Below are 57671 nucleotides of genomic sequence, written 5' to 3'. Positions count from 1 at the left end.
CATCGAAACCATCTCCACCCCCGGAATGCTCGATAAAATCGCGCGCGGTTCTTGGCGGATTCCTTGGCCGTGTGCCAAATGGCAAGCGTCATGGTACGTAATGCGCATGTTTAATTCCGCTTTCGGTTTTTCATAGCCTGTATCGTGCAAATATTTTGAAATATCTTCCACTTTTTGCGAAAACTGCTCCGCTTTCTCGCGCCACTCCGGATCACCGCGGAACAATTCCGGATATTCTTTTAGCATGCAGCCGCAGCCCGCGGCGTTTACGATGACACGGTCGACATGTTGAAACGCTTTGATATTTTGTTTGGCAAGCTTCCGGCCTGTTTCGCGGTCTCCCGCGTGCACATGCAGCGCGCCGCAGCATGTTTGGTTTTGTGGAATGACGACATCGTTTCCGTTGCGTGTCAACACGCGAATCGTCGCCTCGTTAATATCGCTGAACACGACGTCCATGACGCATCCTGTCAAAAGCGCGACCGTATGTTTCGTTTCCCCTCTTGCTTTAATGACATTTATATGTTTGTATTTTTTTCGCACTGGCACTCCCACTTCCGGCAAAATTGCTTCCATCTTCACGAGATGCTCTGGCATGATGTGAAGCAGTTTCGTCTTGCGCGCGACCGCCCGCAGCCCGCTTTTTTGATATAATTTTAGCAAGCTGCCAAGCAGGTGGAGACGGGATGGATGCGGAAAAACTCCTTTTAAGAAGAAATCGTTTACAAAAGCTTTCCATCCTGTTAGCGGAATCGCCTGCCGGATTTGTCCTCGTACTTCTTCAATTAATCCCCCGACATCCACATCGGCAGGGCACGCCGTCGTGCACGCTCGACAATCCAAGCACATAAAAATCGGATCGATCAAATCTTCTGTAATCTCCAGCTTTCCTTCTCCCACCGATTTCATCAAATGCACGCGCCCGCGCGGCGAATGTTGTTCTTGCCCGGTTTGTTCGTATGTCGGGCACGATTCCAAACACATGCCGCAATGAACACAGTCAGCCCATTTGCTAGGATCGGGCGGATCGCTAAAGCGATAGTTGCCAAGACTAATCGTTGTACACGCAGGTCCGTTTTTTATTTCGCTTTCTCGCAAGCTCATTTTATATCCCTCCGATAAACCGTTGGTTGTTTAATATCCGGTTTGGGTCGATTTTTCGTTTAATTCCATCGAGCAGGAAAAAATACGATGGTTTTTCTCCCCACACATCGATGCGCTTCCGCAGTGAAAACGGCAAATGTTTCACAACGGCGTATCCGCCCAGTTGCGCTGCAGTTGCCCGCAACCGTTCAATCGCGGCAATGACTGGCTCGCTTTCTCCCTTGATATATACTTGGCATAAACCATGTCCTAACCCGCCGTGCGCCTCGATATGAACATGACAGCTCTCTTGCAATAAATCGCTTTCACGAATGATATGAAGAACGTCGAAATTCACGACGCCGATTTTTACCGCCGCTTCGATTGACCGTCCTAATGGATCAGGCGCTGCTCCGTTCGGGCCGATCGTATAAAACGTTTGCCAAAACGATTTTGCTTCTTCTTGTGATAAAATGCGGATTGTCGTATTAGGCGGCTGGAAGCGCTTCACAAATTCCTCTTGGTAATGCACAGCGCTTTCAACATCCTCAAACCCTATCGCTAACGTATAAGCATGCTGGCCGATGAGCCGTTCCGACAACGACGGGCTCAATAATTCGAAACAGACCGGTTCCATCATCGAATCAAGAAATTGGATAGCAAATGAACGGACTTCTTCTAAGTTCCCAGACGGAAATGATAGCAATACAAGGCTTTCGTATTTCGGAAGCGGGCGAAGTTTCAGCGTTATTTCCGATATTACTCCAAGCGTCCCCATCGCCCCGATAAATAATTTGTTCATATCATAGCCCGCGACATTTTTCACGACCTTCCCTCCGGAACGAATGACCGTCCCATCCGGGTATACGATGCGCAAACCAATGACGCTATCGCGCGCTGAACCGTATCCGAGGCGCTTGGGACCGCTGTCATTAGCGGAAATCACTCCGCCGATTGTTGCATATTGCGGCCACACAGGATCAAGTGCAACCTTTTGGCGATACTCCGCTAAATAATCTTGCAATTGTTGAAACACCGTCCCGGATTTCACCGTCACCGTCATATCCGCAGCCGCATGCTCGACGATGCCGCTATAGTTCGCCAAAGATAGCAAAATATCAGCACATTCCAGCTGCCCGCCAAATCCCCGCTTCGTCCCCCCGCCAACGATGCACACTCTTTTTCCATGGGTGTTCGCATAACGCAAAATGGTCGAAATTTCTTCTTCCGATTGTGGATACACCGTCACATGGCCGCTGTTGCCAAGCGGATGCGATCCGTGCTCTTCTATTTGTATTTGCTTTTCGGATAGCAACGCTGTTAACTCGTCTTTCCACTCCAAAGACAGCACGCCTTACACCTCCTGTTGTTTCGTAATAGGAAACACCGTTTCTTTTAATGGATAAAAATAAACGCACAAAATCATGAAACAACGAATAAAAGTTTTTGTGCGTGTTATTACTATTTTTATTATTATTAAACCATTTATTTTCGAATTTTTCAATGAATTTTTAATTTAGAATTTATTTATAATTCTCCCTTTTTACCGTCACATGGCATTGCTTTTCTAACGGCTGAATGACCGCGGACATATCCAAGCCGGATCATATGGAAGCTTAACGTTCCTCAATCCAATTTCTTTCATCATCGAAACGGCTTCATGAATATTTGTTTGCAATGAAAAAAAGACTGTTCCCTAAACAATAGAGGAAACAGTCTTTTGTATGGACATTCATCAATCTTCATCGCTGGCAAAAAAGCGCAAAATATAAATAAACAAATTAATAAAGTCAAGATAAATGTTGACAACAATCATCGGAATGTCCGCTTCCGCAAAACCATGACGGGCCAAACGGTTGATATCGTAAATCGTAAAGCCAAGGAAAATAAGAATCCCTAAGGCAGCGACCCCCATTTGACCGATGCTGGAAAACGGAATAAACCATTGAATAATCAAGAGACCGAGCAGCGCAAACGCTCCTAATGTCAAAAAGCCACCAAGAAACGAAAAATCTTCTTTCGTTTTCGCCGCATAAATGGCCACGCCGGAAAACGAAACGACCGCCAGCGCAAACGCCTTGAACACAGCTTCGGCACCAATAACCGCAACGTAATGGCCGATGAGCGGATATAGCGTAGCGCCGGATACGAGCATAAAGCTGTACATAAGCGGATAACTGACCGCTTTTTTGCTGCGGGCAAAGATCATCACAAGCAGCAAAACAATCTCCAGCACGGCGAGCGGCAAATGCAGCGCGATCGGAATCCACTGTCCGATATAAATCCCGCCTGTCGCTACCGCCAGCGCCGCCAAAAATGTAGCCGCCAATTTAGCAATGGGGCTAGATGAATATGTTGTCGAGTAATTCAACATGCATTCCCCCTTTTTTCCTTAGTTTATCACAATGAACCGTATCCGGTCATTAGCCGAATGGCATTTTCGCATAAAAGATGTCAAAAATTTGCGGTGATAATGAACATGTTTCATTTTAATGGAACAATGTCAAACGATCAATAAAAAAATAAAAGGCCCGCCTGTGCGAGCCTTTCCATTACTCTTACTCTGCAAATAAATCGGACGATAAATACCGTTCTCCCGAGTCCGGTGCCATGCAAAGAACACGAGCGTCTTTTGGAAGCTGTTTGGCAACTTCGATCGCATAATAGGCGCTGGCAGCGGAAGAAGCCCCCACAAGAATGCCTTCTTCTGCAGCAAGACGGCGCGCCATCATTTGCGCGTCTTCATCCTTAATCAGAAAAATATCGTCGTAAATATGGCGGTTTAAAATTTTCGGGATAAACCCCGGACCTGTACCCGGGATTTTATGTGGCCCTGGCTTTCCACCCGACAATACAGGGGAGCCATATGGCTCTACAACATAAATGCGCAAATTCGGGATATGCTTTTTCAATTCCTCTCCGGTGCCAGTCACCGTTCCACCAGTACCAGCAGTTAACACGAACGCATCGAGTTTGCCGTCGAACGCTTCTAGAATCTCGCAGGCCGTGCTATGGCGATGCGCATCCGGATTTGCCGGATTTTCAAACTGCATCGGGATGAAGCTGTCTGGAATTTGCGCGGCGAGCCGGTTCGCCTCGTCAATCGCCCCTTGCATCCGTTTTTCCGCCGGCGTTAAATGCACTTCCGCGCCGTACGCTTTCAAAATTTTTACGCGTTCGACTGTTGCGTTATCTGGCATCGTAATAATGCAGCGATAACCTTTGGCCGCACAAACCATCGCCAAGCCGATGCCGGTGTTTCCTGAAGTCGGTTCAATAATCGTGCTTTTCCCTGGAACAATCTTTCCTTCTTGTTCCGCGCGCCGAATCATTTCAAACGCCGCCCGGTCTTTTACACTTCCCCCCGGATTAAACGATTCTAACTTCATATATACGTCCGCGCCATGCGGATCAGGAATCCGGTTTAATTTGACTATTGGTGTATTGCCGATTAAGTCTAAAACAGAGTTGTATAGTTTCATCGCAAGTCCCCAACCTTTATTAAAATTATCCTTATCTGATTATAAGTCTTTTTTTATTTTCTTTCAATGATTACTGATCAGGGTATATCGGAAGCTGAATGACCACTTCCATTCCTTTTCCTTCTTCGCTAAAAAAGGAAATCGTGCCATCGTGCAGGGAAATAATCTGTTTGACAATCGCCAAACCTAATCCTGTACCACCTTCTTTTCTCGTACGTGCCTGATCCGCACGGAAAAATCGCTGCCCAAGAAACGCCAGCTTTTCTTTTGGAACTCCTTTTCCTGAATCACGAATGATAAGCTGACAGCTCATGGCATTTACTTTTCTTAATTGTATATTGATCTTTCCGGCAGTTGGGGTATAACGAACAGCATTATCTAAAAGGTTTTGCACAACTTGTTCAAGCCGGTCGGCGTCCCCTTCCAAAATAATATCGTGGTCTAACTCCACGGCAAGCGCAATTTGTTTTTTTCGTAAAAACGGTTCGTATTTTGCAACCGTATCTTCAATCACTTGCGCAAATACAAGCGGAACTTTTTGCAGCGGCACACTATTTCCTTCTAATTGGGCTAAATCAAGCAAATCACGGACAAGTCGCTCCATTCGGCCCGCTTCCCGATGAATCAGCTGCACATGCTTTCTTTGCTCTTCTTTTGTCTTCACCAATCCTTGCAATATCGCTTCACTATACCCTTTCACATAGCTTATCGGTGTCCGCAATTCGTGGGAAACGTTCGCTAAAAACTCGCGCTTGCGCATATCTTCTTCGGCAACTGCTTTCGCCATGACATTAAATGCTTTTGCCAGTTTGCCGACTTCATCGTTCGTCCGTACTGGAATTTGCGCTTCATAGTTTCCTTGTGACATATGGTAAGCAACTTCCTCCATCTCCTTCAGCGGACCTGTTATATGGCGAACAAGCTGCTTTCCAGCAAAGAGAAGAACAAAGACAAACAGCGCTGCGAGCGGAAGCCAAATCATCGCGACATCTTTCGTTAACTCTTGAATGCTTGCGAGCGGAATGTAAAGGTAAATAGCGCCTTGCAGGCGGTGACCATCTAATAGCGGGATAATCACTCCCATAATTTTGCGGTGGAATCGCTTTTCGTAGCCGATTTTCGTCACTGTTTCGCCGCGCAGCAGCTTTTCGCGATCTTTGCCGTTAATCAACGATTGATAGTCAATGTCAAACGGCAGGCAAGCGCTTAATTCGCGTGGATTATTCACTAACATCACTTCGGCGGTTGATTTTTCATCATACCATTCAATTTGCTTGTGGAACGTCTCGCTAACCGCACCGCCGTGATAATCGGCTGCCAGCAATTTTCCCTCTTGGAGCAGCGTCTGTTCTACTTTATCTACATACAATTTTTGGTAGAAATAATCTAACAAAAAAGAGGAAAACAATACGGTCAAAATAACGCCGAAGCTAATCATCAACCATATTTTTTGCTCTAATGTCAACGTGTTTCGCCGCATTCACGACACCTCAAATTTATATCCAATTCCCCACACTGTATGAATGAACTCGCTCGCCTGCTTTAGCTTCATGCGCAGCGTTTTAATATGGGTATCGACCGTTCGCGCATTTCCTGTATAATCATATCCCCATACTTTTGCGAGCAGCTCTTCGCGGCTAAACACTTGCCCGCGATGTTTTGCCAAAAATAAAAGCAAATCGAATTCCTTTAAAGTGAGAATGACCGGCTCCCCGTCTACCGTTACTTTTCTTCCTCTTTCATCAATCATAAGCGGGCCAAACGAAAGGCCGAGATTGCCGGCGTGATAAGCGCGGCGCATCACCGCTTCAATGCGGGCGGTTAATTCGCCTGGACTAAACGGCTTCACAATATAGTCGTCGCCGCCAAGCTTCAATCCTTTTATTTTATCCCATTCTTCTCCCCTTGCTGTTAAAAACAAAATAGGAACGTCCGATTGCTGGCGAATTCGCTCACACAAGGTAAAACCATCCATCTTCGGCATCATAATGTCAATTAAAACGGCATCTACTTTCGCGTCATCTAAAACTTTCAGCGCCCTGTCGCCATCTTCGGCTTCCAAACAAGAAAAACCAGCGTTTTCTAAATACATTCTGACTAAAAACCGCATATCTTCCTCATCATCCACAATTAACACCGTTCTCTTTTCCACCGTCATCCTCCTTTCGCTATCAATAATTGAAACGGACCTTTTCCTGTTTTCCAACGATCGATGACTTTCATCGTCCGCTCGTCCACGACATATATTTCATCACTATCATAACTAGCAATATATAGCCGCCCGTTTTCCCCAATCATGGCAAATGGATTCGCCCCTGCGATAACAGATGATTGTAATTTTCCTGAATTATCCCATTTCCATAGCGTGCTTGAGCCGTGGCTTAAAGCATAAATTCCTTCTTTTGTTTCTGCAAAATCTATTGGCATCACGGGTGCTTTCACCGTTTTGACGAACGCTCCTGTACTGGCCGAATAAATATGAATATTCGTTTCCACGGTGCTGCCGTTTCCATGGCCTCCCACCCATAATTCTCCTTCTTTCTCACGTAGCAATCCACTAACGGCAAATTCCGGGACAGAAAACGTCCGAATGACCCGCCGTTTGTCCACTTGGACGATATATGCTTTGGTGCTGCGAAAGTCAATGACGTACAGAAGCGTCCCTGCATCGTTTTGCAATAATGTCAACGGCTTGTCGCCTACCGCAATTTTCCCGGCTTCCTGCCCATTTTCTTTAAAGATGCGGATGGCGTTTTGCCGCTCATCTGCCAAAAAAACAGCATCTCCTTTATTCGATGCAAGCGCACGAACAATTCCTTTCCCCGTCTGCCACTCCTGTGCTTCTTTTCCAGTATGGATATCATATAGGTAAACACGATCCAGCTCATTGCCGTATAGCAATAATGTTCGCTGATCGTAAAGCAGCGCGGCGCCTTGAATCGGTTTGTTCACCTTCCATTTCGCCAAAGCCGCCCCCGTTTTCGCGTCGAAAAATGCGACACTTTCCTCTTTTACGTTAACGCTGGCCAATATTTGTGCCCGCTTTGGAACTGCTGGAAATGTCTCTTTCTCACATCCATACACCAAAAACATTCCTAAAATAAGAAGAAATAGGCATACCCTCCTCATCTCGCCCCCTCCTTTCGTCAACAAACCCATTATAAACGAATATTGTGAAAGATTTGTGAAATATTGTTCACATTTAGCAATCAATGAATGAATGCTATTTTCCATCTACTCTACTTGCACATTCCCCTTTATAATAAAAAGTAAATAGATAAAAACGGGGTGACATCGCTTGACATCCGCGGCGCAAAAATTAATCGCGCATTTAGATGCGCATTTTTCCGACTTTCTTTCTTACTGGCAACGCCATATGTATATCACTGATAATGATAAATATATCGATCATATCGTGCATAACGGAATAGCCGTGTTTCAGCTCGTCAAAGACACGCTGCTTCACGCATCCAACCGCGACAATATCGAACAGCTTGCTTACAAAATCGCGAAAGAGCGAGCAGAAACAAATATGAATATCGGCGAGTTTGTTTACAATACAAATCTCGGACGAAGATTAGTGGTAAAGTATGCACTTCAGTCCACATTGCCGATGGAAGAACTGTTTCCGCTGATCGATGAAATCAATTGCTTGTTTGATCAATTTTTATTTCATGCCGTCACGAAATACAACGAATTAAAAGAAGCGGAATTGCGAGAAAAAAACTTGTTGATCACCCAATCCCATAAAGATCGTTTAACATTGCTTGGTCAAATGTCATCGAGCTTTGTGCATGAATTTCGCAATCCGCTGACAGCGATTATCGGGTTTATTCAATTATTAAAATTGGAACATCCAGATTTGCCGTATCTTGATATTATTGACCATGAATTGCAGCAGCTTAAATTCCGCATTTCCCAATTTCTTCATGCTTCTAGAAAAGAAATAGTAGAAAACGAAAAAGAAACCTTTGCGCTTTTGCAGCTATTCGAGGAAATTATTGAATTTTTATACGCAAGCATTGTCGACGGGGATGTGAAAATCTCGATATCCGTTGACTCATCGATACATCTATTTGCCTATAAAGATCAGCTCCGCCAAGTGTTCATCAACATTTTGTTAAATTCCATTGAAGCGGTGAAAGAAAAAGGCAAACCCCGCTGCATTTGTATCGACGCCTACCGTCAGGACGAGTCCGTTTATATTAAAATCATCAACAATGGGCCAGCAATCCCGGAAGAAATGGTCCAAACGATTTTCGAACCATTTTTTACAACAAAAAAATTAGGAACAGGAATTGGCCTTTACATTTGCAAAAAAATTATTGAAGATCATGGCGGGCAAATTACGTGCACCTCGAATGAACACATGACTTCTTTTTCCATCAAGCTGCCCGTATAAACAAGTTAAGAGTAGGGGCATACTTGAATAAAAAAGGTGAGGGCAATGTTCGAATCATGGAAAAATTGGATGAAGCAGACGACAAACATGCTAATAGACCGGCTGCAGCGGGAGAAACACTCCTTTGCCGATATCGCCCGACTAATCCGGGAACATCCCGACACGTCGGTATCCGAAAAAACATGGCTTGGTCTAACGTATCGATTTTACTCCCTTCATTTAGACAACGCAGCCTTAACAATGGAAACAAAGAAGGCGAAAGGAAACGATGAACATATTTTATTTGTCTCTGTTTCTTCCCCTGACTCCGCTCCCATCGTTTACCGTTCTTATGACGAAAAAAGCGATCTTCACAAGATCGTCACAACTCCGCCGCTTGTGAAAAAAACCGCACCTATATCATAACAAGGTGCGGTGTTATTTTTTCTACCCTTTTATACCATGAAGCCACTCCTCGTAACATTGCGGGCATAACGCTTCTTCACGTTCTTCGTCCGAAACGTAAAACGATACATAATGAACTTGATCCGCGCATTCAACTTGGCAATAAAAACACGTTTCGTTCATCTAGCTCCCTCCCCTATCCGTTAGTGTGGACCGAGGAGGATGTGTTTTTGCGAGTGAACTGCTCCCAAATTTGATTACGGAGCGGTAAGGGAAAGTAAATAATCGATCACAGCTTCTTGTTCTTCTTTCGTAAATCCCGCCTGTGGATCAATCCAATAACGATGTCCATCGCCGCTGACATGCACAGCACGAAGTTGCGGATCGGAAGCATTCGCACGGATCACTTGTTGCCGTAGCGTCCGGTCCATCAATGCGCGAAGACTATTGCGCGCATCAGGTACAATTCCTTTTCTTAGCGTTCCCGTTAAACCGAACTCCCCGTTTGGTCCGACCGCAACGCCCCCATCATGGAGATACGGAGCGCTCCAAGAAAGGCCGATCAGGCTCGGCACTTTATAACCTCCTTTTGAATCGCCATGCGCAAACGCTAAACGTATTTGTTCTTTATCCAATTGTTCTGTCGGCACTTTTAGTACTTTAGCGTTTTTCGGAACTGGCACAGGGGTATCCGGAGCATAGAAAACCGCTTCAGCAAATACTTTTTCCGTTTTCTTCAACGCTTGTGCCCGCGATGGCTCGGTTCCGATCACCTTCGCTGCAACGACACGGTTATTGGTGAAATACGCCCCCGCATGACAGCGAATACATCCGGCTCGAACAAATACATCACGCCCCCGAGCTATTTGCCTTGCATCCATTTTTGCACTTAGGGATGGAGGATTAATCGTATTTTGCCAAGCAGCGACAGCATTGTTTTGTTCATTAAAGCGATATCCCGGTTCACTAGCTACCAACCCATCCGGCGCCACGAGCGATACTTTCGGGAATTGCGGCGGAGCAACGAGTTTGTTGACGCCGACAACACCAGGGGTCGGGTCCACCTTTGCAAAAAACTCCGACGGTTTTTCGTTCCCGTTCGGCTTATAGCGAAATTTTGGATTAGCGGCATTTTGCAGTATCGTTCCAATATATACTTCTTTGTCCACTCCAAATAACGCTTCGCTAAGCTCCGATTGCGCAAGAGAATCGGCATTTTGTGCGTGAACGTTGTTGCTAAACGTAGCAAGCCCGCGGAACGGCCCTGCTGTCGCGAACCCGCTCCATCCGTACGGATGATCTCCTAATGTAAATGAATCCGGTATTTGCGACGGATTTGCTTTCATATCGATAGTGGAATCGAAATTCCCACGCGGCCAACTCGCAAAAATGCGGTCTACCTCTTTTTCAAGCAATTGCGGATCAGGAAGTGACGACTTTCTTCCTTTTGAATCCATCACTGTCCGATCCATAGAACGAATATAGCTCTTCAGCGATTTTATATCCGCATGCGTAAAATAAGCAGCTGAATTGGTGGCTAACGCCATGAGCAGCCCAGCATTTAAATCATTGTTAGGGGCTCCTTCTACCACCTTCTTCGTTTTTGGATCCACCGTCGCATGGCACGCCGCACAACTAATGCCAATGCGAAGCTTACCATGATCCCAAACAACCGGCATCCCTAACGGCAAATACGATCCTTTAGGAACATCGATGCCTGTGTCAATTTTCTCCCCTTTTTTATACGTTCGGTCACCAATGGTCACATCTTCTGCCAGCTCCACTTGCAAATTTGTCGTTCCCTTTCCTTTTAAAGAAATAACCGCCTTGGCGATATTCGCCATCGTTAACGGTCCGTTCACCATCCCCATAATATCCGTCAAAAACACCTCATTGCCAAATGTTTCTTTATAAAACACTTCTCGCCCTAATTGAAGCAGCTTTTCATCGACAACAATAGCGCCGTGTTTGGCAGAAACAGGCGTTTTTGAACGATCGGCAAATGATTTTCCCGCTTTTCCCGTTTCCGCGCCAATCCATTCCCCCCAAATATCCGTGCCTGTTTGATGATTCGCTTCATACTTTACTACATCGTCTTTTTCAGGCAAAAGGGCATATTCGGCATTACTGTTGAAAAAAAACCCTCCTCCAATGAACAACAAAAGGAAAATGATAATAAGGATATACATTTTGCGCATTCCATTTCACCTTCCATTGAAAATTGCAGCACGCATAGTGTACCCCCCTTCACCAGAAACAAACCATCTTCTTACAGCAAAGAGCTTTTGTTTTCTCACTTATTCATAACATCCGATTGCTAAATTTTTTAAATTTTATTAAAATAATATATAAAAATATTTTGAAAAAGCATTTTGTGTATATTTTGTACAAAAATAAAAATCATTAATTCATATATCTTCTTTAAATAAAAATTTAGAATTATATATTTATATATAATTTTATTGACATATAAATATTTTGTTAATTAAAATAAACAATATCATGATAAACTAAGGAGGAAATATAATGAGTGCACTACCGGAAACAAAGACGTTGGAAAATCCACGCCCAAAAACGAAACATCCTCCCGGGCTTTATTTATTGTTTTTTACAGAACTTTGGGAACGATTTAGTTATTACGGAATGAGAGCGATTCTTGTTCTTTATTTGACGACAGAACTTATCAGCGGCGGATTAGGAATAAAACCGAGCGTCGCGATGACGATTTATGGAATTTTTACTGGCGCGGTTTATTTCACTCCGCTTTTCGGAGGTTATTTATCTGACCGGTTTTTAGGCAGAAGATTGGCGATTACCATCGGCGGTACCACGATGGCGCTTGGTAACTTCGTCTTGTTTGCCGTCAACAATCAGATAGGGCTATATATCGGATTAATTTTATTAATTATTGGCAACGGCTTTTTTAAACCCAATATTTCCACGCTTGTCGGAGAACTTTACGCCCCGAACGACAAACGAAAAGACTCCGCATTTACCATTTTCTATATGGGAATTAACATTGGGGCGCTATTTGCACCGCTTGTATGCGGATTTTTAGCGGAAAAATATTTCGCAACGAACATCAACGGCGTCATCCATTACGGATTTAAGTACGGATTTTTGGCCGCAGCGATCGGCATGATTATTGGCCAATTCATTTTCAATCTATTTGGCAACCGCTATTTAGGGGATATCGGCAAACAACCTACCGGCGCGCCAGCTAAACAAAACAAAGAAACAGAATCAAAAGCAAAAACTCCTTTAACGAAACAAGAAAAACAAAACGTCGCCGTCATTTTTATTTTAACGTGCTTTGTTATTTTCTTCTGGGCTGGATTTGAACAAGCAGGAAGTTCATTAACGTTATATACGGACAAATTCGTGGATAAATCGATCGGCGGCTGGACGATGCCTACTTCTTGGTTCCAATCATTAAACCCATTCTTTATCATCGTGTTGGCACCAATCGTTTCGCTAATTTGGACAAAGCTTTCGAATTCTAAACGCGGCGACTTGCCAATTCCAGCAAAAATGGGGCTCGGGATGATTTTGCTTGGCCTTGGCTTTGCCGTATTAATTCCGGCCGTATTACAAACAGGAAGCGACGAACAACACATCGTCACAAAAGCGAATTTATTGTTCATTATTTTCACATATTTTTTGCACACACTCGGCGAACTTTGCTTATCGCCGGTTGGATTGTCGATGGTAAGTAAACTTGCTCCTGCTCGGCTAGCGTCAGTGTTAATGGGCGTATGGCTAGCGGGAACTGGTGTCGCTCAGTTGCTGGCTGGTCAATTAGCAGCATTTACACAATCTTTAGGCTATTTGGAAATTTTCAGCGTAATTAGCGGTGTGACAATTGGATTGGGCCTTATTTTGCTGTTGTTTACGAAAAAACTTGTGCGAATGATGAATTAAAAAGCTGGATCCCTTCGCTGGGCCAGCTTTTTTTACAATATTTCTCATTTATATAGATTCTTCTGCCGCGCATACTATGTCACGGAAGGTGGTGAAAACGCATGAAAGCAATGGGAACTCATGAAATGTTAGAACTTCATGAGCTGCTTGCATTCAAAAATGTCTGTTTTGCAAAAAATACCGCCATGCAAGGAATGGCATCCGATCCGCAACTGAAATCGCTCATCCAGCAAGATATCCAAAAAACGCAACAACAAATTCGCGATTTGCAAAACCTTTTATCTTAAAATGAAACGAGAGGTGAAACAAGATGCAAAACACGATGACACAAACAAACGTTCTTAACGACCAAATGATCGCGACAGACTTTTTAATCGGCGCCAAAAACGCCATTAAAAGCTATGCGATGGCAATCGCCGAATCGGCCACGCCAGAAGTGCGCAGCACACTAAAACAGCACTTGAACGACGCGATCGAGCTGCATGAGCAAATTAGCCAATATATGATCAACAAAGGGTATTACCATCCGGCAAACGTCCAAGAACAATTGCGCATCGATATGCAAGCGGCACGACAAGCGTTGCAAACAAGCAACACACGATAAATACGGAATAAAAATGGGATTCAGCCGCCAAAGCCGAGTCCCATTTTCCTCCTTTCCCGACCTTCGTTCGCCGCATGATTATCATGAAATGTTAGGCAACATCTGAACTTGCCCCACTGGCAATATGCATGGGATCACATCATGTTGTGTCTCCACCCTCTTGGCCTTGTTAACACCGTCGTCACGATCCCGACTACCGTTACGACAATAAACGAATAAAGAAACGAAGTCGAATCAATGACGAAACTCCCCACCGCAATAATAATGGCATCCATTATAAAAATAACAATCCCGACGTTCCAGTTCGTCATTCTCGCAATAAATTGTGCCAATAAATCCGTCCCTCCCGTGCTCGTCTCTTCGCGCAGCATCATGCCGATTCCAATCCCAACAAAAATTCCACCAATAACGGAGCTCACGATGGGATCCAGCGTAGCTGCGCCGCGCAATGCAGAAAAGATATCGATCATCAAAGAAGAAAACAGCAAACCATGAAGGCTATTGTAAAAAAACGGCCGATAATAAAACCAGGCAATAATGTAAAGAGGAACGCTTAACAAAATAATCGTCAGCCCTGCTTTTACATGCCAAATATATTTGACGATCAAACCAATTCCAATGATTCCGCCGTCTAACAAATGGTGGGGGACTAAAAAAACATTAATGCCGATGGCAAGGAACATGCTGCCGATCATAATAATAGCGACTTTTTTTACCATGAAAGCGACACCTCGCTTTTTTGCAAAACCTTTTTCAACAAGAAATTAGCACACCGCAGAAAAACATCGATATTCTATATATATGGCGTCGCTGCAAAAGACTTGTCTTTTACGCAAATGAAACTTGGACATCACCCTTCTTGAGAATATAATCAATTTTCCGACTGCCACCGCTTAGATGCAACATGCGAAAAACGATTTAAATAAAAATGAAAAAGAGGGACATTAAGACGCCTTATGCATTTTCTATTGCTATTATTGGAATAATAGATTAATATATTAACATAATAGAATAATATGCCGCTCATTCGACCAATGAAGTAGAGGCCGCGGCTTTTATGAGTACGGCAAACGAGACGCAGAGCACGTCAAAGACTTTGCCGGAAAGGAAAAGCCGCCGAAGCTTGGGCATTTGCTCTCTGAATGCCTAGGCTGGGGTTGTCGCCGAACAGGGGCAACACTGTCATGCCTGCCATTATACGGGCATGGAGCGCTATCTTCATGGGAGAGTTGATGTCCGCAGGTATCGCTGCCGTCGAATCTCCTTCGACGGCATTTTCATTTATGACTTTTCCATAAATTTTTGATTTTCTACCGGAATATCTATATAGTAAAAAGGAGCTGATATTAAAATGAAAACATCTGCAAAAATGTCCCCCCGCACCGTCTCCGTTTCTGCGGATGGGCTGCGGAGAAAGCTAAAAACGCGGCACTTAACGATGATTTCCCTCGGTGGAACAATCGGCACAGGCTTGTTTTTAGCAAGCGGCGGAGCGGTGCATACAGCGGGGCCCGGTGGAGCGCTTGTCGCGTATATCGCCATCGGCACTATGGTATATTTTTTAATGACAAGCCTTGCAGAAATGGCTGCATACATGCCAGTTTCCGGATCGTTCAGCACATATGCAACAAAATTTGTCGATCCCGCGTTAGGGTTCGCATTAGGTTGGAATTATTGGTATAACTGGGCGATCACGATCGCCGCAGAACTATCTGCCGTAACGATGATCATGAAATTTTGGTTTCCGCATAGCCCGTCGCTGTTATGGAGCGCGCTTTGTTTGGCAATTATGTTTCTTTTAAACTACTTGTCCGTCAAGGGGTTTGGCGAAGCAGAATATTGGTTTTCCTTCATTAAAGTAGCCACCGTCATCTTGTTTTTAATTGTCAGCTTTCTTATGATTGTCGGGATCATGGGCGGCGAAGCGGTTGGCTTTAAAAACTTTACCATCGGAGATGCCCCGTTTCACGGCGGTTTTATGGCAATGTTAGGAATTTTTATGGCAGCTGGATTTTCTTTTCAAGGAACGGAATTGCTAGGAGTCGCCGCTGGAGAAACTGAAGATCCAAAGCGTAGCATTCCCCGCGCCATTCGCCGGGTGTTTTGGCGCATTTTGCTATTCTATGTATTAGCGATTCTGGCCATCGGCTTGTTAATCCCTTATACAGATGAAAGACTTGCCAATGGCGATGTTACGGTTAGTCCGTTTACACTTGTATTCGATAAAGCAGGAATCGCCTTTGCCGCTTCGGTAATGAACGCGGTCATTTTAACCGCCGTATTATCGGCAGGCAACTCCGGGATGTACGCATCCACTCGCATGCTTTGGGATTTAGCCCGCGAAGGAAAAGCTCCAAAATTTCTGGCGAAGCTGGATAAACGCGGAGTTCCGGTCAATGCGCTGATTGTCACTTCCTCATTAGGGACGCTTGCCTTTTTGGCATCTCTCTTTGGAGACGGCGTTGTTTATACATGGTTGCTGAACGCTTCCGGAATGTCAGGGTTCATTGCATGGCTCGGCATTGCCATCAGCCATTATCGGTTCCGTAAAGCGTATATCGCACAAGGGAAAAATTTGGACGATTTACCATATAAAGCGAAGTGGTTCCCATTCGGCCCTATGTTTGCATTTGTCGTTTGTCTCATTGTGATTTTAGGGCAAAACTATCAGGCATTTATTGGCGGAACCATTGATTGGTATGGCGTTCTTGTTTCGTATATCGGCCTGCCGCTCTTTATTATCGTCTGGCTTGGATATAAGTTTGTGAAAAAAACGAAAATCGTTCCATTGCATGAGTGTGACCTGGAACAAAAATAAGGACTTAGCAGTACGTGCCAAGTCCTTATTTTTGTGCTTTTTGCTCTTCGTCATCGATAATTCCTCTTGTCGCATTCTTAAATTCACGCAGCGTTTTTCCAGCCGCTTGTCCCAATTCCGGCAGCTTTTTCGGGCCGAAAATGAGCAACGCGAAAAAGACGATAAGGGCGATTTCTCCAAATCCGATGTTCATACGATTCACTCCATATGTTTATTCATTTTTTTTTTATTATATCATATGTGAGCCAAAAGCACCATCGCATAGGATTATTCTTCTTGCAGAAGGCGAACCGGTACTTCCATTTCTTTCTCCGGATGATTTTTCATATAAACGCGCGCCATTTCTCGCTCCTCGTCCACGTGTTGAATCATTACTTGTTGCCCCTCGTAGGTCACCGGCACGATTTTTCCCGATTCAGCAATTTGTTTTGCACGTATGACTTCCATGATGAACATTCCCTCCCTTCTTATCGGCATTGCCTCGATCTTCCGCTAACGCACTTTCCTTCCGAAAACGCTTCATCTTGGCATATAAGTTGCTCTATTTGTTCAGCGTCCCCCTCTTTTCCTTTCCTATATAACTAGGCCATATCAGTCGTTTCCAGTTCGTTTTCTTTTATCATTTAAAATTTCACACCTTTCCAAAAAATGATATACTATTGACCCCTCGAAAAAGAAGAAGTATCATTCGAATTGGTATAGAAAGAAGGGAGGAAGACACTATGAGCGAGCGCGATTATTACTTTGACAACGCCAAATTCGTATTAATGCTCCTCGTCGTGTTTGGTCACTTTCTCCGCCCGTATATCGATGATGTGCTATGGGTGCATAGCTTATATATTTGGATCTTCTTTTTCCACATGCCGGCGTTTATCTTTATCTCAGGTTATTTCGCAAAAAAATTTCATGAGAAAGGATATTTAAAAAAAATAACAAAGAAATTATTGCTTCCTTATCTTATTTTTCAACTGTTGTATTCGGTTTACTATTACTTTTTATACCAAAAAGATTCCATTGAATTCGATTTGTTCACTCCGCAATGGAGTTTATGGTTTTTAATTAGCTTATTCAGTTGGAACCTGCTATTATGGATCTTTGCGAAAATTCCAAAACCTGTTTCGCTATCGCTTTCCCTTCTCTTGGGAGTGGGAGCGGGTATGATCGATGCGGAAAAATGGCTAAGCATATCGCGCACTTTTACGTTTTTTCCGTTTTTTTTATTAGGATTTTTCCTGCATAAACATGATATCGAACGGTTATTTGCATGGCGCCTGCGCTTATTTTCGTTTTTCGCATTAGCCGGAATGTTCATGATGATTCATTTTGGTTTTCCCGATTTGCCGCAGGAATGGCTATACGGCTCCAAATCATACGATACGCTCGGCGTACCAGAGGAAAAAGGAATTTTTGGACGGCTGGTTATTTATGGCGCAAGCACGTTAATGATGCTCTGTTTTCTTGCGCTTGTTCCAAACCGCCGTTTCTCTTTTTCGGTATTAGGCGCAAGAACCTTTTATATTTATATATTGCACGGGTTTATTTTAAAATATTTGCATGAAACAAAATTTCCGGATTTTATTATGAGTATTCACGGTTATCCGCTATTGCTAGGATTATCCGTCATTGTTGTGCTTGTGCTTGGAAGCGAGCCGATCGCCCGCATCATGCAATCGCTTTTAGAATGGCGATTCCCAAAAAAGAAACAGGCTGTTTCATAAACATGGCAAAAAAGAAGGTGCCCAACATGCGGCACCTTTTATTTATTATTAAACACCGTTTGCACGAGCTGTTTTGTTGCTAGCAGCGGCGAAGGGGCGGCAGCAATCGCGCTGATGACGGAAACGCCGTCTGCTCCGGCGTTCATCACTTCGCCGGCATTTTCCGCAGTAATGCCGCCAATGCCCACCATTGGAATATCGATTCCATGGTCGCGAAGAAAGCGAATAATCCCGGGGCCTTGGGCTTGTTTCGCATCTGTTTTCGATTTCGTCGGATAAATTGGCCCTACTCCGATATAATCAGCGCCAGCAGCGACTGCCGCTTGCGCTTCTTCCAAATTATGCGCCGACACTCCGAGAATTTTGTCGCCGATTTTTTCACGGACGACGCGCGCATCTTCATCATCCTGCCCGATATGCACCCCATCAGCATCAATAGCAAGCGCTAGTTCGACATCGTCATTGACGATAAACGGTATGCCGCGCTTTTGGCAAATGGCTTGCAGCTGTTTGGCAAACTCGTATTTTTGTTCGCCGGCAAACGCGCCGCTCCCTTTCTCACGAAATTGAAACAGCGTGATTCCGCCATCGATCGCTTCTGTTAACACTTCGAATGGCTGTTTTTTACAGTTTACACTTCCCATAATAAAATACACTTTCAATCGTTGCTTCATCTCTTCACTCGCGATCCGCGCCAATTTCCTCACCTACCGTGTTTGGTTGTCCCGGTACGCCCAATGGTTCGTCGGACCGTGGCCGTGGCCGATGCCTAATTCATGCTCAATGGCGGCTTGAATGAACGATTTCGCTGTCTGCACCGCTTCTTGAACCGTTTTTCCTTTGGCGAGCTCCGCCGTGATCGCCGCGGAAAACGTACAGCCCGTTCCGTGCGTATGTTTCGTATCAATGCGCTTGCTTGTGAAATAGAAAAATTCGCTGCCATCATATAATATATCGACCGTTTCCTCTCCGTCATCGTCGTGTCCGCCTTTAATTACGACATATTTCACTCCCTGTTCATGCAGGCGTTTCGCCGCTTCTTTGCGGTCCTCGATCGTTCGAATCTCCAGGCCGGTTAACGCTTCTGCCTCTGGAATGTTTGGGGTTGCCACCATCGCGAGCGGAAGCAAATATGTTTTCAGCGCGCTTACCGCCTCTTCTTGCAACAGCGGGGCGCCGCCTTTGGCAATCATGACCGGGTCGACGACGAGACGGTCCCATCCGAATTGTTTCACTTTCGCGGCAACTGCTTCAATAATTTCTGCACTAAACAGCATCCCCGTTTTTACCGCATCCGCTCCTAAATCGGTGCCGACGGATTCCATTTGTTGCGCGACCGCTTCCGGCGACAATGGGTACACTCCTTGCACGCCGAGCGTGTTTTGCGCCGTTACCGCCGTTAACGCGGACATTCCGAATACACGCAATTCTTGAAACGTCTTTAAATCCGCTTGAATCCCAGCGCCGCCGCCGCTGTCTGAACCGGCAATCGTCAACGCTTTATATACCATGATTTTCTCTCCTTTCATTCTCCTTGTTCGATGCGCCCGTATTTGCTGATTTCCTCCGCTTCCACGCGGGAAAGCGCGTCCAAAAAGGCGATTTGGAAGCTGCCAGGTCCTTGGTCTCCTGCATTTTTTGCTGCGATTTCTGCGGCAACCCCGTAGCTGACAAGCGCCGCTGCCGCCGCTTTTAGCACATCCCGCTCCACCGCGGCAAAAGCGCCGATCACGGATGTCAACAAGCAGCCGGTCCCGGTTACTTTCGTTAACAATGGATGTCCGTTATGAATGATATATATTGTCTCTCCATCTGTCGCGACATCGTCTTTTCCGGTAATGACGACTACCGTTTTCAGCTGCTTCGCCGCTTTTTTCGCCAAAGCAACGACATCGCCGCTTCCTTCTCCAGCGTCAACTCCTTTAATCTTCCACGTTTCCCCAATAACATTGGCAATTTCCGCCGCATTGCCGCGAATGGCCGATACTGCCACATTGCGAACGATGTTTCGCGCCGTCTCCGTGCGATACGGCGTCGCGCCGGCGCCAACAGGATCAAACATAACCGGGACGCCCGCTTCATTTGCCGACTTTCCGGCGATGACCATCGCTTCTACTTCCGTTTGATTTAATGTTCCGATATTTAAAACGAGCGCTCCGGCGATTTTGGCCATATCGGCGACTTCCTCTTTCGCATACGCCATCACCGGTGAAGCGCCTAACGCAAGCAAACCGTTCGCCGTAAAATTCGTTACGACAACGTTCGTAATATTATGTACGAGCGGGTTGGCTTTTCTCACCATTTGCAATACGTTTGCCGCTTCCTGGCTATTCATGTCCCATCCTCTCCCTTTTTTGCAAAATAAAAAACACTTTGCGCGCAAGCAAAGTGTATACGCATCTCATAGTCACTTTCCCTGCGCTGGCATTACCCAAACAGGTTCGAGCGGTCAACGGCGGAATATAGCCGTACTCTCAGCCTGCTTCCGCAAGCTCCCGCAAATAACATATATAATTTTTCACCAAAAAGTCTACTCCTTCTTTTCACATATTGCAAGTGAAATTATTACGAACGGTGTTTTCTCATTCCTGTCATCGTTGATCTTTCGGTTAGCGCAGGGGAGCGATGCTGCGGCTCCCATAAATTAAATAAATCAAGATCGACAATGTATCGAGGGCGGCGTTTTGTTTCTTTGTAAATTTTTCCAATATATTCCCCGATCAAGCCAAAGGCAATCAGCTGCAAGCCGCCGAGAAACCAAATGGATATAATGAGTGATGTCCATCCTGTCTGCGTATGGCCGGTAAATTTTAAAAAAAGGAAATATCCTCCGAATAATAGGCTAATGAAAAAAGAAGCAAAGCCGATGAGTGAAATCATGCGAATCGGCGTAACGCTAAACGAAGTGATTCCATCAAAAGCAAACGCAATCATTTTTTTGAGCGGATATTTCGTTTTTCCTGCAAGACGCTCTTTCCGGTCATATTGGACGGTTGTGGAACGGAGGCCAAGCAGCGGCACGATTCCGCGCAAAAACAAATTCACCTCTTCAAACCGTTCAAGCTCCTCGACCGCGCGCCGGCTCAGCAAACGATAATCGGCATGGTTATACACAAGGTCGACCCCCATCGCCCTCATCAGTTTATAAAACCATTGGGCGGTGTGGCGTTTAAAAAACGTATCAGTATCACGCTTATTCCGCACCCCATATACGATTTCATAGCCTTCATGAAACTTTTCGATGAAGTCGCGAATAACAGCAATGTCATCTTGCAAGTCGGCATCGATGGAAACGATGCAATCAGAACGCGTTTTCGCGGCTAAAAGTCCCGCCAGCAGCGCGTTTTGATGACCGGCGTTGCGCGCAAGTTTCAACCCTTTTACGTCTGGATAACGCAAGCTTGCTTTATAAATAATGTCCCACGTCGCGTCATCGCTTCCATCATCGACAAACAATAACGCGCTTTCGGGAGAAATAAGCCGCTCGGCGATCAGCTCCTCACGCAGGCCGCGTAGCCTATCGATCGTTTCCGGCAATACTTCTTCTTCATTGTAACACGGCACGACAATCGTAAGCATCGGTTCGTTCATGTCTATCCCCTCCTTACGGCATCACCTTGTACAAATAAATCGTCCATGCCGATTGTTTGGAACGAAACACTTTTACAAGCGCCAGCTGATTTTGTTTTGCGTTTTCAATCGGCAACGCCGAAAAAATGTAACGGCCGCCCATTTCGTGAAACACGTCGGTATTTAGCTGTAAACGTCTAATTGTTCGTTTGGAATGTTTTTTAAACATATAATGTTTCCCTAATTCGTCGACAAAAATGTAGCAGCGCCCTCCCCATTCATCAAAGTATTCGCGCAGCTTTTTGTTTTTTGCCAGCTCTTGCTCGATAATTTGGCGAAACTTGTGCTTATACGAAAGCGGATAAAAATTGTTATACGTATCCAACGTGTAAAAGCCGTTATATTGCGCGATTGCCGGATGAATGCCGATGCTGGCGACACGGTATGTATGAACGGGCCGTCCAATATATTCTTTCATTTCTTGAAACTGCTTTTCCGCATAAAACTCGCGAAACGACGGCTTATTGCGATGCGCAACTTCCTCGTTAAAAGCGGCAAGAACGACGAACTGGGCAGCAAGCGCCGCAAAACACACATTTTTCCATAAAATTCCTTGTTGCCATAAAATTTTGAGCGAAACGGCAAACAGTACGTAAATAACTGTCGGCCGCAAAAAGTGATAGCGGGCAAAATTAAATTTATCAAGAATGTCGAAACGCTCCGTTAACGGAACCCATCCTTTGTAAAACCAAAACGCGTACCACGTCGACAGCGCGACATTCAACACGTGTAAAAATATAAACAGCTTTTCCTGCTTCCATAACTTTTTCATCCAAACGATGTACAACGCCGTTAACGTCACCGGCAAAATGACCAGTCCGTGCACCGTCATCACATGCGTATGGCCGAGAACGTAATTTTTCACCATCAAACGTACGACGCGCCACAGCGGCAGACGAGCGTGAAAATATTCATCACGGCTCGTCGGTTCATCGGAAAATAACAGCGAATGAACAAAGCGATAATCAATCGCCAAATAAATGGCAATCATGTAGACAATGGCAAAGAAAAAACGCCAATTCCACCCTTTTCCACGGATGACGTCAACGAGCCACCATATTCCCATCGCGCTTAAGAAAAAGAAGAAACCGAGCACAAAACTTGAATAAAACGGCAATAATGTAAGTACAAGATAGTTGACCCACGAACGCTCGCCAGCGCGGATATTTAAAAACGCCCAAAGCGCAAGCGGCATGCCAAGCGTGCTAAGCATCCCCGACGGCCAAAACGGCGTCAGCGCAAAAGCAAGGGACGTGCCAACGCGGATCCACATCCATTTTCGCTCGGGAATGACATATTTCCGCAACAGCAAGTACATGCCGATAAACGCAAACACGCGAGTAATCGTCTGGCTTAATCCATATGCGTAAATAGATGGAAATAACGCGTGAAGCCAGACGATTCCGCTGAATTCTGTACCGAACACATTTCGCGGCAGCCCGTTTGCGATTTGCGGGATGACGGCATGAATGGAGCCAAACAGTTCCCCGCTTCTTGTGACGACTTTATACCAGGCAATATTGGAATCCAAATTATCATGCACCCGCATATGTGCATCCTCGCCAAGCAAAAAATATGGCGACACAAATAAAGCGATCGCAACAAACGAGAAGAACAGGAGTCGCTTTTCCGTAACTGTCACCTCTTCCCCTCCTTTTTAAAATACCTTCCCTTATTTTTGAACAAAAAAGGAAAAATATTCATTTTTTTCTTATCATAAACAAAGACCGCTCCAAAAAGCAGCCTGTCTTTGCTTTCCGGAAGCGGTCTTATGTTACCGACTACGCAAACCAATTGACGGGATTTTTGACAAGCATTTGCTCTAACGGTTCTTCTGCCACTTCCACTCTCTTCAGTGTCAGAATGATCGTTTCGAATAAATGCCCGACATGCCAATTGCTCATTAACGAAACAAATGGTTCAGGTATTTGCGGCGGACGCCCAAAGCCAAATATTGACTGTATCACGGGAAAGCATGAAACTCGTCACGAAGCAATGATAATATATTCCATTTTTTTACGACAGCGATTCCCGTCTCAAGCACTTCCTTGAAACGAAAAGGTCCGAGCGTCACATCCCCCTGAAACCCGGGATACTCAAAAACAAAATGCTCATGGATCAGCACCTTTCCCAGCCCGCTCGCCGGCACCGGACCATAAGCGGTTTCGACCATTCCTTTCATGATTTCGCTCCCTTTTTCTAATTTTTGATACTCTTCTTCTTGCAATTCCGCCACAATATCGACGATTTTAGGAATTTACACATTGAATTTTTGCTAGTAATATGAAAAACAACCAGAACCATCTACATGCAGGAAAATCCGGCTGCTTCCATAATCCCTCATTATTTAATGCCGATATCAATCTCTCCAATCATCATTAATAACTGAATGGATAACAGAAGTTGATGATGAATCATAGGATTTCGAAGTTCCTGCTGAAGAATGCTTTCGATTTTGCTCACCCTGTATCGCAATCCACTGATGGACAATGCTAAATCTGCAGCTGTCTGTTCTAAGTTGCCGCCGTTGACTAAAAAGATGTACAATGTTCGAAGAAGCTCTATGTTTTTTGGATCGTCCAGTTTTAAGTTTCCAAGGTAAGCCTTGGCCATTTTTTTAACTTCTTGTTCATTCTTTTCGTTAATAAGCACACCAACGACTCCTAAAGATTCAAAAGAAATGATTTGTTGGTGTTTCGATGCAACCCTGACGGATGTAAGCGCTTCCTTATAAGCATCCCCGGCATATGACACATTGTTCACTTTGGAGCTGATTCCTCCGTAAAATTTAACCGAAGAAAATTGTGAAGATAGTAAACCGGCGATTTTTGACAGCCATGTTTGTATCCCTACTTTTTCAACTTGATCTTCTGTAACTAACAGAATAAGATGTTTTGCACGCTGGCCAATCAGCATGTTTTGTTTTTGATCATTCCCATAAGCAGTGAGAAAACTTAAAATTTCTTTCTGCATTTCTAGTTCTTTCGATAAATCATCTTCTTGAAATCGGCAATCAAGCACACAAATATAAAAAGGCTTGGATAAATCCACTCCTATTAAACTAGCCTTCATCATTAAGTCATGATGGTCGCTTTGCTGTCTCGTATTAATAATTTCCTCTAAAAAGAATCCTTTTATCCGCTCATATGATTCAATCTTCGTTTTCTCATTTAGCAAACATACCGAACTGACAGAGGATAATCGTTCTAAAATCATGGAAGAAATCGAGTCATTGAATTGCTGCAAATCGTGATAAATAAATGAACAATATCCTGTTATTTTATTTTGCAAAAAAACTGGTGTCATTAGGCGATAATGATGGCGCAGACGAAGAAGACGAGTCGATGTTACAATCGCGTGGGGCTGGCAAAAAGGATTTTTTTCTAAATAGTCCATAAGCTCATTTTTATATTGCTCTAACTCATTTGAAGAGATCCCAGCGTAGGCCATCGGATGAAGGTGTAAGTTCTCAATCAAAACTGGGATATTCGTCAATTGAAACATTTGGCGAACGACAGAATCTAAGTGATTTCCTTTGATGACTTCCTCGGTGAGCTTCTTATGGATAGCCGTTACAAACCTTAAATTATTCCGTTCTTCCAAAAGTTTTTCATATGTCATAGCCAGTTCTTCTACGATTGGGGACTCCTCAAGATAGCGCAGCTCTTGTTCCGCTTCTTTTCCCCATTGGTCCACCGTTTGGCCGATCCAATGGCATTCTTTTTCTCCCATTCCTTCACATGTCATTTCTTTGAAAATCGTTTTTTCTCCAACAATTTCCGAAACAAAGCCGCTTGCATATCCACAAAGTGTAAAACAAATCGGTATTGACGATTTTCCGAAATGGCGCACATGCTCTTCTGCTTCATATGAATGTGACCAATATCCTTTCATGACGATTCGATATTTTTCTTTTTCTTGTTTTATTTCCAAAAACGTGCATTTTGCATGAACGTGCCCTTTCATTGTATGCAATTTTGGACCGTATTGAATATATTCTTCGATTGAACAGCTTGCATGGTTCAGTAATTCTTTCGCATCTTGTTTTCCTAGATTCCATCCATACCGAAACAAAAAACCTTTCATCCGCTCAAACCCCATGTCGCGAATTAAATCTCTGCGCAATAATCCGAGCGCATCTGCTCCGACAATAATGGAGCGGGACTCCCCAATATAAATGTAACCGTTATCAAATTTTAATTCAAATTGATCCAATACCGATTTTTGTTTGTTCATACATTACCACCTTAATATCCAACAAGCTCACCAATCAAGTGGCTGAGCGGATACGTTTTACAGGCTAAAACATATCCTTGTTGCCGTTCCTCATCAGAAAGAGCTCCTTTGGAACATAATCCAATTTTGTATTCTCCCTCTTTAATTTTGACTTTGCACATCCCGCATCCTCCATTTGCACAGCCGTAAGGAATTTTTACTTGCTGAGATTTTGCCGCTTTTAATAAATCTACATTTTCTCCGCATGAAAATATTTTCCCATCTATATCAATTTGATAGATCACTGGTGTTCCTCCTTTCCTTCCTAATATAATAATTAAGGAGGCGCTTGCAGCAACGCTCTATGCGCCATTTTCTTCTAAATAATTGAACAAAAGATTAAAATTTGGCTTTTATTCTTTTGCTGGCATCCGAAATGAAACACTTGAAAAAGAAGCCGCCGGATTGTATCGTTGATGAACATAACGTCATCCGGCGGACATATGAATTATTTCAAAGCAATACAAATATTTTTTGCTTCTGTGAAAAATTCTAAACTATGTTTTCCTCCTTCACGGCCAATGCCGCTTTTCTTGAAACCGCCGAATGGGGCTCTCAAGTCACGCACAAACCAGCAATTCACCCAAATGGTACCGGCACGAACTTGATGGGAAATACGGTGGGCGCGCTGCAAGTTCTCCGTCCAAATCACTCCGTTTAATCCATATTGCGTGTTATTGGCGATTTGCACCGCTTCTTCTTCCGTATCAAAAGGAATGATCGTAACGACAGGACCGAATATTTCTTCTTGGCAAATGCGCGCTTCTGGATTTTCCTGTACATAAATCGTTGGCTCCAAATAGTACCCATTTTTCAAATAGTCCGGCAGGTTAGAAGGACGCTTTCCGCCGGTAATCAAAGTCGCATTTTCTTGTTTAGCAATTTCTAAATAGCTTGTTACTTTTTTATAATGTTCTTCGCTAACAAGAGGACCCATATTTGTCCGAGGATCTTGCGGGTCTCCTACGATTAATTCTTCCGCTGCTTTTTTGAAACGAACGACAAACTCATCCAAAATCGAGCGTTGCACGAGAATCCGGGAACCAGCAAGGCAAACTTGCCCTGAATTTAAGAATGCCGCTTGAATAGAAACAGGAATCGCTTTATTAAGATCTGCGTCTTCAAAAATAATATTTGCCGCTTTTCCTCCCAATTCAAACGACACTCTTTTTAATGTATCCGCGCCTGTTTTCATAATCGCTTTTCCTGTTGTCGTTTCTCCCGTAAACGAAATTAAGTCTACTTCCGGATGTGCAGTCAAAAACTCTCCAGTTGAATTCTGGCCAAACCCATGAACGATATTGACCACTCCATCTGGAATGCCAGCTTCTTTCGCAATTTCACCGAGAAGTGAAACGGTTAATGGAGTGGCTTCTGCCGGTTTAATGACTGCCGTATTCCCCGCAGCCAAGCACGGGCCCAGTTTCCATGTCGTAAGCATAAACGGGAGATTCCATGGGGTGATTAATGCGGCTACACCGACAGGCTCGTAGCGGGTATAGTTCAAGTATTCTTCTTCCATCGGGTATACTTCTCCGCCTGACTGTTCGACAAAATCTGCAAAAAACTTCAAATTATGGGCCGATCTCGGAATTTCTTTTTCAAACGCTACAGCATATGGTTTCCCGACATCCGTTGCTTCAAGGCGTGCGAGTTCTTCTCTTCTTTCCATTATAATTTCTGCCATTCTGCGAATTTTTTCGCACCGCTCTTTGACGGTCATCATCCGCCATGGTCCTGCTTCAAACGCTCTCCTTGCCGCTTTACACGCCCGATCGACATCTTCTTTTGTCGCTTCATGCACTTTCGCAATGACTTCCTGTGTTGCCGGGTTTTTCACTTCAAATAATGAATGGCTGCTTGAAGTCACATACTCTCCATCAATAAACAACTTAATTTCCCGCACTTTTGTATCCACCGATTTCATCCCATCATTCACTCCTTTTCCTGTTTTCTCTGTTTTTTTACAGATTCTCCAGCAATTCCCCAATGTTCCAGAGGCATTTCTTGAATCATTACTCGGACATTTTCTCTGGGCGCACCCAACACTTTGCGCACCGTCTCCGTCAGCTCGTAGATGAGCGCCTCCTTTTTTTCCGGAGGCCGGCCTTCTAATAAATACACTTGAATAAAAGGCATATTTATTTGCTCCCCTTTCCAAAGGTAAAAGAGGCTTCCACCGAACCAAAGCGGTCCAAGCTCATGGAAAATACGTCTCCTTCTTTTATTTCCATCGCACCGGTTAACGCCCCGCTTAAAACCACTTCTCCCGGTTTCACCGATTGGCCGTAACGGGAAAGTTTGTTCACCATCCAGGCAATGGCCCTTGCCGGATGTCCCATCACGCTTGCACCGGCACTTGTAGAAACAATGGCTCCGTTCTTTTTAAAAACCATACCGGTTAAACTTAAATCTTCCCCATCATATCTCGTAAAACGTTCTCCTAAAATGAAGCGGGAAGAAGAAGAATTATCGGCAATGACGTCCGCCAAAGTGAAAGAAAAATGTTGATAGCGGCTGTCAATAATTTCAAGAGCCGGCGCGATGTAGGCCGTCTTTTGCAAAACTTCCGCCACGGTGACTCCCGGTCCTTTTAGTTCCTCTTTAAAAATAAAGGCAATCTCCGGTTCAATTTTTGGGTGTATTAATGTTTTCAAGGAAATCGAGCCATCGCTTTTCAGCTGCATATTCTCCAGCAAAACTCCGCAAGTCGGCTCGTGAACCCCCATCATTTCCTGTTTGGCTTTGCTTGTCAATCCTAATTTCCAACCGACAATTTTCGTCCCTTCGTCCCGGCATTTTCGTTCAATTAATCGGTTTTGTATTTCGTAAGCAAGCTCGGCATCCAATTCGGGATAACGATCGACCAGTTTCGGAATCGCCTTCCCGTGCTTTTCGGCAAGGAACAATTCATCGACGATGGAATCGATAACTTCCGTTTTTAGCATCCTATCACCTCCTTATCTAATTGCCGTTTTTTTCTTTGCCAGCTGGGCGGCGATATCGTAAATGAAATCTTCTTGTCCCCCGACGGCTTTTCGTTTACCCAGCTCTACTAAAATATCGCGTTCATCAACGCCGAATTTCTTGGCTGCATCTTGCGTGTGGAGAAGAAAGCTGGAATAAACCCCAGAATACCCCATAATCAAGCTTGAACCAGTGATTTCTTGAGGCCGCGGCATCCATTTGGCCACTATTTCATTGGCTACATCCATAATCGGATATAACTTTACTCCTGTTTCATATCCGAGACGTTCAAACACAGCAACCATCACTTCTGTCTGTGTATTGCCGCTTCCTGCCCCTAGGCAGCGCAGACTGCCGTCAATATAAGTGGCTCCTGCTTCCACTGCAGCAATAGAGTTTGCCATCGCCAGCGATAGATTGTTATGACCATGGAAGCCGATCTCGCATGATAGCGCTTCCCTCAATGCGGACACTCGTTCCTTCACTTCATGCGGAAGCAACGTTCCTGCCGAATCTGTCACATAGACAATTTCCGCTCCGTAGCTTTCAAACAATTTCGCTTGTTCGACAAGCTTTTCCACTGGAGCCATATGTGCCATCATTAAAAATCCTACTGTTTTTAATCCGAGCTTTCTCCCAAGCTCGATGTGTTGCTTCGCAACATCCGCTTCCGTTACATGGGTTGCCACCCGCACCATTTTTGCTCCCGCTTGGACCGCTTCTTCCAAATCTTCCTTAACACCGATTCCCGGAAGAAGAAGAACGGAAACTTTCGCGTTTTTGCAGACTTCAGCAGCCGCTGCAATCAGTTCCATCTCATTCACCTTGGAAAAACCATATTGCAATGAAGAGCCGCCTAATCCATCGCCATGGGAGACTTCCAAATATTCAATTCCTGCTTTGTCTAATCCTTTTGCCACTTGTTTTACTTGTTCGACGGTGAAAGCATGTTTCATCGCATGACTTCCATCCCGCAACGTTACATCGACTATATGAATTTTCGATGGTGTCGCCATCATCCCCGCTCCTTTCGTTTTGACTATGAAACTACCGAATTTTTCATTTTTGCCAATTCTTCTCCTACTTTTACTGCAGACGCGGTCATAATATCGAGATTTCCAGAATACGGCGGAAAATAATCACCTGCTCTTTCTACTTCAAGAAAAACCGATATTCTTTTTCCATCAAACATCGGTTCGCTCCGCAAACGGTAACCAGGCACATACGTTTGCACTTCCTTAATCATCGATTCGATGGAACGGACGATTTCTTCCTCTTTTCCCGTTTCTTCCACAAGCGCATGAATCGTGTTTCTCATAATAATCGGCGGTTCAGCAGGATTTAAGATGATGATCGCCTTTCCTTTCTTGGCACCTCCTACTTTCTCGATGGCTTTTGCTGTCGTCCGGGTGAATTCATCGATGTTTGCTCTTGTACCTGGGCCAGCGCTTTTGCTCGCAACCGTTGCTACGATTTCTGCATATTCCACTGGTACAACCCGATGAATAGCATGAACAATTGGGATCGTTGCCTGACCGCCGCAAGTGACCATATTGACATCAGAAGCATCTAGTTCCTCTTTTAAGTTGACCGGCGGCACGACAAAAGGACCAACGGCGGCAGGGGTTAAATCAACAATTTTTTTATTTAATTTTGTTAATACTTCATGATGTTTATAATGTGCTTTCGCTGTCGTCGCATCAAAAAGAATATCCGCCAAGTCAGGATTTTTTAAAAACCCCTCTATCCCGTTATCAATTACTGTAATGCCCCGATCTTTTGCCCTTTTTAATCCGTCTGAATGCGGATCAATTCCAATCATGACACCCATTTCTAAATATTTGCTTCTTTCTATTTTGTACATTAAGTCCGTGCCGATATTGCCGGATCCAATAATCCCTGCTTTTAATTTCATATCCATTCTCCTTCCCTGTAACGTTTGAAATACATGCTTCTATTTCCCAGCTTGCAAGCGGCATTCCCGCTATGTGCAGCGAACTTTTATGGGAACGAAACAGATACTTCTCCTATATGAGCAAATTTTACGGCAAATGTATCCCCGCGAGAGACAGGAACAGCGGCGGTCAATGCTCCTGATAAAATGATTTCCCCTTTATGTAAAGAAATGCGATAACGGCTAAGAGCATTGGCAAGCCAGCTGACGGCATAGATCGGATTTCCCATGACAGCGGCTCCGGCCGCGGTATCGATCAATTGACCATTTCGATAAGCAGCCATACCGATATGCGAAAGATCAATGTTTTCGATCGGCGTCGGTTTTCCCCCAATAACGGCTCTGGCAGAAGAACCGTTATCGGCAACCGTATCTTCAAAACGAATCTTCCAATTTCTAATTCTACTGTCGATAATTTCAATGGCTGGGGCCACATATTCCGTCGCATGGATCACATCCATCATTGTGGCATTGGGACCCTTTAAATCTTTCTTTAAAATGAAGGCAATCTCAAATTCTACTTTTGGCTGGATGAACTCATCAAGAGAAACATTTTCTCCATCCAACACAATCATATCGTCAAGAAGATGACCATAATCCGGTTCCGATACTTGAAGCAAATGTTGCATCGCCTTGCTCGTCAAACCGATTTTTTTGCCAACGACGGTTCGTCCGTTTCCCACCTTATGTTCCACTTGCTTCAATTGGATTTGATAAGCCTCATCTGCTGTCAAATGCGGAAAAAGGTTGGTAAGCGGGGCAATGGGGCTTTTTTTCTTTTCCGCTTCCAATAATAAAGCGGCGATTTCTGTAATGTTCATTATTTCCCTCCTCAAGAAACGGAACTATCGCCTTGTTCTAGGATCATTCACAATGCAATCTAGCATTGTAAGCATAATCAGTGCAGACAAAGAGCGAACCGTAACTCCTACTTTATCAGCGCAAATGAAAAAATATTCTTAAATTTCATGGTGAAAAAAGTTCAAAAGCAAAGAATGAAAGCTATCTTTGTACTCCACTTGCGTCCAATGGCTGCACTGTCCGTAAATCATCGTTTTCACCCGCGGAAGATGTTGGGCAAGATAATAACTTGTGTCGACAGGAACGATCGGATCATTCAGCCCGTGAACGAGCAAAACTTGTTGTTGTATGCGGCGCAACGTAGCGCTTGGCAGAACGAGATCATCCACAATCTGCTGGCGAGGTTGGGGGAACATCGCTTCATAGGAACGCCGCGCCGCAGGATTCATTGCAGCCTCAAAGCGCATTTTGCTAATGTTGTCAAGCTGGTCTTCGATCAGACTTTCATCATAAGCAAACCAGCGAATCATTTGCGCCATTCCCTCTGCAGATGGATCCTCATAAAATCCCCAAACGCGGTCAAGCTCTCGAGTCAAGCGAAACGGAGCACCCACCGGGCCCATTAACACAACTTGATCAATTCGTTCGGGCACCTCGGCCAATAAGTGTAGAGCAATAGCCCCTCCTAAAGAATTTCCTACCAAATGAACGCATTTCACTTCCAGTGCATCTAGAAGGAATTTAAGCTGGTTCACCCATAGCCTCATCCAAGGCCGGATGCCTTTCGGAAGCGGAGACGGATGTTCCGACATTCCAAAACCGATTAAGTCTGGCGCTATACAATCAAACCCTTTTTCGTTGAAAAATGGAAGCGCATATTGCCAATTAGACCAAGCGGTGGCTCCTGGACCAGACCCATGGATAAAAAGAATCGCTTTACTATTCCCGATACCGGCGCGGTAAAAATATGTCTCATAGTCTCCGGTTTTGACACGGGTACTCGTCACTTCTTGCAAACTAGGCTACCTCCCATCGAACGCGGATAGCGAATTTTTTCAAAGTTACACCTAATAGCAACGGTCATTCCCATTTTTCCTTAAGCATTGTTAGTTCAAAAAGGGGCCAGTAGACAGAAGCCCCTTGATTCTTTTTTACGTTAATGCTTTAGAGAATGATTCAACTAGTTCTCTTCGATGATAGAAGATGCCTGTTCCAATTTTATCTTCCGTCCATGTAATGGTCGGGAAGTCAGCATAACTCATATAGCCGCTCGCGAATGCCTCGTTTCTATTTCCGGATGGGTCAAAGAAGTAAATGGTTTGGCCGCGTGTGATTCCATGCCGGGTCGGTGTAATTTCGACTTGAACATCGTTTTTTGTTAAAATATCCGCTGCTTTCAATACTTCGTACCAATTGTCTACATAAAATCCTGCATGGTGGAATTTCCCATCTGGTCCTTTCACGAAAGCGACGTCATGGGCTTTATTAGTCACTGACAAAAAGCTGCCGACTAAATCTTCCCCATCTACCGTAATGATCCTCTCTGTTTGTCTAAAACCGAGCACTTCCGTAAAGAAGCGGGTGGCTGTTTTCAAATCATCGCCTGTTAAAAGAGCGTGATCCAATCGATGTGGAGCAATTCCTTTTAGTCCATCCGGCCACGGATGCGGGTTGATATGCCCCGTCTTTGTCCCTACTTGTTCGATGTCAGTATATAGCTCCATATAATGACCTGTAGGAAGCTGGAAACGAACTGCTTCTCCTTCTGCTAATCTAGCGCCTTTGGAAATCCGGGAAAGTGTGCATCCAAATTGTTCAATTTTATATTCTAATTTTTCCAACTCGTAAATATCTTTTACCTTAAATGCCATATGATCCATTCCTGCCGTATCGGCTTTTTGCAAAATGATGCTGTGATGGTCGTATTCGTCCCACGCTTTTAAATACACTCGGTCTTCTTCGCGCCCTGTCACTTCAAGTCCAATGACATCCGTATAATATTTTACAGATTCTTCTAAATCCAATACCCGAAGTTCCAATCGTCCCAGTCTTAAAATTCCGCTCATTTGAATCCTCCCTTTTATTGAAAGATTTTATTTATGAAAGAAATCGATGCAAAAACGCTTTCTATCAAACCGCTTCCAATAAGGATAGCGCCGCTTCGCAACACATCCGGTCTTCTTCTTCTGAGCCGCCGCTGACTCCAATCCCTCCAGCTAAATCTTTTCCGTCATAAATCGGATAACCGCCTCCGAAAATGACAAGCTTTTCTGTATGGACAATCCCAAGGCGCAAACTCGGCTCATCCTTGATCATGTCATACCATTGATGGGTCGGAATCCCGAAAGCCGCCGCCGTATACGCTTTATTTTGCGCTATTTGTATGCTTAAAAGGGGAGCACCATCCATCCGGCAAAACGCTTTCAAGTTTCCTCCTTGATCCACAATGGCAATGTTCACTTTAATTCCAAGCTCCATTGCTTTTTTTGCTGCTTTGTCAATCATTTTTTGCGCCAAGTCACTGCTGATGCTTTTTTGCTTTAGAAACACCAACATTCTACCTCCTTTCATATCAACATCACGATCCTTACACAAATACCAGATTTTTTCTTTGTTTTTTGGCTGCTTCTGAAGCTAAATGGATGTTACTGGAAATCCATTTTATCTTAATCCGAAAAATCTCCCATACAGAAGAAAGCGACGGTCCGAGCCAATAAATATTTTTCTGTTCTGTTACAAGCACACGTCCTTTGAACCATCTTTTCCCTTTATAAATCTCCACATCATAACATCCTTCTGGCGGAATCATATAGTACCGATCTAAAATCAACTCGTTCTTTCCTTCCGCACATATCATCTTTCCTTTTGTTTCGTAAAACTCCCCTAAATAATCAGGGAGTTCTTCCATTAACCCCAATTGAATCTTGGTTCTAATGAGCGTGGAACTAATTTTTTCATCGTTTCGTTCTACATTTTCTACTTTAGTGACAGTGATAGAGTATCCGCTGTCTTCCTCCATTGTGTCCAAGCTCCCTTTTCCTTTTCGACCGTATGAAAAGTCATATCCAGCTACTGCATGTTTGACTTGCAAAGGAACTAAATATTTCCAGACAAATTCTTTCGGTTCAAGCCTTGCAAACTTAGGTGTAAATCGTATTAAATAGAAGTAGTCAACTCCTAAATGGGAAAATTTTTTCGCTTTTTCGGCAGGCGGGAGCAAATAATCGATGCGTTCTCCCGTTTTGCCGATAATTTCTTTTGGGTGCGGAAAAAAGCTAATTACCGCTGTCTTTAACCCTCTTTCGTCCGCTATTTTTTTCGCAGTTTGAATAACTTTTTGATGCCCAAGATGAACGCCATCAAAAAATCCCAGTGCAGCTACGGCGGGACAAGAGGCAACAAAATGCGGATCATTTTTATGATCAATAATGATCGTTTTCATGGAATGCCTCCTCTTTTTAGCTCGACATCTCCACTTTTTCACTTTGGGCAAGCTGATGATATTTTCCGCTGAAAAACAGAAGCGGGTCTTGCTCTGTAATGTTTATATCCGTCACTTTCCCAATGAAAAGGGTATGATCGCCTGCTTGAATTTCGTTGACAACTTGGCAGGAAATTTGCGCAAGAGCATCTTTAATGACCGGCAGTCCACCTAGCCGCTCAAATTGCACATCTGCTTGTTCTTCCAGCTGTCCAGCAAAATTCATCGAAAGCACTTTTTGATCGTGTGACAAAATGTTAACGGCATATTTTTTCGATTGCTGAATTTTTTCCAGCATTTTCGCTTTTTCACCAATCGAAACCAACACAAGCTTTGGATTTAAGGAAACGGACATAAAGGCATTTGCCGTCATTCCGTGGACATCTCCATCAACCTCCGTCGTAATTACCGTCACTCCTGTAGCAAATTTCCCCATTGCTTTGCGAAATAAGCGATCGTCCATGTTTACCACCTCCTTGCTGTTATTTCTGAACGAGCTCTTTGTGCGGGGACACCCAAGTGTCATTGACCCAGCCGCGAAGGTCATAATCGTTCAAGGCGGAATCGACAAATGTCTTGAATCGTTCAGAATCTCCGGTTACATCAGCAATTTTTAGCGTCTCCAGACGGATGTTCTCATGGTTGCCCGCATAATTGATTTCATAGAGTTCATGACGTCCGCCAAACTCCGTTCCGATTGCGTCCCAAATCATTTTCATCAATTTCACCCGTTCTTCCGCGCCAATGCCGGACCCGCGATAATAACGATCCAAATACGGACGCAACTCCGGATTTAAGAAGTCGTTGGCACTTGAAGGCAATTGAATAAGTCCGCCGGCTACAACTTGTTCAAAAATTTGTTTGATTCGCGGCCATACCATCGGAGCAAGCACACGGTAAGCAGCACCATACTGAAGATTCGGAAGTGCAACACCATTTCTCATTTCACAATTGGCCGCCATTGCCGTAGAGAGTCCCCAGAACATATTGCGGAAGGCAATAACCTCACCAATGTTTGCCTGAACACCTCGGAATTGTTTCGTACCGGCTGCCTCCGTCGCTTTCATTAATAAGCCAACCATAAAGTCAAGCTTGACGGCAAAACGCGTGCACCCCTGGAATGTAAAGCGGTTAACAAATCCCGTCTCAACAAAAAATCCGTTTACTACTTTGACATTTTTATAGGCAAAAACATTTTCCCAAGGAATAAATACATTATCTAATACAATTACTGCATCGTTTTCATCGAAACGGCTGGAAAGCGGGTAATCAAATGGAGAACCTAACGTTTTTGCGATTTGTTCATACGATTGGCGGCTGATCATTTTTACACCGGGTGCATTCATCGGCACAAAGAAGATGAGCGCATGGCTTTGATCACCATCTCCTAAATCTTGAGCTCCATAGTTGGAGACGAAGTTGTAATGAGTTAAGGCAGCCGCCGTTCCCACCATTTTGGCACCGCTTACAATAATGCCGTCATCCCGTTCTTTTACAGCGCGAACATACACATCTTTATTTTCATGAAGTGGCTTTGAACGGTCGACTTGTGGGTTAATAATCGTATGGTTAATAAACGGAATTTCTTTTGTCGTTTTTTTGTACCAGTTTCGCGCATTGTCCTCAAAACCTTCGTAATAATTAGCAAACGCTTTCAAATGCGCTGTAAAAGAAGCCTTATAATCAGGGGTACGCCCCATAAAGCCATAGCTCAGCTTGGCCCATTGTGCAATCGCATCTCTTGCTTCTAAAAGATCTTGAGCATTCTTAGGTTCTTTGAAAAATTTGTGAGTTGGATAACCTTCTTCAGTAGTTGTCGTTAAAATTTTTCCCATCTGTTCATCATGAAGTGCATCATACATTCTAGCAATGGAACGAGCAGCGTTTTCGTAGGCAGGGTGTGTAGTTACATCATCAATCTTTTCTCCATTTAAATAAACAACCCTGTTATCTCTTAGACTTTCTAAATATTCCTTGCCATTCATCATATCTTCTATCACCTTCCTAAACGAAAATATAATTAACTACTATTTTCACTACGGTTATATAATATAATCGGTTTGAATTTTCAGACAATGACAACATTTGTTTAAAAATTCTTTAAAACTAAACAAATTTTGTTGAAAATGAAATGATGAAAAAAGACTGCCTCTTTATCAAACGCCAGCGCTGCGTAAACACGGCAAAAAGCTGGCGATTTGAGTACGAGACAGTCTTTTCCCACATCGTAAACGTATGATTCTAGACCTCGCTTACTCTTTTTTCCACTTCTCTCAATACCGAACCAATCTCTGAAAACTGATGGATGATCACATCCGCTCCGCGCAGCTCTTCATCGTTGGCAAATCCAAACAGGCAGCCAATCGACCAAAGCCCATTCTCCTTCGCTGCTTGAATATCGGAACACCGATCCCCGACCATCACTGCGCTTTCGATCTGGTAATCATTTAACAATTGTTTGACTAACGCCGATTTCGACGACAAGGAAAACCGGTCAAGGCTGTAAAAATCGATAAAATAGCGCTCAAGCTGGAAGGCGGCCCGAATCGCGGCGAGATAGCGGGAACGCCCGTTGCTTGCGACAAAAAGCGGAATTCCTTGATCGGCAAGGGACGAAAGCGTCGTAAGCACGTCTGGGTATAACCGTCCATTCCCTTGCTCGATTTCAGCAATGATATCATCCAAAAACCACGCGGCTGCCCGGGCGCGCACCACCTCATCCGCTGCCGGCATCAATTGGCGCCATACTTCTGGAATCGGAACGCCAAGAATCCGCAAATATTCTTCGACTGGCGTATCCCCTTGCCACTCGCCCTCGCGGCGCAGCCGCTCAAACGTCTTATGCAGGGCAGGAACAAGAACGGTTTCCGTTTGAAACAACGTGCCATCCATGTCGAAAATAATGGCAAATGGCATTTTGCTCATGTAACTTCCTCCTTTACAAACTGCAGCAACATCGAATCCATCACTGGTTCATAGCCGATTTCCGTATAAATCTTATTTGAAGTCGGATTATCTAAATCGGTATAAAGCGAAACGGTTTTATATCCCGAATCTAATAGCTGCTGTGTCAATGCCGCCACACAATCGGAAGCGTATCCGTGTTTTCGTTTTTCCTGCGGCGTATACACCCAGCCGATCGTCACATTTGTTTTTGTCGGGCGGGCCCAGCGTGCCATCGAAACCGGCTCCCCACCGATTGTCCATACATATATTTGCTGATTGGCGATCGCTTCTTGCACCGCCTGCGTAGCTTTCTCTGCGGATTCCGGGAGTCTAACGTCCTCACAAAACCGGACAAACCATTGGCACAGCATTGCCATATCGCTCATTTGCGCCGGACGCAGCACGCCTCGTTGGGAAGCAGGCTTTTTCACTTGTTGCAACACATAAATCCGCTGTTTCATCTGAACATGGACACGGCGGTGCTGAAGCCCGGCGATCCTTTCTGCGAGCGCCGTCGCCAGCCATTTTTCGCCGATCATCCCCGGTATATTCGGATAGCTTTCGTATAGCTTTTTCGCAATTTCCTCTATGTCTTCGGCCGCAAATGGCAACGATTTTGATAAAATAAGCTGGCTCGGATGGGTTTGCAACAGGACAAGCGCCAGCTCGCCATCTTTGTTCACTGTTCCCATGTACAACGGCTTTTGTCCCGGCTTCATATTCATGATTACACCTAGCGGCAAATTGTTTTCCCCTTCATGCTGTTCGAGAAACGGCAGCACATCCTGCTTGAACTGAGAGAAATTGCTATATCGCCGCAATTCAATCATCATTTTCCCCTTTCTCCATATTTTGTTTGAATTTTCAAAACTATTGTTATAGTATTATAGCATAGAAACAAAAAGATGTATGACAAACGCGTATTTTTAAACATAGCGAATTGGTAATGAATAAAGCGCCGTTCACGAATAAACACAAACGGCGCGCTTTTATTCATTCAAATAATTGCGGAAGCTGATGAATGATCGTATATATTCCCATATACGCCATCAAAATGACGACAATTCCCCCAAATATCGTTAGCCATAGCGGATGTTTGTAATCGCCGACAATCGTCCGCTTATATGCAGCGATAAGCATAACACCTAACGAAATCGGCAGCACAAGGCCATTTAATGCACCAACTAAAATCAGCGTTTTTACCGGACGGCCAATAAAGACGAAGATAAAAGTAGACACAATAATAAACAACACAATTAAAAGACGGTGATATTTTTCGATTAATGGGTGAAATGTTCGGATAAATGTCATGGATGTATACGCGGAACCAACGACCGATGTGATCGCGGCCGCCCACATGACAATTCCAAAAAGCTTATAGCCAATTTCACCTGCGGCAAGGCGAAATACCGACGCTGGAGGGTTCGCTTCATCTAACGTTAGCCCTTGAGCGACAACGCCTAATGCGGCAAGAAACAGCAAAATTCGCATCAACGATGCTACGCCAATAGCCGAAATCGAGCTTTTCGTCACTTCTGGCAAGCTATTTTTCCCTTTTATTCCCGCGTCTAACAGCCGATGCCCGCCGGAGAACGTAATGTAGCCGCCAACGGTTCCGCCAACAAGCGTCACAATCGCCAAAAAGTCCACTTTCTCTGGCGCTATCGTTCGTACCACTGCCTCCCCAAGCGGCGGATGGGCTGTCCAAACGACGTAGAGCGTTAGCCCAATCATGACAATTCCCAAAATTTGCGTAAAACGATCCATCATTTTCCCCGCTTCCTTGACAAGGAAAATGATGATGGCAATCATCGCGCTGACAATCGCTCCCATTTCCGGCGACATTCCGAAAAGCACGTTGATTCCCAGCCCGGCGCCGCCGATATTGCCGATATTAAACGCCAATCCCCCAAGCACAATCAATCCCGCTATCACATAACCTAATCCCGGCAATACTTCGTTCGCGATATCTTGCGCCCGTTTTTCGGAAACCGCAATAATGCGCCATATATTCGCTTGTGCGCCGATATCAAGAATAATGGAAATCAAAATGACAAAACCAAAACTAGCGGCAAGCTGCTGGGTAAACACCGTTGTTTGCGTCAAAAATCCCGGCCCAATCGCCGATGTCGCCATTAAAAATACAGCACCAAGCAGTACGCGCAATTTGTTGTCTTTTCTCTCCATAGTTTTCCTCCATTCATCTAGTCATAGAGCAAACTTTTACACCTTCTTTTTGCAACGCTTCATATAAGCGTTTGGCAAACAGCACCGCTTTCTTGCCGTCTCCGTGAATGCAAATCGTCTCCGCTTCAATCGGAACGTCGTTGCCTTGCAGCGAACGGACGCGTTTTTCTTTCACCATTGTGAGCACTTGCTGAACCGCTTCCTGCTCGTCGACAATCAACGCGCGCGGGTCGCTACGCGGCGTAAGCGAACCGTCCTTTTGATACGTTCGGTCGGCGAACACCTCGTTTGCCGTGCGCAAGCCGATTTTCTTTCCGGCGCGAATCAGCTCGCTTCCGGCGAGTCCGTACAGGATTAAGGTTGGATCGACATCGTACACCGCTTTGGCGATCGCCTCCGCCAACACCGCGTCTTTTGCCGCCATATTGTAAAGCGCGCCGTGCGGCTTGACATGCGCCAACATTCCTCCTTCCGCTTTCACAAACGCCGATAGCGCTCCAATTTGATAGACGACATACGCATACGCTTCGTCTGGAGTTACCGCCATGTTGCGGCGGCCAAATCCGAGCAAGTCCGGAAACCCCGGATGAGCGCCGATCGCCACTTTCCGTTCCAACGCCATTTGCACCGTTTTCCGCATGACAAGCGGATCCCCGGCATGAAAGCCGCAAGCGACATTGACCGACGTAACATACTGCAAAATCTCTTTTTCTTCGCCAAGGCGGTAAATGCCGAAACTTTCGCCGAAATCGCAATTTAAATCAACGCGCATCATCCATCTCCCTCCATTTTTGCTGAATGATCGTCTTCCATTTTTTGATTTGCCGCTCCCGTTCCATGTATAGCCGTTGTGCTTCTTGCCATGATACTTTTTGAAATTGAATGTAATCGCCCGGACGCGCTTGCGCTAAAATGGGAAGATCGACGCTAATGACTTGGGCGATGCGCGGATATCCGCCTGTCGTTTGGCAATCCGCCATCAGCACGATCGGCTGGCCGGAGGCGGGCACTTGAATCGTCCCAAATGTAACTGCTTCCGAAATCATTTCTTGATCTGTCGTGCGCTCGAGCGCTTGTCCTTGCAGGCGATAACCCATGCGGTCCGACTGTGTCGTCACTTCATACACAGAAGCGAAAAACCGTTCTTGGCTTTGGTCTGTAAACATGTCATATTCCGGACCTTCCGCGACACGAACAATCTTTCGCTTCCCGTTTATGTAGTTTCTTTCTGAAAATCCAATTCCCCACCGAATCGGGCTTTCCCGAATCGTGATCGCATTTGCCCGCAATGACAACACGTCACCCGGCCGCAGCGCTCTGCCGTGAAAACCGCCAATGCGCGCTTGTACATATGTAGAACGGCTGTTCATGACAAGCGGAACGTTTAGGCCGCCCGCAAAAGCGACATATGCGCGATAACCGCTTTGGCACGCTCCGATCGATAATACATCGCCTTTTCGGACGAAAAGCGGCTTCCACATCGATACCGGTTCGCTGTTTAATGTGCAGCGAAACGAGCCGCCGCAAATCGCAATGAGCGCATCCGTTTCAAAGCGGAGCGTCGGACCGTTCATCGTAATTTCCAATGTTGCTTCATCGGCGTCGTTTCCGACAAGCAAATTCGCAATCCGGCTCGCAAACGAATCCATTGCCCCTCCAACGGATACGCCGGCTTTTTGATATCCGAATCGTCCTTTTCCTTGCACAGTTGTGAAAAATCCACTATGTGTTACTTGAATTGTGCTCATCATCCCACATCCTGTACTCTTCTTCCGTAATCGGATGAAATTGTACGATATCCCCAGCGCGCAGCAAACTAGGTTCCGGATCATGCGGACGAAACAAAGCGAGCGGCGTTCTCCCAATAATTTGCCACCCGCCTGGAGTCGCTAGCGGATAGATCCCCGTCTGACTGCCGGCAATGCCGACCGAACCTGCCGGCACATGAGTCCTCGGTGTAGAGCGGCGCGGAGTCGCGATTTCGGGAGACAATCCTCCTAAATAAGCAAAACCAGGGGCGAAGCCAATCATATACACTCGATAACTTCCCCGGGAATGTATGGAAATCACTTCTTCTTCGCTTATCCCATGAAAACGGGCGACTTCTTGCAAATCTGGGCCAAACTCTCCACCGTAACAAACGGGAATGACAACCGTCCTCGCGGGCGCCTTTTTTATGCGTTCCACCCGCTTGAGCTCCGTTCTCAGCCACTTGCACATTTCTTCGTAGCCTCCAATGACGAACGGGTCATAATATACCGTCACGGACGAAAACGTTGGAACAATGTCCAAAATCCCTTCCTTTTTCTGCTGTTCTAAAAAAACAGCGACGCGATGAACACGGTCATTCACTGCTTCATCTACTTCCATAGAAAAGCGAATCGTCACTGCGCATTCACTTAAAGGAAACATCGTGTAGTCCATCTTTATCCCTTCCTTGAAAAACCAAGCTGTTCGGAAATTTGCCAAGCGGCTTGCCGCAGCATTGGAACCATTCGTTCCACCGCCTCCGGTGAAAAGCGATGTTCCGGGCCAGCAACGCTCAACCCCGCCACCACTTTTCCTTCATGGTTGAAAATCGGCACCGCAACCGCAGCGGAATAATCCTCTAATTCCGAATAGCTGACCGTATATTGCCGCTTCCGATCTTGCTCAATTATATCCCGCAACGTGTCCCGCTGGACAATCGTATTTTTTGCAATTTTCACCATTTTAACATTGTCGATGTAGCGCTGTTGTTCGTCGCGCTCCATAAACGTCAGCAATACGCGCGGGCACGCTCCGGCGTACAACGGAGCACGCCGCCCTACTTTCGTGTACACGCGCACCGGTTCTGACGTATCGACCTTTTCAATATAAATCGCTTCATCGCCATCGCGAATGACTAAATTGACTGCTTCTTTCGTATCTTCTTTCAGCCGCTTCATAATCGGGAGCGCGATTTTCCGGAGGTCTAGCCGCTCGGCAACAAGCATGCCAAACGACAAAAATGCTAAGCCAAGTTGATAATAATCGTCAGTTTTCTGTAAAAAGCCGAGCTTGACTAATGATTGCGCCATCCGATAAACCGATGTTCTCGGCATTCGCAATAATTCGACCATCTCCTGCAACGTCAACCGCTCATGATCAATGAACAACTTTAGCATTTCCATCGTTTTGACGACCGTTTTATTCATCACGCTCTTCCTTTATTCCAAATATTGAAACATTGATTCCATAAAATGAATTTTGCTATTCATTATAATAAAAATACATAAAATTTTCTATATTATTTTTATCAAAAAAATTAAAACCGTCTGATATCATTCTTGCTGTTCTGCCTTGATAAAACTGACAGCTCTTCCTTAAATGATTTCTCTTTCCCATCCATTACCGCTTGGCATGGCGCTGCCCGGCAAAAACTGCTGAAATAGGCGCAGCAATCTAACAGCTTTGTTATATAGCAAGTCCCGCTATGAAAGCAAACGATGAAGTTCGCACAGGAGTTCGCGCGTTAAAAGAAATATGTGAATGATTTGCATGGTTCAAAACAGCAAAGAAGCGGTACACTTAGCATAGCGGCGTATCGCTTCTTAGTATCCGAAGCGGGTAGCGAATTATTTTGACGGTTTTTGTGAAGTCAGCTTCATGCTGCATAAAAAGAAATCGGCAAAAAACAGTTTTATTTTTCGGTCTCCCAATTTTACTAGACAAAGAAGAAAGTTTTGACACAATAACTAGGACGCTGTCCAGCGTTATTACATATTATTACATAATTGAAAGATTTGTTTTTGCTGCCAAAAAATAATGACCGAACAACCCATTAGCAGCAAACAACATTGCCGGCATGATTGGCTGTTCGGTCACGATTCTTTGACAAAAATGAAAAAGTTGAAATATATTTATGATCTAAATCTTTATACTTACGGTTATTGTTGTCGTTTCTGAAGGTGAGAAAGCACAGATGAAATTCCGTCGATCAAATCACCAGCGAGCACATCCCATTGCGAATGTCCGTCTTCCACAAGCATATCCGCGGCTTTTCCATGAACCCAGACAGCGTTGCTAACGGCTTCTTGCATAGAGTGATGCTGCATGAGAAACGCGGCAATAATTCCTGTCAGCACATCGCCGCTTCCGCCTTTCGCCATAGCTGGATTTCCCGTCGTATTGACATATTGCGAACCATCTGGCGTGGTGACGATTGTATAAGGTCCTTTCAAAACCACATAAATGCCGTACTCGGTTGCCAACTGTTTGGATAGGCCAAACCGATCGCTTTCGATGTCATCAATCGATAAACCAAGCATGCGTGCCATTTCCCCAGGGTGCGGAGTCACAACGGTGACATCCTTTCGTTCGCGAACGAGTGAAGCATATTCGTTCCAAAAAAACAACGCATCTGCGTCAATCACGATCGGCGCCGGCTGCTGCAATAAAGCGCGAACGAGCTGCCGCGCCCCATCCGTTCGTCCCATCCCTGGACCAAGCGCAATCGCATCGATATCCAGCGTCGATACATCGATTGCACCGGAAAACGAACCGTCACGCGACGGGCACGGATAGTACATCGCTTCCGGAACACGGTTGGCGACGACGGAATAAATGTCATCCGGCACAGCCATCGTCAATAATCCTGCACCGCTCCGCAGCGCGGCTTTTGCCGTTAACGTAATCGCTCCTGTCATTTGTCGGGAACCGCCAACAACAAGCAGTTTTCCGTATGTTCCTTTATGGGACGAGCGTTTTCGTTCCGGCAAAGTCCGTACAACATCCTCTTCCTCCCATATCAAGCGAGCCGCGGCATTCCGCTCCACTACAAGCGGCGGAATGCCAATATCAACAACGGCAAGCTCCCCATAATAATCAGCCGTCGGGAACGTGTACGCCCCAAGTTTCGGGCATTGAATCGTGATCGTCACATCGGCGCGAACCGCTGTTTCCACCTCTCCCCCATCGGCTGGCGTTCCGCTTGGTATATCAATCGCATAAACGGCGGCGTTAGAACGATTTACCATCTCGATGATCTCTTTATACGGGGAGCGCACCCCTCCTTGAATGCCAATGCCAAGCAGCGCGTCAATAATCACATCATAATAGAGAATTTGTGTGGCAAAAATCCGTTCATTTCCGGCATATTCTTTAATGTCATATCCCGACCGTTCGTAAACGTTCAATGCTGCCTTTGCCGCTCCTTTTATCTTTTCTTTTGGCGGAATAATCCATAAATCCACGTCATACCCGTAGCTTTTCAACATTCTCGCGACGACAAATCCGTCGCCGCCGTTGTTCCCTGTCCCCGAAAGCACCGCTACACGCGCCGAACGCGAAATTCGCTCTTTCAGTACGTGGAACAGCGCCTGCCCCGCGTTTTCCATTAATGAATCATCGCTAATGCCAATGTTTTCGATCGTGTCGCGATCGATGGCGTACATTTCCGCTGCCGTAACCACTCTCACGCTCATCTTTCCTCCATCCTTTCGGCTAATGCTATCCTTACTTTGCATCATGACAGCAAACCCCTAAGATCCATTTTACCTTACTATTTCATCACACGAAAAATTCTTCTAACTGAATCTAACCTCAACGCTTTTAACAATGCTCATCTTTTTCATTTATCATCGTAACAAAAAATAGACGTTATAGACGTTCGTTTGCCAAAAGAGTATAGTAAAAAATGTATAAGAATTATTGAAGCAAAAGAGGAGAGGAAATTGACGTACATACAAACAGGCACGCGCGAGTATAAGAAAGCCAGTTTAGCGTTATTTTTCGGCGGATTTGTCACCTTTGCGATTTTATATACGACACAGCCGCTGTTGCCGATTTTCGCAAAAGAATTTCATGTTTCCGCCGCATCCGCCAGTTTAACAGTATCCGTATCCACCGGAATTTTATCCTTTATGATGCTGCTTGCAGCCGCTTTATCGGATCGCATCGGCAAAAAGAAAATCATGGTATTATCCATGATTTTTACTTCCGGATTAGGAATGATTATGGCCTTCAGTCCTAACTTTATTTCGCTTGTGCTTTTGCGCGCCTGCCTTGGCGTGTTTGCTGCAGGCGTTCCGTCCATTGCGATGGCTTATGTGGCAGAGGAGTTTCATCCGAGCGGAATCGGCAAAATTATGGGCCTGTATATTAGCGGAACAAGCATCGGAGGAATGGCAGGCCGGATTTTGACAAGCCTCCTTACCGACTTTTTTTCTTGGAGAGCCGCCATGTTTACAATAGGTGCCATTTCATTTGTTTTAAGTATTATTTTCTCGCTCACGCTCCCGGCACCGCGGCATTTCTTTAAAAAAACATTAAACGGAAAAACAGTGTTTACAGCTTATTATGTCCATTTTCGAAACAAACCGCTAATGTCACTGATCTTTCTAGGATTTCTATTCATGGGAGGATTTGTTACTTTATACAATTATATCGGATTTTTGTTGACCGAATCTCCCTACTCGTTCAGCCAATCGATTATCGGCTTTATTTTCATCGTCTATTTATTTGGCAGTTTCAGTTCTGTCTATATGGGAAGAAAAGCGGATCAATACGGCCACTCTCCTGTTTTAAAAATTTCGATTGCTTTAACGGTATTTGGCGCCATTTTAACATTAGCTCCACTGATTTTTGTGAAAATTATTGGCATTTCCATATTTACTTATGGATTTTTCGGCAGCCATTCTATCGCAAGCGCTTGGATCGGCGAACAAGCGAAAATCAATAAAGCCCAAGCGTCTGCTCTTTACCTCTTATTCTATTATTTAGGCTCCAGCCTTGCTGGCACAGCCGGCGGCTATTTTTGGACGCACTTCCATTGGCTTGGCGTCATCGCATTTATCGTCACTTTGTTGCTTTTCAGCTGTCCGCTGATTGCCTATGCTCAGAAGCGGCTCGAGTAGTTCCCGCGGTTACCACCGTAGAGAAGAGAAGGCGTTTATTTCCTTCTCTCTTTTCTTGCTCTGTAGAAGTGATGAACGCGATGAAAATAGATTTTCCGGTTAGCGGCTGTTTCGGCAAGCCGTTGCGTCGCTTCAGCAGCTGACAGGGATTCACTCTACGCCAATCCATCCCTGTTGTTTCTGTTTGTACCAGTCTAGCGCTTTCTTCTCCTTTGCTTTGACAAATGCGTCTTTTCCTTTAATATACGATTCCATATCGGCAGGAAACTGTTTGGCGAGCTCTTCTTTCAAGCAGCTGTATGCCTTGGCCTCCTCGGGATGGGCGATCATATATTCTTTAAATGCGATATGTCGCACAATATGCCCGCTTCCTGTCGGAAATACATGGACATGGTGGGTGCGCTCATCCCCGCCTTTTTGGAAAAAGCGGCGCTGCGGAATGCCGTTTTCCCCCATCGCTTGATAGCCAAGCGCTGCCATTGCCTTATTATATCGGTCGACGTGATCAATATGATGGACTTCTATCAAAATATCAATGATAGGCTTGGCGCTCATTCCCGGGATGGCCGTGCTGCCAATATGGTAGATGCGCAAACATTGCGCGCCAAATACCTGTTTCAGTTTTTCCGCTTCCTCGGCAAACATCGTCACCCACTGTTCACAAAACGGGACGACTTCTACTTTCCGCGCGATGATGATCACTCCCTTTTCATCTCTATACTTTGTAAAACGATTATTTTTGACTTTCAATAACCTGCAGCCCAAATTGCAAACAGTCTTCGCAAATCGACGCAAACGGCCCTCTGGCAAGACGATGTTTCTCACGCAAGCAAAAAGAGCAGCGTTCGTTCGTATTTTCTTTAGCCGTTGAGGACATACCGTTTCTTTCTGCCACGCTCAGCAATTTCATGTTCTCGTACACATGATGGATCAATGTCTCATCAATATATTCAAACTCCCCTTTGAGTTTCATGGCTGAGAGCTTGCTAGCGACTGCCATTCCTTCATAAAATCGCTGTCTCTCTTTGTCTTCGCCATTTTCCGCTGCCGCCATCATGTCTTCGGAAAACTGCTCCAACGCTTCCGCCGTCAAGCTGCCCAGCCATGTTTTTTGTCCATCGTTCATGACATCATCTCCTCCTATTTCAGTTACTTATTCCCAATACGACAAGAAGCGAACATATTCCTTCTTATTGTCAATCATCAAGAAACCGCGCGCGGATGTCGGGGGTGGGCATCAGGCAATGGCTGCGCTTTCCGAACCATTCATACCGATGCTTGGCGACAAAATCATATACATTATCGCGCAGCGGCTTCGGAACAAGCCGAAATATATAAAACAGCTTCCATGCGCCAGCAAGCCGCCGGCAAATGCGGAGAACAGCGCTCGATTTTGTATAATAGCGGCCGTCTTCGAGCAACACGAGACTGTCCACCTCGGGAACGCCAAACTTTTCTCGCAGCGCCTCTCCTGTTTCACTTTGCAAAGAAGCAAAGCGAAATACGGCATGCGGGTCACGCGCGATAATAAATTGCACGCTCGCGCTGCAAAGCGAACAAACACCGTCAAACAAGATAATTGGATGCATCATTCTCCTCCGTTTACTTGCTATTGACTGGTTTAATGCATTCCATCACATCGTTTTTCGGCGAATTGACAATCGTTGACACTTCGTACATTTTCATGTCTTCAGCGGGGTACGGCTGCAACAACGATTTCACATAATCGGTATCTTCAAGATGCGGATCCAGCCATGCGTCATGCTGATCTTGCGGCAAAATCACCGGCATACGGTCGTGAACCTCTTTAACTAATTCGTTCGCCGTTGTGGTGATAATCGTACACGTATACAACGTTTCGCCACGTTTTTCCCATGTTTCCCACAAGCCGGCAAACGCAAACGGCCGTCCGTTCCGCAATGTAATGCGGTACGGAATTTTTTTCTCTCCTACTGTCTTCCACTCATAAAATCCGTCAGCCAAAATCAAACAACGTCTCCGTTTAAGCGCGCGGCGAAAGCTTGGTTTTTCGTCGACCGTTTCCGCCCTTGCGTTAATCATCTTCCAGCCGATTTTCGGATCATCCGCCCAAGATGGCACCAACCCCCACTTCATCATCTTCCCAATTCTCTTCCCTTCCGCTTCAAACACGGTCAGCACCGCTTGATTTGGCGCGATATTGAACCGGGGCGCGATGTCCCCTGCGTAGACAAATCTAAAAAGCGATCGAAGTTGTTCGATTCCAACAGCTAATGAAAATCGTCCGCACATCAGCAATGTTCCCTCCCTTTATATAGACGGATGAAAAAGGAATTTGCTTCATATAAGTAGAAGTATAATATAAAAAAGGAGTTATATGCATGGAACTTGTTGCGCTTGGATACTTTGGCGTTGTAATGTTGCTGCTGCGAGGGGTTACGCCGGCGCAAAAACGGCGGATTGGCGGCGCGTTCGCCGCTTTGGTCACCATCTTTATCATTGGTTCATTATGGATTCGCTATCAAACGGGATTTTTTCACTTGGATCACTGGGAATGGCAAAACGCGGGTGGTTTGATTTCATTAGGAAAATGGGCTGTTCCGTCATATCTCGTGTTCGCTTTTTTGTTGCTTCTGCTTATATTGTTTCGCTTTATCCAGAAAACAATGGCGGCACCTTCTGGAGCGCGAGTATGGCTGTTTGTTTTTGCCATCTTTTTTACGCTCATTTACGTCGCCGTCGCTTACATTGTGTTATTTGTCGTCGTTTTCTTCTTTTTTCCGTTTGCGCCGTGAAGCAGTTCGCAATGCACAAGAAAAACTCCTTGGGCGTGAAATCTCGCATGCCCCAAGGAGATGAATGAGCTAAAGCGTATTTTTTCCATCCTTAGCAACAATATATCTCTGTGTAATTTTTTCTAAACTTTCCGCCATTTTTTGAAGCGTGCTAGATGATGCGTCTAAATTTTGGGCAGTGTGCACTTGTTTCTCCACCGCCGCATTTAACTCTTGCGTGCCGGCTGAAATTTGTTGGGCAGCGCTTGCGATTGCCCCGATAGCGCGGTTTAATTGTTCTATCGCCGACGCTTGTTGATCGACAGCATTGGCGATATTGGTAGAATTTTCGTTAATCTTTTCTGTGACAGACATGATTACTGAGAGGGCAGACTTTGCTTTATCGGCTAAATGCTGGCTTTCTATCACTTCATCTCTAACCTTATCCACTTCAGACACGGCTTCATCTGTACTTTTCTTATTTCGATTAACAATTTCAATAATATTTTTTGCTGCTTTTGCGCTTTCCTCTGCCAATTTTCTAACTTCTTCGGCTACAATGGTAAAGCCTTTCCCATGCTCACCGGCGCGGGCGGCTTCAATTGCGGCGTTTAATGCAAGCAAATTAGTTTGGTCGCTAATATTCGTGATGATATTCACCAGCTGGGCAATTTCATTCGATTCGCTATTCAGCCGCGAAATCGTATTTTTTAGTTTTTCGGAAGCAGACGCCACTAACGTTAACCGTTGAACAACGTGATCGACTGCGTCAACGCCTTCTTTGGAAGTGTTTAAAGATTCTTTTGTGACAGCATTCGCTTTTTGGGCCGACGCATTGATTTCTTCGACAGAAGCGTTAATCTCTTCAACGGCCGCCTGAACTTCCTCAATATTGGCGCTTTGCTCTTGGATGCTTGCAGAATTTTGCTGGATCGATGCAGATAATTGTTCCATCGCTTTCATCGATAAATTTACCGATTCAGACAGTGATCTGGAAAATTGAACCAATTCATTAGAATCGTTTTGCAGCTTTATGATTAAATTGCGCAAACTTTCTGTCATATTGTTGATGGTTCTAGACAATACTTCCAGCTCGCCTTTTGCTTCCACTTGAACGGTCTGGCTTACGTCGCCATCCATAATGGCCCGCGCTCGTTCCGTGAGCTCGGAAATCGGTTTTACTAGAAAATAATGGAGAAAGCTAAAAGCAACAATAATTAACACCACGGACATAACAAACGAAACCGCCATTCCATTCATCACATTCGCAAGAAGATAGCTCATGAGATAATGCACTAGTTCCAACCCTACGAGAGTGAGCAAAATAACGCGGCTTAAGTATGACATTTTCCATCTCATTGAGCTGTCCTTCCTTTCCTGCTTTTTTAACGTATTTTTTGCATGTACCGCTGATTTCTTTGTTTCCATTGAAAAAGATGGTGACATTTATGAGAAATGGCGAAACATACATCCGTGTGTGCCATTCTTCTTTCTTTACTCCCGTTTCATTGGTTTATTTGAATAACATTTTTGCTCATCGTAGCTTATTATATTGTGGAAGCATAATGTTAAAATAATTTTTAACTGACACTATATCCATTGCTTATATAAAAACCGGAAACATTTTTCGATAGTGAAAAATATTTCCGGTTCATCTTGACAATCGCTATTTTTGAAATTCTTCCTCTAAATTATCACGCAATAAAAACACGATAACCCGTTCGCCTGTGCGAGTGCTGATGTCTGTATACATGCTGATGACATCTTTTCCCGTTATTCGCAAAATGATCTCCTTTAGCTGCTCGCTGCCTGATTCAATTAAATCCGAGCGAATCCGCTTGACCGACAGCAATCCTTCTTTTGTCATCGCTAAATTTTTTTCCGCTGGCGTTAAAATCCCTTTTAATTGAACAAGAATAATATTGCGGATGATATCTGTCTTTACGGCAATGGATCCTCGTCCTAAATATTCTTTTTCCCATTGCGTAAGCGCACGGCTAATTTGATCTTCCATTTCTCCTTTTGATGCAGCCATCTTTCTATTCCCCTTTTCCCTTGAACTTTTCCCGCTGACTCGCTTTGTCCCTTCGCCATTATTTTTTGGACAAAAAAACGGCATGGTCACTATTTCAGTGAAACATCCCGATCAATGGCACCAGACTACATATTATTAATTGCGTTGCTTTCAATCCAGCAATTTAGCTGTCTATCAAAATAAACAGCATGGTTTATTTATTTATTATCATCATTCATATCGTTTTTTCTGTCAAGAAAAAATTTTATTTGCCATTCGCATATCTTTATTGCATTTTCTTCAAAAACACCAATACTTTCTTGATACATTGAAAATCTTTTTACATGTTTTTCCTTTCTGTAAGCCATCATTCAAACACATCCCGATGTGCGTTTATACATTATATGATATGGAATGGACGAGTCTCCTTTGCTATGGATAAACAAAATTGGACACGGAGCAACATGATGTCCCGCTTTTATCGGCGATGATTCATTCAAGTCTGCATCCGCCAGCACCGGGAATAATGGTCAAAATCAAGCGCGTAAACGAACCATTCGGCCCATAGCGGTTGCCGCCGTATCGTATCCATGTGAAAAAATCACCGTCATTTTCGCCTGTCCGTGCGGCGCAATTCCCCAGCTTTTTAATTTTATTTGTTCATCTTTGCTGATAAACGTGACATTTTTATAACTTAGCCCGTAATCTTTTGGCGTCTCCGCAATCGGCTTGCGCTCTTTATGGGTCAGCTGCCAGCCAACATAGACGGAATGCCGACGCAAGCCGATAATCGCCAAAATAAGAAAGCTAATCAGCGGCGGAAGCCACCATCGTCGCACTTTTCTGTGTGATTCGAGCTGTAAGTTCCATCTCTCCTCCTCCTTTTCGTTAATTATCTTATACAAATAAACCCCGCTCCTCCATATTGGCTAAGCGAGGAACATCGTATTTCTTTTCCATACGTCATGTCAGCTGATCTCTCGCAACAGACGTGCTACTATTCTAACAGCTCCCGCAACTCGGCAACATACTCACTTGAGCCGGTGACAATCAGACGGTCTCCCTGTTGCAGCTTTGTATCTCCGTGCGGAACGATCGATTCATTTTCGCGGAAAATGCGGACAATAATGCAATCGCCCATAAGCGGAAAGCGGCGGAGCGGGATTTCATCATATTCATCGTTATTCATCGTAATTTCATGCAATGTTGCATCTTTGTTTATAAACATCCGCGCTACAAGCGGCGATTCAATCGACGCCTTGAGCATCGATGTCGACGAAAGCAAGACGGACATGGTTTCGATGCCTGCCGCTTTTAGCCGTTCGACTTGTGCCGGTGTTTCCGCCAGCGCAAGCACCCGTTCGACTCCCCGCTCTTTGGCCGCCAATGCGACGGCGGCGTTCACCTTCTCATTTCCCGTCCAAGCAACAAGGATATCGGCGTCAAACGCTTTATGCCTCTCCAATGTTGGCAGCGAATAGTCCTCGATATCCACAATCGGGAACACATGACCGGAAAGCGGCAATTCCATTTTTTCTTGCTGGATATGATGCAGCGTCGCTTCATAGCGTTGTTCCTCTAATTCCCTTGCCGCCGATAACGTAAATTGGTTCGTGCCAATAAACGAAATGGCAATCTTTTTGTCTTCCTCTTTCGGTTTCACAAATAATTTTTTAAATAAAATCGGCGAAACAATGCTGGAAATGACCGCTACTAAAATAAGCGCACCCTTCATATTTTCATCAATGACGCCGATGCGTTCAGCAATCGTAGCTGCTGCAATGACGAGCGACAAAGTCGAAACAAGCAAAAACGCCGCGGCAAGCGTTGTTTTTGTGTCATACCAGATTCTTAATAAAGAAACAGGAATAATTTTCGAAATCGCCAGCGCAGCCACCAACAGCGGAATCATCGTTAAAATCTTCGGCTCGGTGACCAGCGCCCGCAAATCTAATTCGACTCCAACCATGACAAAAAAGATCGGGATAAAAAATCCGTAGCCAAAGGAATCTAATTGATGCACCAATTCTTTATTCGGCGACAGCAAAGAAACGAGCACCCCTGCTAAAAACGCCCCCAAAATATTTTCGGCACCAAATGTCTCCGACAAGGCGACCAAAACGATAATCAGTGTAAATACGGCGCGCGTGCCGATCTGCACCGTTCCTTTTGCCATCGTTTCCACAAAGGAACGTTTCTTAAAATATTTACCAATAAAGTAAAAAGCAACACCTGCGGCAAACAAGCCAAGAAGGAGCCAAATGCTTTTATGCCCTGGTTCATAAATCGAGACGAAAACCGCCAGTAAAATCATTGTCGCCAAATCAGCAATAACCGCAACAAGCAAAATCGTCTGCCCGATCGTCGTCTTCATGAGATTGGCGTCTTTTAACGTAGGAACGACGACACCAAGCGAAATAGTAGAAATAATTAATGTCATTAAAAACGCATTATCAATATAGCCTGCTAATACAAATAAATAGGAAAGCCCATAAGACAACACGAAAATAGCCAAAAAAATAATCGAAGCGACGACAAATTGATTTGGTTCCTTTTGTTTCTTGGCTGTTTTCGGCTTATCCGCAAACGCAGAAAAATCAATTTCTAATCCACTTAAAAACATTAGAAACAAAAAACCTAATGTCGATAATGTCTCAATCCACATGTCCGGTTTGACAAGATTAAATCCGGTCTTCCCGATCATAATGCCGGCGATAATTTCCGCCACGACAACAGGAATGACCTGTAGGCGCAAACGATTCAATAATATTGGCGTCAAAAAAGCAACGACAACGACAATTAACAACGAAGTAATCGATGAATGTTCTGCCATGCCATTCTCCCTTCCAAACGTTTTCTAGACTTTAGATATTATCTGATAGAAACCAATTTGGCAACAAAACAGCTTTAAAAATAATCGATCGCTCACTAATTTCTGCTCTGGAATCACAGTATGATCAGACCGCCGCAGTAGCGTAACTCATACACTTTTTCTTCTGCGATGAAAATACGCTCTTCTCCACAAAAGCGTTCTTCCCATGTGCCTTCATCATCATTTTGATATGTATACGGACCATTTTGCCATTGACGCGGACCGCGATATGGCGCTTGCACATCAGCTAATCGGAGCGCCTCGCGTATAAACAGAATCTGCTTGTTCCCGTGGCAAGCTGGGAATAACAATACCTCCTGAATATACCATCGACAGTACTGTCCTCTCTTTTTCTTCCACTACTTCTTGTCCAGCGAAAAAAACGGAGCCGAAATAAATATCGCGGTATAAATCGTCTCCATTTCTGATATTCCAGCTGCTTTGCCCCGTTCCATAAAGGACGGACCGACGTATCATTCGTTTCAGAAGCGCATGTCTGTTTTTTTTGCTTCCACTAGAAAATCAACGAAATTTGCCATATATCTTCTCTCCTTCCTCCAACAAGCTATAATTGTTGATTATATCGAATTGCACTCACTTGATTCATCAAATAAAATAGAGCCGTCATAAAAACGGCTCTGTATCATTGCCATTATGAAGGAGATAGCTGCTTCTGCCCATGAATAATCATTTCAAAATAGCGAACAGAAAGCATCTGCTCATCCACTAAATGGCAATCCCAAATATGCTGCAAAAAGAGCTGGGCAATCAAGCTATTGCGTTTATTTTCTTCCGCGCGTTCAAGAGCGACAATGCTTAAATAAATGTCGCACAAGCGGTTGGCGATTTTTTTCGCGTGGAATGTTTGCACCTCTTCCGGCTGGCCGTCAAGCCGTTTCAATGCTTCGACAAGTTCGTGCAATCCTTGCTTCACCGGGTTGGTGAGCGGCTCTACATCGGCGGAAAGGGTAGAGAGCACCTCTGTCGTTTTGGCAATAAACTGCTCATGAACGCGGTATTTGCGCATCAACCGCAATACTTCCAACCCTAAAATGTTGGCCGTCCCTTCCCATACTGTCAGCACTTGCGCGTCGCGAAGCAAGCGCGGCGTCACGAAATCTTCGATATAGCCGTTGCCGCCGTGCATTTCGATCGCTTCATGGGCAAAGGCAATCGCTTCTTCAGCGGTGCGCATCTTGAGCAAAGCGATGAGAAGACGGTTCCACGCTTTTTCGTCCTCCGTCGCTTCATCCGGCGCAGTCATGACGCGGTCGAACCCGGAAATCATTTCAAAGCAGGCGCTCGTCTGCACTTCTTGCCTTGCCGTTAAATTGGCGAGCGTTTCCCTTACCATCGGATAGTCGGTCAATTTATGGCCGAAAGCGGTGCGGTTAGCGGCATACTGCTTCGCTTCTTCTAACGCCCGCTTCATAATGCCGATCGATCCGACCGCATTGCAGACGCGCGACAAGTTTAACGCTTCCATCATATAATAGAAGCCTTTTTTCGGATCGCCGATGGCATATGCTTTCGCCCCGTCAAAGACAACCTCTGCCGATGGCACGGCGCGCACCCCGAGCTTATCTTTCAAACGGCGGATTTGAATGCCGTTTAGCGTACCGTGTTCGTTGCGCCATGGGACAAGAAATAAGCTCAGCCCTTTTGTTCCCGGCTCGCTCCCGTCGATGCGCGCCAGCACGGTGGCGACACCGCAGCGGCCGGCGTTGCTGGCAAAATATTTTTCCCCATACAGCTTGTAATGATCGCCGCACGGAACGGCACGCACCGCATTAGCGCCAACGTCAGAACCGCCCTGCCTCTCCGTTAAAAAAGTGGCTCCTTCATACAGCTCGACTTCCCCGGTGGAAATGACATGCGGCAAATATTTCTTCTTCAATTCCTCATCGGCAAAATGCTCTAGCAAATAGGCGGTGGCCATTGTCAACGTCACCGGGCAATAAAAGCCTGCCTCCACCTGCGACAATAGATAGCCTTGCGCGTACGAATAGATGTAATTCCCTTTCCGTCCCAGCTCGGGAATCGGCTTATGGACATAGCCGACGATTCCCGTTTCATACGTTTGTTTCGCGGTCTGCTGGTAGCCTTCATTGACCCATACTTCGGAAATATCGTTGCCAAAGCGATCGTATTTGATCAGGCGCGGCTGCCCTTCGCGGTCGGTGTGCACAGCGCGGCGGTCAATATCGGTCATGCAAAGCTGATAAAATTGTTCCAGCTTTTCTTCGGCATAGGCATATAGCTCCTCATCTAAATACTTTTTCAAGTTGGCGAGTAAATTCGGATCAACGTCGCGCAGCCGTCTCATCGTGCTTCCCCCTTAACACTTGTTTTAACACTTTTCCTGTTGCGTTGCGCGGCAGTTCCTCGATCTGCTCATATAAGCGCGGAATTTTATAGTCGGCGATCTTCCCTTTTAGAAAACGCTTGCAATCTTCCGCGAGATTTTCCAGCGGTTTGGCGGCAACGACAAACGCTTTTGCCGT

The 57671-nt window shown here is 44.9% G+C and carries 63 protein-coding genes and 2 riboswitches (2 of these 65 only partly in view); of the genes, 9 read left to right on the top strand and 54 right to left on the bottom strand.

Going from position 1 to position 57671, the window contains the following annotated elements:
* The 7 genes from MWM02_RS08175 to MWM02_RS08145 form a co-directional block, all read right to left on the bottom strand.
* A protein-coding gene (locus tag MWM02_RS08175) for a (Fe-S)-binding protein (RefSeq protein ID WP_244403427.1) crosses the window boundary here: on the bottom strand, positions 1–1104 show its 5' portion. Its footprint begins 255 nt before the window's first position; only the first 1104 of its 1359 coding nucleotides appear in the window; it begins with the start codon at positions 1102–1104; its stop codon lies beyond the left edge, outside the window.
* 1 nt (position 1105) lies between these two features.
* Positions 1106–2434, bottom strand: a complete 1329-nt coding sequence (locus MWM02_RS08170) for an FAD-binding oxidoreductase (protein ID WP_064551728.1) — start codon at positions 2432–2434, stop codon at positions 1106–1108.
* 384 nt (positions 2435–2818) lie between these two features.
* Positions 2819–3454 (bottom strand): Bax inhibitor-1/YccA family protein, encoded by a 636-nt coding sequence (locus MWM02_RS08165; protein WP_198401576.1) that lies wholly within the window; start codon positions 3452–3454, stop codon positions 2819–2821.
* Positions 3455–3641: 187 nt separating this feature from the next.
* Positions 3642–4565, bottom strand: a complete 924-nt coding sequence (cysK, locus tag MWM02_RS08160; protein WP_064551726.1) for a cysteine synthase A — start codon at positions 4563–4565, stop codon at positions 3642–3644.
* Between the two features lie 70 nt (positions 4566–4635).
* Positions 4636–6045, bottom strand: a complete 1410-nt coding sequence (locus tag MWM02_RS08155) for a sensor histidine kinase (protein ID WP_064551725.1) — start codon at positions 6043–6045, stop codon at positions 4636–4638.
* A complete protein-coding gene (locus MWM02_RS08150; protein WP_198401575.1) occupies positions 6046–6717 on the bottom strand; it encodes a response regulator transcription factor in 672 nt (223 codons plus the stop codon).
* A gap of 2 nt (positions 6718–6719) precedes the next feature.
* Complete coding sequence (locus tag MWM02_RS08145; protein ID WP_064551961.1) at positions 6720–7694, bottom strand: YncE family protein; 975 nt, start codon at positions 7692–7694, stop codon at positions 6720–6722.
* A 169-nt stretch (positions 7695–7863) separates the two neighbouring features.
* On the opposite strand from MWM02_RS08145, the gene MWM02_RS08140 reads away from it, so the two are divergent.
* Both MWM02_RS08140 and MWM02_RS08135 read left to right on the top strand, forming a co-directional pair.
* Positions 7864–8967 carry a sensor histidine kinase gene (locus tag MWM02_RS08140; RefSeq protein WP_064551723.1) on the top strand — a complete coding sequence of 368 codons (1104 nt, stop codon included), beginning with the start codon at positions 7864–7866 and terminating at the stop codon, positions 8965–8967.
* Between the two features lie 45 nt (positions 8968–9012).
* Complete coding sequence (locus MWM02_RS08135; protein ID WP_064551722.1) at positions 9013–9372, top strand: hypothetical protein; 360 nt, start codon at positions 9013–9015, stop codon at positions 9370–9372.
* 21 nt (positions 9373–9393) lie between these two features.
* Here MWM02_RS08135 and MWM02_RS08130 read toward each other — a convergent pair whose 3' ends face one another.
* A complete protein-coding gene (locus MWM02_RS08130; RefSeq protein ID WP_198401574.1) occupies positions 9394–9534 on the bottom strand; it encodes a hypothetical protein in 141 nt (46 codons plus the stop codon).
* Positions 9535–9608: 74 nt separating this feature from the next.
* Positions 9609–11549: a hypothetical protein gene (locus tag MWM02_RS08125; RefSeq protein WP_064551721.1), complete on the bottom strand. Its 1941-nt coding sequence runs from the start codon at positions 11547–11549 to the stop codon at positions 9609–9611.
* 328 nt (positions 11550–11877) lie between these two features.
* On the opposite strand from MWM02_RS08125, the gene MWM02_RS08120 reads away from it, so the two are divergent.
* The 3 genes from MWM02_RS08120 (at position 11878) to MWM02_RS08110 (ending at position 13876) form a co-directional block, all read left to right on the top strand.
* Positions 11878–13272, top strand: coding sequence for a peptide MFS transporter (locus MWM02_RS08120; protein ID WP_064551720.1), 1395 nt, complete (start codon positions 11878–11880; stop codon positions 13270–13272).
* 101 nt (positions 13273–13373) lie between these two features.
* A complete protein-coding gene (locus MWM02_RS08115) occupies positions 13374–13559 on the top strand; it encodes a DUF892 family protein (protein WP_064551719.1) in 186 nt (61 codons plus the stop codon).
* Between the two features lie 23 nt (positions 13560–13582).
* On the top strand, positions 13583–13876 hold the full coding sequence (locus MWM02_RS08110) for a spore coat protein (RefSeq protein WP_064551718.1): 294 nt from the start codon (positions 13583–13585) through the stop codon (positions 13874–13876).
* Between the two features lie 134 nt (positions 13877–14010).
* Here MWM02_RS08110 and MWM02_RS08105 read toward each other — a convergent pair whose 3' ends face one another.
* Positions 14011–14595 (bottom strand): YitT family protein, encoded by a 585-nt coding sequence (locus MWM02_RS08105; protein ID WP_064551717.1) that lies wholly within the window; start codon positions 14593–14595, stop codon positions 14011–14013.
* A 313-nt stretch (positions 14596–14908) separates the two neighbouring features.
* A riboswitch (Lysine riboswitch) is annotated at positions 14909–15099 on the top strand.
* 128 nt (positions 15100–15227) lie between these two features.
* Between MWM02_RS08105 and MWM02_RS08100 the strand changes: the two genes are divergently transcribed.
* On the top strand, positions 15228–16694 hold the full coding sequence (locus MWM02_RS08100; protein WP_244403426.1) for an amino acid permease: 1467 nt from the start codon (positions 15228–15230) through the stop codon (positions 16692–16694).
* A gap of 25 nt (positions 16695–16719) precedes the next feature.
* Here the strand turns inward: MWM02_RS08100 and MWM02_RS08095 are convergent, their stop codons facing one another.
* Positions 16720–16887 (bottom strand): twin-arginine translocase TatA/TatE family subunit, encoded by a 168-nt coding sequence (locus MWM02_RS08095; RefSeq protein WP_013876817.1) that lies wholly within the window; start codon positions 16885–16887, stop codon positions 16720–16722.
* A gap of 74 nt (positions 16888–16961) precedes the next feature.
* Complete coding sequence (locus MWM02_RS08090) at positions 16962–17141, bottom strand: H-type small acid-soluble spore protein (RefSeq protein ID WP_064551715.1); 180 nt, start codon at positions 17139–17141, stop codon at positions 16962–16964.
* Positions 17142–17416: 275 nt separating this feature from the next.
* Between MWM02_RS08090 and MWM02_RS08085 the strand changes: the two genes are divergently transcribed.
* Complete coding sequence (locus MWM02_RS08085) at positions 17417–18412, top strand: acyltransferase family protein (RefSeq protein ID WP_064551714.1); 996 nt, start codon at positions 17417–17419, stop codon at positions 18410–18412.
* Positions 18413–18450: 38 nt separating this feature from the next.
* Here MWM02_RS08085 and thiE read toward each other — a convergent pair whose 3' ends face one another.
* The 29 genes from thiE to MWM02_RS07940 form a co-directional block, all read right to left on the bottom strand.
* Entirely contained in the window at positions 18451–19110 is a 660-nt protein-coding gene (gene thiE, locus MWM02_RS08080) for a thiamine phosphate synthase (RefSeq protein ID WP_064551713.1), read from the bottom strand.
* A 9-nt stretch (positions 19111–19119) separates the two neighbouring features.
* Positions 19120–19923, bottom strand: coding sequence for a bifunctional hydroxymethylpyrimidine kinase/phosphomethylpyrimidine kinase (thiD, locus tag MWM02_RS08075; protein ID WP_244403425.1), 804 nt, complete (start codon positions 19921–19923; stop codon positions 19120–19122).
* 14 nt (positions 19924–19937) lie between these two features.
* A complete protein-coding gene (gene thiM, locus MWM02_RS08070; RefSeq protein WP_244403424.1) occupies positions 19938–20747 on the bottom strand; it encodes a hydroxyethylthiazole kinase in 810 nt (269 codons plus the stop codon).
* Between the two features lie 61 nt (positions 20748–20808).
* Positions 20809–20921, bottom strand: a riboswitch (TPP riboswitch).
* A gap of 56 nt (positions 20922–20977) precedes the next feature.
* Entirely contained in the window at positions 20978–22003 is a 1026-nt protein-coding gene (locus tag MWM02_RS08065) for a glycosyltransferase family 2 protein (RefSeq protein ID WP_244403423.1), read from the bottom strand.
* A gap of 13 nt (positions 22004–22016) precedes the next feature.
* Positions 22017–23684 (bottom strand): DUF6044 family protein, encoded by a 1668-nt coding sequence (locus MWM02_RS08060; protein WP_244403422.1) that lies wholly within the window; start codon positions 23682–23684, stop codon positions 22017–22019.
* Positions 23685–23823: 139 nt separating this feature from the next.
* Positions 23824–24009, bottom strand: coding sequence for a hypothetical protein (locus MWM02_RS08055; RefSeq protein ID WP_244403421.1), 186 nt, complete (start codon positions 24007–24009; stop codon positions 23824–23826).
* Positions 24006–24224 carry a hypothetical protein gene (locus tag MWM02_RS08050; protein WP_244403420.1) on the bottom strand — a complete coding sequence of 73 codons (219 nt, stop codon included), beginning with the start codon at positions 24222–24224 and terminating at the stop codon, positions 24006–24008. Before MWM02_RS08050 ends, MWM02_RS08055 begins: the two co-directional genes overlap by 4 nt.
* A gap of 161 nt (positions 24225–24385) precedes the next feature.
* On the bottom strand, positions 24386–26278 hold the full coding sequence (locus MWM02_RS08045; RefSeq protein ID WP_064551706.1) for a XylR N-terminal domain-containing protein: 1893 nt from the start codon (positions 26276–26278) through the stop codon (positions 24386–24388).
* 11 nt (positions 26279–26289) lie between these two features.
* Complete coding sequence (locus MWM02_RS08040; protein ID WP_064551705.1) at positions 26290–26562, bottom strand: 2Fe-2S iron-sulfur cluster-binding protein; 273 nt, start codon at positions 26560–26562, stop codon at positions 26290–26292.
* 203 nt (positions 26563–26765) lie between these two features.
* On the bottom strand, positions 26766–28244 hold the full coding sequence (locus MWM02_RS08035) for an aldehyde dehydrogenase (RefSeq protein WP_244403419.1): 1479 nt from the start codon (positions 28242–28244) through the stop codon (positions 26766–26768).
* Positions 28245–28252: 8 nt separating this feature from the next.
* Positions 28253–28528 carry a 4-oxalocrotonate tautomerase gene (locus tag MWM02_RS08030; protein ID WP_244403604.1) on the bottom strand — a complete coding sequence of 92 codons (276 nt, stop codon included), beginning with the start codon at positions 28526–28528 and terminating at the stop codon, positions 28253–28255.
* Positions 28459–29265, bottom strand: a complete 807-nt coding sequence (locus MWM02_RS08025; RefSeq protein ID WP_244403418.1) for a 2-keto-4-pentenoate hydratase — start codon at positions 29263–29265, stop codon at positions 28459–28461. Before MWM02_RS08025 ends, MWM02_RS08030 begins: the two co-directional genes overlap by 70 nt.
* 12 nt (positions 29266–29277) lie before the next feature.
* Positions 29278–30303: a 4-hydroxy-2-oxovalerate aldolase gene (gene dmpG, locus MWM02_RS08020; protein ID WP_481861752.1), complete on the bottom strand. Its 1026-nt coding sequence runs from the start codon at positions 30301–30303 to the stop codon at positions 29278–29280.
* 20 nt (positions 30304–30323) lie between these two features.
* Positions 30324–31199 carry an acetaldehyde dehydrogenase (acetylating) gene (locus tag MWM02_RS08015; protein WP_244403416.1) on the bottom strand — a complete coding sequence of 292 codons (876 nt, stop codon included), beginning with the start codon at positions 31197–31199 and terminating at the stop codon, positions 30324–30326.
* Positions 31200–31285: 86 nt separating this feature from the next.
* A complete protein-coding gene (locus tag MWM02_RS08010) occupies positions 31286–32059 on the bottom strand; it encodes a 2-keto-4-pentenoate hydratase (RefSeq protein ID WP_064551699.1) in 774 nt (257 codons plus the stop codon).
* 138 nt (positions 32060–32197) lie between these two features.
* Positions 32198–33046, bottom strand: coding sequence for an alpha/beta fold hydrolase (locus MWM02_RS08005; protein WP_244403603.1), 849 nt, complete (start codon positions 33044–33046; stop codon positions 32198–32200).
* 144 nt (positions 33047–33190) lie between these two features.
* Complete coding sequence (locus MWM02_RS08000) at positions 33191–34105, bottom strand: catechol 2,3-dioxygenase (RefSeq protein WP_064551697.1); 915 nt, start codon at positions 34103–34105, stop codon at positions 33191–33193.
* 64 nt (positions 34106–34169) lie between these two features.
* The gene (locus tag MWM02_RS07995; RefSeq protein ID WP_064551696.1) at positions 34170–34595 is read right to left on the bottom strand and encodes a GlcG/HbpS family heme-binding protein; all 426 of its coding nucleotides are present in this window, start codon (positions 34593–34595) and stop codon (positions 34170–34172) included.
* Between the two features lie 31 nt (positions 34596–34626).
* On the bottom strand, positions 34627–35481 hold the full coding sequence (locus MWM02_RS07990; protein ID WP_244403415.1) for an FAD synthetase family protein: 855 nt from the start codon (positions 35479–35481) through the stop codon (positions 34627–34629).
* A 16-nt stretch (positions 35482–35497) separates the two neighbouring features.
* The gene (locus MWM02_RS07985) at positions 35498–35983 is read right to left on the bottom strand and encodes a flavin reductase family protein (RefSeq protein ID WP_244403414.1); all 486 of its coding nucleotides are present in this window, start codon (positions 35981–35983) and stop codon (positions 35498–35500) included.
* Between the two features lie 19 nt (positions 35984–36002).
* Complete coding sequence (locus tag MWM02_RS07980; protein ID WP_244403413.1) at positions 36003–37508, bottom strand: 4-hydroxyphenylacetate 3-hydroxylase family protein; 1506 nt, start codon at positions 37506–37508, stop codon at positions 36003–36005.
* Positions 37509–37761: 253 nt separating this feature from the next.
* On the bottom strand, positions 37762–38445 hold the full coding sequence (locus MWM02_RS07975) for an HAD-IA family hydrolase (protein WP_064551692.1): 684 nt from the start codon (positions 38443–38445) through the stop codon (positions 37762–37764).
* A complete protein-coding gene (locus tag MWM02_RS07970) occupies positions 38442–39299 on the bottom strand; it encodes a GNAT family N-acetyltransferase (RefSeq protein WP_244403412.1) in 858 nt (285 codons plus the stop codon). The genes MWM02_RS07975 and MWM02_RS07970 overlap by 4 nt, the downstream gene beginning before the upstream one ends.
* Positions 39300–39459: 160 nt before the next feature.
* Positions 39460–40653, bottom strand: coding sequence for an NRAMP family divalent metal transporter (locus MWM02_RS07965; protein WP_064551690.1), 1194 nt, complete (start codon positions 40651–40653; stop codon positions 39460–39462).
* Positions 40654–40666: 13 nt separating this feature from the next.
* On the bottom strand, positions 40667–41428 hold the full coding sequence (locus tag MWM02_RS07960) for a LamB/YcsF family protein (protein ID WP_064551689.1): 762 nt from the start codon (positions 41426–41428) through the stop codon (positions 40667–40669).
* Positions 41415–42404, bottom strand: coding sequence for a 5-oxoprolinase subunit C family protein (locus tag MWM02_RS07955; protein WP_244403411.1), 990 nt, complete (start codon positions 42402–42404; stop codon positions 41415–41417). The genes MWM02_RS07960 and MWM02_RS07955 overlap by 14 nt, the downstream gene beginning before the upstream one ends.
* Complete coding sequence (pxpB, locus tag MWM02_RS07950) at positions 42376–43077, bottom strand: 5-oxoprolinase subunit PxpB (RefSeq protein ID WP_244403410.1); 702 nt, start codon at positions 43075–43077, stop codon at positions 42376–42378. Before pxpB ends, MWM02_RS07955 begins: the two co-directional genes overlap by 29 nt.
* 2 nt (positions 43078–43079) lie before the next feature.
* Positions 43080–43829, bottom strand: coding sequence for an IclR family transcriptional regulator (locus MWM02_RS07945; protein ID WP_064551686.1), 750 nt, complete (start codon positions 43827–43829; stop codon positions 43080–43082).
* 732 nt (positions 43830–44561) lie between these two features.
* Complete coding sequence (locus MWM02_RS07940) at positions 44562–46091, bottom strand: NAD(P)H-hydrate dehydratase (protein ID WP_346015945.1); 1530 nt, start codon at positions 46089–46091, stop codon at positions 44562–44564.
* 255 nt (positions 46092–46346) lie between these two features.
* On the opposite strand from MWM02_RS07940, the gene MWM02_RS07935 reads away from it, so the two are divergent.
* Positions 46347–47528 carry an MFS transporter gene (locus MWM02_RS07935; protein WP_064551685.1) on the top strand — a complete coding sequence of 394 codons (1182 nt, stop codon included), beginning with the start codon at positions 46347–46349 and terminating at the stop codon, positions 47526–47528.
* Between the two features lie 150 nt (positions 47529–47678).
* On the opposite strand, the gene MWM02_RS07930 is transcribed toward MWM02_RS07935, so the two are convergent.
* The 4 genes from MWM02_RS07930 to MWM02_RS07915 form a co-directional block, all read right to left on the bottom strand.
* Positions 47679–48230, bottom strand: a complete 552-nt coding sequence (locus MWM02_RS07930) for a GrpB family protein (RefSeq protein WP_244403408.1) — start codon at positions 48228–48230, stop codon at positions 47679–47681.
* 31 nt (positions 48231–48261) lie between these two features.
* Positions 48262–48654, bottom strand: a complete 393-nt coding sequence (locus MWM02_RS07925; RefSeq protein ID WP_244403407.1) for a hypothetical protein — start codon at positions 48652–48654, stop codon at positions 48262–48264.
* A gap of 70 nt (positions 48655–48724) precedes the next feature.
* Positions 48725–49117, bottom strand: coding sequence for a thiol-disulfide oxidoreductase DCC family protein (locus MWM02_RS07920; protein WP_064551683.1), 393 nt, complete (start codon positions 49115–49117; stop codon positions 48725–48727).
* A 13-nt stretch (positions 49118–49130) separates the two neighbouring features.
* A complete protein-coding gene (locus MWM02_RS07915) occupies positions 49131–49799 on the bottom strand; it encodes an SOS response-associated peptidase (RefSeq protein WP_064551682.1) in 669 nt (222 codons plus the stop codon).
* 89 nt (positions 49800–49888) lie between these two features.
* On the opposite strand from MWM02_RS07915, the gene MWM02_RS07910 reads away from it, so the two are divergent.
* Positions 49889–50302, top strand: coding sequence for a hypothetical protein (locus MWM02_RS07910; protein ID WP_244403406.1), 414 nt, complete (start codon positions 49889–49891; stop codon positions 50300–50302).
* Positions 50303–50371: 69 nt separating this feature from the next.
* Here MWM02_RS07910 and MWM02_RS07905 read toward each other — a convergent pair whose 3' ends face one another.
* The 9 genes from MWM02_RS07905 to MWM02_RS07870 all read right to left on the bottom strand — a co-directional run.
* On the bottom strand, positions 50372–51640 hold the full coding sequence (locus MWM02_RS07905) for a methyl-accepting chemotaxis protein (RefSeq protein WP_244403405.1): 1269 nt from the start codon (positions 51638–51640) through the stop codon (positions 50372–50374).
* Between the two features lie 307 nt (positions 51641–51947).
* On the bottom strand, positions 51948–52316 hold the full coding sequence (locus MWM02_RS07900) for a Na-translocating system protein MpsC family protein (RefSeq protein ID WP_064551679.1): 369 nt from the start codon (positions 52314–52316) through the stop codon (positions 51948–51950).
* Positions 52317–52513: 197 nt separating this feature from the next.
* Complete coding sequence (locus MWM02_RS07895; RefSeq protein WP_244403404.1) at positions 52514–52666, bottom strand: hypothetical protein; 153 nt, start codon at positions 52664–52666, stop codon at positions 52514–52516.
* Between the two features lie 165 nt (positions 52667–52831).
* Positions 52832–53200, bottom strand: coding sequence for a hypothetical protein (locus MWM02_RS07890; protein ID WP_244403403.1), 369 nt, complete (start codon positions 53198–53200; stop codon positions 52832–52834).
* 92 nt (positions 53201–53292) lie between these two features.
* Positions 53293–55128: a monovalent cation:proton antiporter family protein gene (locus MWM02_RS07885; protein ID WP_244403402.1), complete on the bottom strand. Its 1836-nt coding sequence runs from the start codon at positions 55126–55128 to the stop codon at positions 53293–53295.
* Positions 55129–55241: 113 nt separating this feature from the next.
* Entirely contained in the window at positions 55242–55478 is a 237-nt protein-coding gene (locus MWM02_RS07880) for a DUF5680 domain-containing protein (RefSeq protein WP_244403401.1), read from the bottom strand.
* Positions 55411–55644, bottom strand: a complete 234-nt coding sequence (locus MWM02_RS19305; RefSeq protein ID WP_252120596.1) for a DUF5680 domain-containing protein — start codon at positions 55642–55644, stop codon at positions 55411–55413. Before MWM02_RS19305 ends, MWM02_RS07880 begins: the two co-directional genes overlap by 68 nt.
* 175 nt (positions 55645–55819) lie before the next feature.
* A complete protein-coding gene (locus MWM02_RS07875; protein ID WP_244403400.1) occupies positions 55820–57493 on the bottom strand; it encodes an acyl-CoA dehydrogenase family protein in 1674 nt (557 codons plus the stop codon).
* On the bottom strand, positions 57471–57671 hold the end of the coding sequence (locus MWM02_RS07870; protein ID WP_064551675.1) for a class I adenylate-forming enzyme family protein. The gene runs 1329 nt beyond the window's last position; the window shows 201 of its 1530 coding nt (coding positions 1330–1530); its start codon lies beyond the right edge, outside the window — the gene reads right to left on this strand; its stop codon occupies positions 57471–57473. The genes MWM02_RS07875 and MWM02_RS07870 overlap by 23 nt, the downstream gene beginning before the upstream one ends.

The sequence above is a fragment of the Parageobacillus sp. KH3-4 genome, from assembly GCF_022846435.1.
Taxonomy (GTDB): Bacteria; Bacillota; Bacilli; order Bacillales; family Anoxybacillaceae; genus Parageobacillus; species Parageobacillus thermoglucosidasius_A.
This window is presented reverse-complemented; position numbering and strand designations above follow the sequence as displayed.

Bases quoted from the DNA above. Each gene is read 5' to 3' on its own strand.
- cysK (WP_064551726.1), bottom strand. From the start codon at position 4,565: ATGAAACTATACAACTCTGTTTTAGACTTAATCGGCAATACACCAATA.
- MWM02_RS08155 (WP_064551725.1), bottom strand. From the start codon at position 6,045: ATGCGGCGAAACACGTTGACATTAGAGCAAAAAATATGGTTGATGATT.
- MWM02_RS08145 (WP_064551961.1), bottom strand. From the start codon at position 7,694: ATGAGGAGGGTATGCCTATTTCTTCTTATTTTAGGAATGTTTTTGGTG.
- MWM02_RS08135 (WP_064551722.1), top strand. From the start codon at position 9,013: ATGTTCGAATCATGGAAAAATTGGATGAAGCAGACGACAAACATGCTA.
- MWM02_RS08130 (WP_198401574.1), bottom strand. From the start codon at position 9,534: ATGAACGAAACGTGTTTTTATTGCCAAGTTGAATGCGCGGATCAAGTT.
- MWM02_RS08125 (WP_064551721.1), bottom strand. From the start codon at position 11,549: ATGCGCAAAATGTATATCCTTATTATCATTTTCCTTTTGTTGTTCATT.
- MWM02_RS08120 (WP_064551720.1), top strand. From the start codon at position 11,878: ATGAGTGCACTACCGGAAACAAAGACGTTGGAAAATCCACGCCCAAAA.
- MWM02_RS08115 (WP_064551719.1), top strand. From the start codon at position 13,374: ATGAAAGCAATGGGAACTCATGAAATGTTAGAACTTCATGAGCTGCTT.
- MWM02_RS08110 (WP_064551718.1), top strand. From the start codon at position 13,583: ATGCAAAACACGATGACACAAACAAACGTTCTTAACGACCAAATGATC.
- MWM02_RS08105 (WP_064551717.1), bottom strand. From the start codon at position 14,595: ATGGTAAAAAAAGTCGCTATTATTATGATCGGCAGCATGTTCCTTGCC.
- MWM02_RS08100 (WP_244403426.1), top strand. From the start codon at position 15,228: ATGAAAACATCTGCAAAAATGTCCCCCCGCACCGTCTCCGTTTCTGCG.
- MWM02_RS08095 (WP_013876817.1), bottom strand. From the start codon at position 16,887: ATGAACATCGGATTTGGAGAAATCGCCCTTATCGTCTTTTTCGCGTTG.
- MWM02_RS08090 (WP_064551715.1), bottom strand. From the start codon at position 17,141: ATGGAAGTCATACGTGCAAAACAAATTGCTGAATCGGGAAAAATCGTG.
- MWM02_RS08085 (WP_064551714.1), top strand. From the start codon at position 17,417: ATGAGCGAGCGCGATTATTACTTTGACAACGCCAAATTCGTATTAATG.
- thiD (WP_244403425.1), bottom strand. From the start codon at position 19,923: ATGGTATATAAAGCGTTGACGATTGCCGGTTCAGACAGCGGCGGCGGC.
- thiM (WP_244403424.1), bottom strand. From the start codon at position 20,747: ATGAATAGCCAGGAAGCGGCAAACGTATTGCAAATGGTGAGAAAAGCC.
- MWM02_RS08065 (WP_244403423.1), bottom strand. From the start codon at position 22,003: ATGAACGAACCGATGCTTACGATTGTCGTGCCGTGTTACAATGAAGAA.
- MWM02_RS08050 (WP_244403420.1), bottom strand. From the start codon at position 24,224: ATGAAAGGAATGGTCGAAACCGCTTATGGTCCGGTGCCGGCGAGCGGG.
- MWM02_RS08045 (WP_064551706.1), bottom strand. From the start codon at position 26,278: ATGAACAAACAAAAATCGGTATTGGATCAATTTGAATTAAAATTTGAT.
- MWM02_RS08035 (WP_244403419.1), bottom strand. From the start codon at position 28,244: ATGAAATCGGTGGATACAAAAGTGCGGGAAATTAAGTTGTTTATTGAT.
- MWM02_RS08025 (WP_244403418.1), bottom strand. From the start codon at position 29,265: ATGCTAAAAACGGAAGTTATCGATTCCATCGTCGATGAATTGTTCCTT.
- dmpG (WP_481861752.1), bottom strand. From the start codon at position 30,303: ATGATGGCGACACCATCGAAAATTCATATAGTCGATGTAACGTTGCGG.
- MWM02_RS08015 (WP_244403416.1), bottom strand. From the start codon at position 31,199: ATGAAATTAAAAGCAGGGATTATTGGATCCGGCAATATCGGCACGGAC.
- MWM02_RS08010 (WP_064551699.1), bottom strand. From the start codon at position 32,059: ATGAACATTACAGAAATCGCCGCTTTATTATTGGAAGCGGAAAAGAAA.
- MWM02_RS08000 (WP_064551697.1), bottom strand. From the start codon at position 34,105: ATGAGCGGAATTTTAAGACTGGGACGATTGGAACTTCGGGTATTGGAT.
- MWM02_RS07995 (WP_064551696.1), bottom strand. From the start codon at position 34,595: ATGTTGGTGTTTCTAAAGCAAAAAAGCATCAGCAGTGACTTGGCGCAA.
- MWM02_RS07990 (WP_244403415.1), bottom strand. From the start codon at position 35,481: ATGAAAACGATCATTATTGATCATAAAAATGATCCGCATTTTGTTGCC.
- MWM02_RS07985 (WP_244403414.1), bottom strand. From the start codon at position 35,983: ATGGACGATCGCTTATTTCGCAAAGCAATGGGGAAATTTGCTACAGGA.
- MWM02_RS07980 (WP_244403413.1), bottom strand. From the start codon at position 37,508: ATGATGAATGGCAAGGAATATTTAGAAAGTCTAAGAGATAACAGGGTT.
- MWM02_RS07975 (WP_064551692.1), bottom strand. From the start codon at position 38,445: ATGAGCAAAATGCCATTTGCCATTATTTTCGACATGGATGGCACGTTG.
- MWM02_RS07970 (WP_244403412.1), bottom strand. From the start codon at position 39,299: ATGATGATTGAATTGCGGCGATATAGCAATTTCTCTCAGTTCAAGCAG.
- MWM02_RS07965 (WP_064551690.1), bottom strand. From the start codon at position 40,653: ATGGAGAGAAAAGACAACAAATTGCGCGTACTGCTTGGTGCTGTATTT.
- MWM02_RS07960 (WP_064551689.1), bottom strand. From the start codon at position 41,428: ATGATGCGCGTTGATTTAAATTGCGATTTCGGCGAAAGTTTCGGCATT.
- MWM02_RS07955 (WP_244403411.1), bottom strand. From the start codon at position 42,404: ATGATGAGCACAATTCAAGTAACACATAGTGGATTTTTCACAACTGTG.
- pxpB (WP_244403410.1), bottom strand. From the start codon at position 43,077: ATGGACTACACGATGTTTCCTTTAAGTGAATGCGCAGTGACGATTCGC.
- MWM02_RS07945 (WP_064551686.1), bottom strand. From the start codon at position 43,829: ATGAATAAAACGGTCGTCAAAACGATGGAAATGCTAAAGTTGTTCATT.
- MWM02_RS07925 (WP_244403407.1), bottom strand. From the start codon at position 48,654: ATGAACGATGGACAAAAAACATGGCTGGGCAGCTTGACGGCGGAAGCG.
- MWM02_RS07920 (WP_064551683.1), bottom strand. From the start codon at position 49,117: ATGCATCCAATTATCTTGTTTGACGGTGTTTGTTCGCTTTGCAGCGCG.
- MWM02_RS07915 (WP_064551682.1), bottom strand. From the start codon at position 49,799: ATGTGCGGACGATTTTCATTAGCTGTTGGAATCGAACAACTTCGATCG.
- MWM02_RS07910 (WP_244403406.1), top strand. From the start codon at position 49,889: ATGGAACTTGTTGCGCTTGGATACTTTGGCGTTGTAATGTTGCTGCTG.
- MWM02_RS07905 (WP_244403405.1), bottom strand. From the start codon at position 51,640: ATGAGATGGAAAATGTCATACTTAAGCCGCGTTATTTTGCTCACTCTC.
- MWM02_RS07900 (WP_064551679.1), bottom strand. From the start codon at position 52,316: ATGGCTGCATCAAAAGGAGAAATGGAAGATCAAATTAGCCGTGCGCTT.
- MWM02_RS07895 (WP_244403404.1), bottom strand. From the start codon at position 52,666: ATGATGGCTTACAGAAAGGAAAAACATGTAAAAAGATTTTCAATGTAT.
- MWM02_RS07885 (WP_244403402.1), bottom strand. From the start codon at position 55,128: ATGGCAGAACATTCATCGATTACTTCGTTGTTAATTGTCGTTGTCGTT.
- MWM02_RS19305 (WP_252120596.1), bottom strand. From the start codon at position 55,644: ATGATACGTCGGTCCGTCCTTTATGGAACGGGGCAAAGCAGCTGGAAT.
- MWM02_RS07875 (WP_244403400.1), bottom strand. From the start codon at position 57,493: ATGAGACGGCTGCGCGACGTTGATCCGAATTTACTCGCCAACTTGAAA.